We start from the raw sequence: 57,247 nt of genomic DNA, 5'->3' as shown, positions 1-57,247 counted from the left end.
ATGGACAGGGGTCGTCTCGTGAACACGCCGTGATAGCACCCCGTTACCTCGGGCTGCGCGTGGTGATCGCGAAATCCTACGCCCGCATCCACTGGCAGAACCTCGCCAACTTCGGCGTACTGGCCCTGGAGTTCACCGATCCGGCGGACTACGACCGCATCGGCCAGGGCGATGAGCTGTCCCTGGAGGACCTGCGCACCGCGCTGGAGAGGGGCGGAGACATCGTCGTACGCGACGCGACCACGGGCGCCGACGTCGTCGTCCGCCACCGGCTCTCCCCCCGCCAGATCGCGATGGTGCTCGCCGGTGGGCAGATTCCCCTGATCAAGGCGCAGACCGTGACGTGAGCAGGCCGAGCGCCGTGGTCGAGGCGCGGGACCTACCGGCTGCTGCCACAGCAGTAGCCGCGGCAGACGACGATCCCGCTCATCCGTGGACGAAGCCCTTGCCGGTGCGGTCCAGTGGGTCGGGCTCCAGGCCGAGGTAGGTGGCCCGGAGTTCGTCCCAGGCGGCCAGCCGGGTGAAGTCCGGCGGGTCGAGGACCTGCTGGCGGTCGGTGAGGAACGGGTTGGGCAGCAGTACGGTCATGAGCTGCTCGTCCCGGCCGTTGAAGAGGCGGACGCCCCAGGAGGTCGGGCTGCCGTCGGCGCCGACCCGGCGGTACATCTCGGCGCGGGCGCAGCGGCGGATCCGGCCGAGTTCGGGGCCGCTGGCGGTGTGCTCGCCGATGCAGAGGTGGAAGTGCCAGCGGCCGAAGTCGACGGTGACATAGCCGTCGTACAGGCTGATCCGCTCGGGCGCGTTGGGTGCGGCGACCTCCCAGGCGGCGCCCTGGATGATCACGCCGAACCAGATGTGCTCCCAGTACTTGTCGAAGATGTCCTTCACCAGGGACAGGAGGGTCTGCTCGTCGGTGGGCAGCTCCCAGACATGCAGGGTGCCGGTGCCCTCTTCTTCGACGACGGTGTGGTTCATCGGGCTCCTTGAGATTCTCGTACGGCACGGGCCCACTGCGCGTGCCGCGTGCCGGGGGCGATCAGGGCACAGTCGCCGCACTTACCGCCGCCGGGCAGGCGGTAGTACAGGCAGCAGCTGCGCCGGACGAAGAAGGGATGGCCGGGCGCCGGTTCCGCCAGCTCCCCGGTGTCGCGCAGCGGGCCCAGGTCCAGCAGCTCGCGGCCCAGCGTGACGGCCGTGTCGTTGAGTTCGGGGCGTACGCGGGCGATGGCGCGGACGGCCCCGGCCAGCGCGGATGCCGCGTTGCCCCACAGCAGGCCCGGTGCGATCTTCACGACAGTCCGGAACGCCGCGGTGAGCGGTTCCAGCAGCCCGGTCACCACAGTGTGGTGCAGCCGTTCCGTGATCCGTTCCGGGTCGCGGACCTGCCATCCGTCGAGGCCTGTGGCGCGCAGCGGCAGCGGTCCGCTGGGCGCCGCCTGCCAGTGGATCCGTCCGGGATCCAGGTCGATGAGCAGGCCGTGGGCGATCGCCGCGCCGAGGGGAGGTGACCAGATGCGGGCGGCGATCCCCTGGAACAGGATCGAGGCGGCCACCCGGGTCTCGGTGGTGTTCAGCCGCTCGGCGACGTCGGCGATCCTTTTCTCCAGGACGCCGGGATCGGTGAACAGGTCGGTGAGTGGCCGCCATCCGTCCTCGACCTCACCGATGCCGAGTTCGAAGTAGCCGCCGACCGTGGAGACGTCGCAGACCGCGCCTGACACGGCCAGGGGAGTGGCGGGCCGCAGCGTCGGAGGTGTCTCCCGCAGCGTGTCGGCCGCGTGGCGGCTCCACGCCGCCAACTCGGGAATCGTGGCGAACCTGATGACCTCGCCGTCGAAGGCCGCCACGTATCCGTTGCCCGTACGCCGTACCGCCAGCTCGACGGCCTCCCCATCGGGACCGGGTCCGGCACCGGCGTCGGCACCGGCATCGCAGCGGGCAGACCGTACAGCGGCCTCGCCGGTACGGCGGACCGCGGCCGTACGCCAGCCTTCTCTGGCCAGCGCGCGTTCCAGCAGCGGGCGGTGGATACCGTCGGCGGTCACACGCACTCTTCCTCCGCTGCCCGCCTGGAGCACGAACACTCCCGAGGCGGGGTCGAAGGACAGCTCGTCGCCGTCGAAGGCGGCGCCGATCACTCCACGGAGAGTCAGCTCCTCCGGAGTCCCGGCGCTCAGGAGGCCGCCGGGGGCGAGCAGCCAGAGCCGGTCGGCGACCCGCAGAGCCAGCTCCAGGTCGTGCGTGGACACCACGACGGCGAGATCGTTCTCGCGGGCGAGACGCCGCAGCAGGCCCATCAGCGCCACCCGGGAGGTGACGTCCAGGAACGCGGTCGGCTCGTCCAGCAGGATCGCCGAAGGCTGCTGCGCCAGGGCGCGGGCGACCAGCACCCGCTGGCGCTCGCCGTCGGACAGCTCGGTCACCGGACGGTCGGCCAGATGGACGGCGTGGACCGCCTCCAGCGCCCAGGAGACGATCTCGCCGTCCGCCGCCGACAGCCGTCCGGTGAACCCGGTGTGCGGGTGCCGTCCCAGCCCGGCCAGTTCCCGGGCGGTCAGCAGGGCGGGCAGGTCCCGCTCGGTGAGGACGACGGCGAGCCGCCGGGCCAGCTCACTCGCCGGCACCGACTCGATCGCGGCGCCGTCGATGAGGACCCGCCCGTCCAGGACAGGCTGCAGTCCGGCCATGGTCCGCAGCAGGGTGGACTTGCCCGCACCGTTCGGGCCGATCAGCACGGTGAGCTCACCGGGTGCGGCGGTCGCGTCCAGGCCGTCCAGTACCAGACGCCCACGGTGGCCGCGCCGCGCCGGGTATCCGGCGCACACGCCGTCCAGGCGCAAACCCCGATCGTCCATGGTCACACCGCCGGTCCGGTACGGGCCGCGCGGCTGCGCAGCAGTACGGCGATCACCACGGGCGCGCCGAGGATGGTGGTCACCGCGTTGAGGGGAAGCACGACCCCGCCGCCCGGCACCTGGGCGGCCACGCAGCACAGCAGTGCCACCGCGGCGCCGAGCAGCGCCACCCCGGGCAGAAGCAGCCGATGGTCGGCGGTGCCCAGCGTCAGCCGGGCCACATGCGGTACGGCCAGGCCGAGGAAGGCGACCGGCCCGCAGTAGGCGGTCACCGCGCCGGCCAGCACGGAGGACACCAGCAGGGTGAGCGTGCGGGTCAGCCGCACCCGCACCCCCATCGTGCGGGCGTAGTTCTCGCCGAGAAGCAGCGCGTTGAGCGGCTTGACCCCGGCCAGCGCCGCCGCCAGCGCGACCAGACAGACCGGGCCGAACAGGGCGAGATCGGCCCACGTGGTCCCGGCGAAGCTGCCCAAGCCCCAGCTGATGAACTGCTGGGCGCGCTGCGGGTCGGTGTACACCAGCAGCACCGTGATGATCGAGGTGGTGGCCGAGCCGACCATCACCCCGACGATCAGCAGCGTGACCACGGACCGCACCCGCCGCGACAGAGCCAGTACGACAGCGAGCACCGCCGCCGCCCCGGCGGTGGCGGCGAGCACGACTCCGGCTCGGCCGAGCCCGGCCACGCCGGCGGTGAACGCGCCCGCCGTCCCGCCCCAGCCGATGATGATCAGTGAGACGCCCAGGCTCGCGCCTGAGCTCACCCCGAGGATGTACGGCTCGGCCAGCGGGTTGCGGAACAACGTCTGCATCTGCACCCCGGCCACGCCCAGGGCGGCTCCGGCCAGGGCCGCGGTCATCGCGCGCGGAAGCCGCACCGTCCAGATGATCTCGCGGACGGCGGGGTCGGCGGTGCCGTCGCGCAGCAGCGCGGGCAGCGCCCGGGACAGGGGGATCGCGGTGGAACCGAGCGTGACGGCCAGCGCGAACGCGACCGGCACCGCCAACGCCATGATCGAAAGGACCACCGTCCGGCGGCGAACCGCCACCGGGACGGCTGTCAGCGCCGCTGCGGTCACTTGGTCATCTTCTGGTAGAAGCTGAACTCGTGGCCGGGCGCGAGGTCAGGATGCAGGATGGCCACCAGATCGCTCAGGACCAGGTCGGGACGGGCGACGCCGCGCTCCCAGTAGTCGTTGCCACCGCCGGGGCCGAGAGTCTTGTTGGCCGACCACACCTCGCCGGTCCCGTACGCGGAGAACGTGGCGTAGCGGGCGTCGGACTTCTTCACATCGCCGAGGGTCTTCCACTCGTTGACGTTGGCGAGCCAGATCTTGGCGTCCTTGGCCTTGGCCAGCACCGCCTCCAGGTCGAGGGTGGTGCTGGCGGAACCGGAGGTGCCCGCCCAGGGATAGGTCCCGCCCGCGTCCTTGATCAGTCCGGCGACGTAGCTGCCGCCGTTGGGCATCGACCACTGGCCCTGGTACATCTGGCCGGGCAGCACGGTGACCGGCGTGGCCGCCTTCGCCTTGGCCGCCAGTGCCGTGTAGTCGGACTCGATCGTCCCGAACACCTCGTTCGCTTTGGCCTCGGTGCCGGTGAGCGCGGCCATCAGCTTGATCCACTCGGCCCGGCCGAGGGCGGTGGACTCCAGCCACTCGGCGTTGGCGACCACTTTGATCCCGGCCCGGCGCAGCAGACCGTACGCCTTGTCCTCGGTGCCTCCGGTCATCAGCACGTCCGGCCCCGCGCCGATCACCTTCTCGGTGTCGATCTCCTGGCCGGAGGCGTACTCGGTGACCGCGCCGGACTTCACCCGCTCCAGTACCTCGGGGGAGGTGATGTATCCGGCGGATGCGACGGCTTTGAGCCGGTCCAGTACGCCCAGTTCGGTGATGAACGGCAGGTGCGTGGTGGAGGCGGAGTACAGCGACTCGATGGGCGTCTCGACGGTGACCGCGCCCGCGAGGTCGCCGGTCAGCTCGGGGGCGGGCGTGCCGCAGCGCACCAGCACGTACGTCTCGGGCTTGGCGCCGGGGGACGGCTGCTTGACTGTGACGACCTGGTAGTTCTTGGCGTACGTGAGGGTGAAGTTGGCGGCGTGCGTCAGGGTCTGCTTGACCGGGAAGTAGTCCGCGTTCGCGTCGTAGGAGGTGACGCAGCGACCCTCAGCCGCCGAGGCGGCCGTCGCGGGGGACGCGGACGGTTCGGCTCCGGCGCAGGCGGAGGCGGTGAGCAGGACCGCGGGCAGGACGGCGAGCAGCGCGCCGTGGATCGGGCGGGGGATACCCATCGATGGTCTCCTGGGAACGGGCCGCGACCGCCATTCCTCGATAGCGCGACGCGGCGGGCGAGGAGCCGGATCACCAGGAGAGTCCCGCCACGGCGGCCGGTTCCACGACCGTCAGCCATGAAGCAGCCGACCGGAAAGCCGGTGACCGTACCGCGGGCAGCGAGAAGGACGTCACGCCGGTTACACGGCATGGCGGCCACCGTCCTCTCTTGGGGAGATCCGCCCCAATTTCTGTGAGGAGGCGACCGCGTGAGTCTCCTGGCTCTCGGGTCGAAGCTCGCCCCGGCCTTCCCACCCGCGTACGGGCAGTGGCGTCGTCGGGGTTCGCTCGCCGATCACAGTGGCGGGACCGCGCCGGATTCACACCGGCTTCCTCGTTCCGCCGTCGCCTTCGCGACCATGGTCGCATACGACGCATAGCTCACCAAGGACCGGGTTCGCGTAGATGGTTCCGGCTATCGCGTCTTGCTGAAGGGCTCGATCCGATCGCGGAGCTTGACCTGCGTGCCGTGGCGATCCCGCACACGACAACGCCGAAGCCGGACAGCCTCGTGGTCTTTGACAGCGTGACGACAAGCCCTATGCTGCGGTCTCGGCGTCGCGTTGTCACGGATCAGAACGCCGACCTGTCTTTCAGACGACCGGACGTCGCGGAGCGACAGGAGCGAGACCTTGCCACCAGCCGGCACCACCATCCGGATCCGGGTCCGGATGAGCGCTCGTGCCATTGATGAGCCGCACCGCGTTTCGAGCCAGCTCGAGCTGCTGTTCGATCTCACCTTCGTGGTCGCGGTCGCGGTCGTCACCGCCCAGTTCGCGCACAGCGTCGCCGGCGGTCATGGCCTCGCCGGGCTGGTCCCGTTCCTCCAGGTCTTCTTCGCGATCTGGTGGGCGTGGATGAACTTCACGTGGTTCGCTTCGTCCTACGACACCGACGATGTCGCCTATCGGCTGCTGACCATGGTGCAGATGGCGGGCGTGCTGGTGCTCGCCGCCGGGGTGCCGGCCGCGGCCGGTCACTCCGATTACGGAATCGTCACGCTGGGCTACCTCGTCATGAGGACGGCGCTCGTCGCCCAATGGCTGCGGGCCGGTTTCGAGGACCCGGCGAGCCGCCGCACCGCGCTGCGCTACGCCGCCGGCATCAGCCTCGTGCAGGTGGGCTGGCTGCTTCGCTTCGTCCTCGCGGCGACGGGAGCCCTCCCCTCATCGATCGAGCTGCCGTCCTTCGCCTGCCTGGTCGTCCTGGAACTCGCGGTGCCACGGTGGGCGGAGCGGGACAGGGCCACCAACTGGCACCCGCACCACATCGCCGAACGCTACGGTCTGTTCACGATCATTCTGCTCGGCGAGAGCGTCCTCGCCGCGAGCAGAGGGGTCGAAGCGGCGCTCGAATCGGGCAGGATCAGCGGTCCCTTCATCGTCATCGCTGTCTCCAGCCTCGTCCTGCTGTTCGCTCTTTGGTGGCTGTACTTCCTCGTACAGGCTGGTGAGGGCCTCAGTGACCGCCGTCATCGGTCCTACTTGTGGGGATACGGTCACTACGGCATCTTCGCCGCCCTTGCCGCCCTCGGCGCTGGGCTCGAGGTCGCGGTGGAGCAGAGCGGGCACGGGGTGGTGGCGGCTCCGTCGGCACTCGGGTACGCCGTCGCCATCCCGGTCTTCGCCTACCTCGCTCTCCTCTGGGCGGTACAGGTACTTGTCGTCGCAGAGCCAGTCATCAACCCTGCCGCGGTTCTGGGTGGTGCCACCGCCATCCTGCCGCTGCCGCTCATGGCGCCCCGGATCGGCGTGGCGGCCGTGGTCGCGTCGATCGCGGGCATCTGCGCCGTGCTGGTCGCTGTCACGATCCTGGGCAACGCGCGCGTTGCCGGCGGTACCCCGCGATCCGCCTCCCTCGCGGACGATCCCCAAATGTCATAAATCATGGAGCTACCCGCGTTCCTGCATTCGGGAGCGCCATGTACGGGTCGGGGAAACAGATCGCCACGTCGGCCCTCGTCATCGGCAATGGAGGGATCCGGATCACGGTCCGGTCGCCGGGCGCGGGGTCGGCGTCCTCGCGGCGGACACGCGACCGCGGGCGGACGCGCGCACCTCGCTCGCGGCGGGTGCCACCGACGCGGCGCTCGCGACGACGGATCCCGGAGGCAGCCGGCGACAGCACGCCGCGGGCACCCTCGATGAGCGCTGGCCTCTCGCCGACCCCCGGACGGTGCGAATCGTCACCGAGGGGCATCCAACTCAGTATCGAAGCAGGTCAGTGGGTACGTATGGCACTGACATCACAAGAATCCCACGGCGGTGGTCACCAGCCCGGAGGCTGCCCTGTCTTAGCCGGCGATCGGCCGGCGAAAGGCGCACCGGCGGAGCAGGAAGGCGTGCCATGAAGATCGTGGTAATCGGTGGGACCGGTCTGATCGGGTCGAAGCTGGTGGCGAAGCTGGGGGAGCACGGTCACGAGGCGGTGGCGGCGTCGCCGAGCACCGGCGTCAACACCCTCACCGGCGAAGGCCTGGCCGAGGTACTGACGGGCGCCTCAGTGGTGATCGATGTGTCGGACTCCCCGTCCTTCGAAGCCGCCGCGGTGCTGGAGTTCTTCGAGACCTCCACGCGCAATCTGCTCGCCGCGGAGAAGGCGGCCGGCGTCGGTCACCATGTGGCGCTGTCGGTGGTGGGGACCGAGCGGATGCCCGAGAACGGCTACTCCCGGGCGAAGATCGCGCAGGAGAAACTGATCGAGAAGTCGGGGATCCCGTTCTCGCTCGTGGCCGCCACCCAGTTCTTCGAGTTCACCCGGAGCATCGCCGGCGAGGCGACCGACGACGGCAAGGTCCGGATGGCGCATGTGCTCTTCCAGCCCATCGCGGGTGACGACGTCGCTCAGACGGTCGGCCGGATCTCGGTGGGAGCGCCGCTGAACGGAAGGGTCGAGGTGGCCGGGCCCGAACAGTTCAGGATGGATGATTTCTTCCGCGACGCCCTGGCCGCCTGGGGCGACCCGCGCGAGGTGGTCACCGACCCGCACGCGCGCTACTTCGGATCAGAGCTGAGCGAGCGGTCCCTGGTGCCGGGCGACGACGCGATCCTCGGTCAGACCCGCTACCGCGACTGGCCAGGCCGGACCGCGCCCAAGAAGTAGCCCAAGAAGTAACGGTGTCTCACCCGGCTCCTCAATAGCCACGAAAGGTCATCCCATGCCCGATATCGACCCGGCGCCCGCCGGACCCAAGCCGCGATCGACCGCCTGGCAGACGGCGCTCACCGTGGTGCAGGAGGCCGAGCCGCCCTTCATCCCGGAAGGAGCGCACGCGATGACGGTGGTCATCGAGTATCCGCCCGGCGACCCGGGCACGCCACCGCACCGGCACTCCGGGCCGGCGTTCGGCTTCGTGTTGGAAGGCGAGATGGTGCTGGAGCTGGAAGGCGAGCCGGAGCGGGTCGTACGCGCGGGGGAGGCGTTCTGGGAGCCGGGCGGCGACGTCATCCATTACCAGGACGGCAACAACCGGGACGATGTCCGGCTCCGATTCACGGTCACCATGTTGTGTGAGCCCGGCAAGCCGATGCTCACCCTGGTGGACGAGGAAGAGCTGGCCCGGCGCAAGGGCCGCCGCGCCCCGCGCCCGTCCTGAGCGGATGCGATGTTCGCACCATGACGACACGCGGCCCGCGTGCGACGCGGGTGCCCTCGGCGGGACAGGAGCACCGCATCGAGCCGTCGGCGGTCCCATCTGCCGCGCTCTCGCTGCTCCTCGACCTCTTCTCGCGTGTCCTCCCAGACCGTCAGATGTTCAGGTCTCGACGTTGACGCATGCGACCGTCCCTGCCGAGCTCGATGACGGTATCGACTGCGATCCGTTCGAGGAACGCGAAGTCGTGGCTGACGACGAGTAGGGCTCCGCGGTAGGCGTCGAGCGCTTCCGCGAGCTGCTCGACGCTGGCGACGTCGAGGTTGTGGGACAACCGACCTCGGGCCGTGAGTCAATGCGGCGAGAGACTCGATCCCGACGACCGGAACGCCACCTGCGCGAGGCACCGGGGTACTGCCCGAGTGCTGGGCGAAGGGTGGACGGAAACGGGCAGGATCGAGGTCGCGCGTTCGCAGGCACGAGCTCAAGACCGAGGTCGGTACGGTGCGAACGTGCCGGCGAGGTTCACGCAGAGGTGTCTGGGATGCGTTTTGGCGCGGTACGGCGGCATATCTGGCGACCAGATGGGCAGACGGACGTTACTCCTCCTCCTGGAAGATCGGAGGGTTCAATGATTGTTCTCGGAATCATCCTCCTCATCCTCGGTTTCGCGTTGGGCATCTACGTCCTGTGGGCTATCGGGATAGTGCTGCTGGTGATCGGTGTCGTCCTGTGGATCCTTGGAGCACTCGGACACGCGGTTGGCGGACGACGCCACTATTGGTGATCGCCCATGGTCCTCGGCCGCCGTCGTTCACCGACGAGGGCTTGCAGGCCGCGATCCGGGCGCGCCGCGAGGGCCCGGCCGTACGGGCGACGAAGCGCCGTTCCGGCTCACATGGCGTTCGTGTACCCCAGGGTGTCGAGGTCGAGCGCGAGCAGTTCCCGGCGGTCGTAGCCGGCGAAGGTCACCTGAGGCCAGTCGGCGAACCGGCTGACGGTGGTGGAGGGGACGCAGTGCCCGGGGACGACGATCCGTTCCAGATGCGCCAGGTCCCTTCGATGTCGTAGCAGGGCGGAGAAGTCGAACCGGGGGGCGTCGTTGACCTTCCACAGGTCGAGGGTGGCCAGCCTCGCGACGACGGGAGAGGCGCCCAGCGTCGTGGGATCCACGTCTGTCTCCCACAGGGCGAGGTGGCGGAGGGCGGGCAGGGAGAGGTCGGCCAGCATGTCCAGCAGGGAGGGAGTGTCCGCGTGGGTGCCGAACGCCACGAGCGTGTGCAGCCGGGGCGCCCCGTCCCGAAGCAGCCGCGCCACCTGCCACGCGGGACACTCCAGTGCTCGCAGGCCGGGGTATCGCCCCGCTACCGGCGCTTCGACGAGGTCGTCGCGCTGGCTCCACAGGCACAGGTGGCTGAGCCGGTCACCGGCGGAGTAGGAGCTCAGGACCGGGTCGAGATGGGCGGTGCCGCCCCAGGTGCGGATCCGAAGCGAGCGCAGCCGGCTCATGTGTTCGCCGGCGAGCAGGCTCCGGAGCCGGTGCCGGCCCATGAGATCGATCCGCCAGGGATCGCACCTCGGGTCGAAGCCCAGCCGGCCCGGTGTCATGCCCTTGGCGGTGGCCAACCCGTCGACGAGTGAGACCACGTCGTGCCCGTCGATGTACGCGTGGATCGCGGGTCCGTCCGGGATCAGGAGCAGGTGGTCGTCCAACAGGCCGTAGAAGTGCACCTGGAAGTCGATCGCCTCGATCGCCGCTCGCTCCGCGTCCCGTGCCGCCTGATCGTCCTCCCACAGCCGCAGCGCCTGCGCCTTGATGAGCTCGCCTCGGGCGCCGCCGACCTTCGCGGCGAACGCGAACGCGTAACCGGCGTCGTCCGGCGGAGTGCCCGGGACGCTGCGCGCGGCCGCCTGCGTGCGGGGGGAGTACCCGTCGGCGACGTATCGGTCCACGGCCAGCTCGAAGTGCACGGCGGCGACGTCCTCGTCCACGTGGTCGATCAGCACCTCGGCCCGGCTTCCGCGACGCACGCTGACCCGGGATTCCCGCCGTCGCAGCTCCACGTCCTCGTGCGGACCGGCCAGCCACATGGTCACATCGGGAGGGATCACGATGGGATTGTCGCCGATCGGAGGCGGGGTTCACCCTTCGGCTCATCACCTTCGTCCCGGACGGCGGGGGGATGCCCGCCCGCCCATCCACCGCACGCGTGCCGCCGGGCGCGTGTCCATCGGGCCGGCTGTCTAGTAACTAGACTTATAACGCCGATTAAATCGTGGTGACGGCTTCCTGCCACGGTGTAGTCGTCGTTAGCATCCCGTCTAACATAGACAGGTCAGGAGGCTTCGGTGGGGCGTTCGCTCGGAGGGATGCCGGTGCTCGTCACCGGGGGTGGTTCCGGAATCGGTGAGGCGGTGGTCTACCGGCTGGTCAAGGCCGGGGCGAAGGTGACCCTGGCCGGCCGGCGCGCCGACAAGGTCGAGGCGGTCGTCCGGCGGGCGGGCTCCGGCGCGTGCGGTGTCGTCGCCGACGTCACCGTCGCCGCGGACCGCGAGCGGATGGTCGCCCGGGCGGTGGAGCACGGCGGCGGGCTGGAAGCGGTGGTGCACGCCGCGGGCAACATGTATCGCGGCCCGCTCGAGGAACTCGAGGAGCAGGCGCTGCACGACGTGTTCGCCTCCAACACGATCGGCCCCATGATGCTGACCGCGCTCGCCCTGCCGCACTTGCGGGAGCGCTCCGGCGCCGTGGTCTTCTTCGGTTCCGTGCACACCCAGCGCGCCTTCCCCGGCGCTTCCCCGTACGCCGCCACCAAGGGCGCGCTGGAGACGCTGACCGGAGTCCTGGCGGCGGAGCTGGGGCCGCAGGGAGTGCGGGTCGGCTGCGTGCGCCCGGGCGGCGTGCTGACCGAGATCAACCAGCGGGCCGGGCTCATGGACGACGCCACCGCCGCCGAACGCATGCGCTCGCTGGGGCCGGCCCACGCGCTGGGCCGCGCGGGCACCGCCGACGAGGTCGCCGAGGCCGTCGAGTACCTGATCACGGCGGCGTGGGCGACCGGCGGCGTGCTCACCATCGACGGCGGCCTCGGACTCGGCGTCACCAACGCCTGATCGAACGGGAACCCGGAGCACGAGGCGGGGCCGATCGCGGCCCCGCCATGGGCATGGGCTGGTACGAGTGCGCCGGGGGCGCGTGGTGCGACGGACACCACGCGCCCCCGGCGGTCGAGCCGGTGTCCGGTCAGGACACGGATGTGCCGGGCTCCAGCCAGTCCTTGCTCACGGGCTTCCAGTCCGAGCCGTCCCACTCCGCCACCTTCGCGCCGGTCGTACCGACGTGTCCGCCGGCGGCGGCCGGGCCGAAGGTGATCGGCGGGTAGATGCCGGACGCGTGCTCCTTGAGCGACTCGGCGGTCTTCTGGAAGTCGGCCCAGCTCAGGTCGTCGCCCATCCGCGTCACGATCTCGAAGAAGATCTTCGTGTTGGCGTACGCCTGCAGGGCGTAGGCGCTTCCCACCTGGTCCGGGGCGGCCGCCTGCTGCGCGGTGCGCCACGCCGCGGCCTCGGGCGCGTCCGACGTCGGCAGCTCGGAGATGAACGTGCCGTAGACGCCCTTCGCCGCGGACCCCGCCGGGCCCACCGTGCCCGCGCTGCCCGTGGTCACGGTCGAGGAGGTGCCCATGATGGCGGGCTTCCAGCCCAGCTCGTCGACGGCCTTCATGATCAGCGCCGACTGTGTGTTGTCCGTGCCGAGCACGATGGCGTCCGGCTTCGCCTCGCGGACCTTGAGTACCGCCGAGCTCACCTCGGTCGAGTTCGGCTCGGTGGTCTCGTTCGCGACGACCTCGACCCCCGTGCTCGCGGCCTCCTCCTTGACCCCGTCCCGGATCGAGTGGCCGAGCTCGTTGTCCTGCCCGATGACGGCGACCTTCTTGATCCCCTTGCCCGCCAGGAAGTCCACGATCACTCTGGCCTGGTCACGCTGGCTGGTGCCGAGCAGGAACACCGAGTCCTGCTTCGGGTCGGGCGGCAGCACCGGAGCGAACAGCGGCATGCCCTTCTGTGCCAGGTAGGGATAGCTGCCCGGGATGTTGGCCGACCCCGCGGGGGAGACCACCGCGTACACCTTCTCCTGGTCACCCAGCCGGCGGATGTTGGCGACGCTGCGCGCCGCCTCGAACCCGTCGTCGAGCACGACGAGCTTCACCTGGCGGCCCCGGAGCCCGCCCTTGTCGTTGATCTCCTTGACCGCCGCGTTCAGCCCGGCCTCGAAGCCCTTCCCCGAGGTGGCGGCACCGCCGGAGAGCGGCAGGGTGGTGCCGATGGTGAAGGTGTCGTCCGTGACACCTTGGACCGCCGCGCCCCCGCCCGCGCCCGACGGCGCGGCCGCCTGGGACGAGCAGCCCACGACGGCGAGCGCGGTCAGCAGGGCGGGCAGGGCGGTGAGCGGGAACCGTCGTGGCCTCATGGACCCTCCAGTCAGATGGTGCGAGTGTTCAGCCGAGGTAGGCGCGGACGAGGTTCTCCGAGTCCGCGAGCTCGTGGGCGGGGCCGGAGGTGCGCACGGCTCCGCCGGCGAGCACGTAAGCGCGGTCCGCGATGTCGAGCACGGCCGAGTTCTGCTCGATGAGCAGGAACGCGGTGCCCGACTCCTCCCGCAACCGCGCGACCAGCCCGAGCAACTGGGTGACGAGGATCGGCGCGAGGCCGAAGGACATCTCGTCGACCATCACCAGGCGTGGCCGCCCGATCAGCGCCCTGGCGACGGCCAGCATCTGCTGCTGTCCCCCGGACAGCGAACCGGCCGGCGCGGCCAGCTTGTCGCGGAGCGCGTCGAACACGTCCAGCAGCCGCTCCTCGTCCTGGGCGACGTCCCGGGCGCCGCGCCCGCGGGCGGTGGCGCCCAGGCGCAGGTTCTGCCGCACGGTGAGGGAGGAGAGGATGCCGCGGCCCTCGGGGACGTGGCCGAGCCCGAGCCTGGCCCTGGCCTCCGGGGTCCGCCTGCCGAGCGTGGTGCCGTCGAAGCTCACCGAGCCCGACCAGGTGGGCAGCACGCCGGAAACGGCGCGCAGCGTGGTGGACTTGCCCGCGCCGTTGACCCCGAGCAGCGCGACGATCTCGCCCTCCGCCACGTCGAGGTCGACCCCGCGCAGCACGGGAACCCGGCCGTAGCCGGAGGTCAGCTCACGAATCGACAGTAGCAACGCCGGCTCCCAGGTAAGCCTTGACGACATCGGGATGGGCGACGACCTCGGCCGGAGTGCCGTCCGCCAGGATGCGCCCGAAGTGCAACGCCGCGACCCGCGGGCACAGCCGCGAGACGAGCTCCAGGTCGTGCTCGATGATCAGGATCGACAGCTCGTCGCGTTCGCCGATCTCGGCCAGCGGCGCCACCATCCGGTCGACGTCGGCGGCCGACAGGCCCGCGGCGGGCTCGTCGAGCAGTACGACGCGCGGCTGCGGCGCGAGCGCACGGGCGACCTCGACGATCTTCTGGCTGCCCAGCGGCAGGTTCCCGACGGGCTCGGCGGCGCGGTCGGCGAGCCCGAAGGCGTCGAGCAGCTCGCGCACCCGCTCCCGGGCGGCGCGGGCCTTGCCCGAGATCCCGAGGAAGTCGGCCAGCCCGCCGCCGCGGGTCAGCTCGGCGTCCAGCCCGGCCAGCACGTTCGCCTCGACCGACAGCTCGGCCACCAACCGGGGAGTCTGGAACGTACGGCGCACGCCCCTGCGGGCCACGACGGCCGGGCGGGCGGAGGGGATCGGCTCGCCGGCGATCCGCACCGACCCCGCGACGGGCCGGACGTAGCCGGTCACCACGTTGAACACCGTCGTCTTGCCCGCGCCGTTCGGGCCGATCAGCCCGGTGAACCCGGGGCCGATGGCGAGATCGACGCCCTTCAGGACCTCGTTGCCGCCGAAACGCACGGCGATCCCGGACAGTTCGAGCGCCTTCACCGGGCGGCTCCCGTCAGGTCGGCCTGCCCGGACACGGGCGGCGGCTCGGGCGCGGGTGGAGCCGGGCGCCTGGCCCGCAGCCGGTCGGGCAGCGAGGCCAGCCCACGTGGCAGGAACGCGATGGCCAGCGCGAGGATCAGCCCGTACCCGAGCCGCTGCCAGCTCCCCAGGTCCTGCAGCAGATCACGGAGCACGACCACCACGACCGCGCCGAGGAACGGGCCGGTGACGTAACCCGCGCCGCCGAGGAACGCGACGACCAGGAACTCGATGAGCAGCCCCATGTCGAAGATCTCCGGCGTCAGGTACGACAGGCACTGCGCGTACAGCGCCCCGGCGATCCCGCCGATGAACGCCGACAGCGCGAAGGCCAGCAGTTTCGTGCGCATCGGGCTCACCCCCAGCGACGGGGCGGCGATCTCCGCGTCGCGCACGACCCGCAGCCGCCTGCCGAGCCCGACACGTCCGATGCGGATGACGACGGCGGTGGTGACGGCGGCCACGCCGAGGCACAGGTACCAGCGGCTGCCGTCGACGTCGATCCCGGGCAGGACCACGGCCTCCACGGCGGTGCCGGCGATGCCGCCGGTGATCGGCGTGGCCTCCACGAAGACGCGGATCATCAGCTCGGCGAACGCGAGCGTGGCGATCGCGAGGTAGAAGCCGCGCAGGCGGGTGGCCGGCAGCCCGATCAGCACGCCGAACAGCGCGGCGACCAGGCCCGCGGTGACCGCCGCGAGCGGCCAGGCCCAGCCCTGCGCGACCAGGTACGTGGTCGCGTACGCCCCGACGCCGAGGAAACCGGCCTGGGACAGGGCGATCTGGCCCGACCACCCCATGATCAGGACGAGCCCGAGCCCGGCCGTCGCCGTCACCATGACCAGGCACGCCTGGAAGAGCAGGTACGGGTTGACCAGGCCGGGCAGCGCGAGCAGGACGAGCGCCGCCGCAAGGGCGCCGGCCGCGGCGGCGATCCGCCACGGTGAACCGGAGAACAGGGCGAAGGGTGTCATCAGACCTCCCGGACCTGGTGGCGGCCGAACAGGCCCTGCGGTTTGATCGAGAGCACCACGACGATGGCCAGCAGCGCGATCGCGGTCTTGCTCGACGTCGAGATGTACGCGCCCGCGAGGTTCTCCGCGACGCCGAGCGCGAGCCCGCCGACGAATGCCCCGGTGATGCTGGAGAACCCGCCGAGCGTCGCCGCGACGAAGCCCTTGATGAGCAGCCCTGAGCCGTTCTGGTCGGTGAGCAGGGAGGCCTGACCCTGCAGCAGCAGCGCGATCGTGGCGATCGCCCCGGCCAGGGCCCACGAGGTGCGGAACACCGTCGTGACCGAGACGCCGAGCAGCCTCGGCGTCACGCGGTCCTCCGCGATCGCCTGCATTTGCACGCCGAGCGGCGTACGGAAGAAGAGGATGAGCCCGACCATGACCGCCAGCCCGGCCGCGACGCTGACCAACTGCTCGTAGGCCACGACCTGCCCGGCCACGACGAACGAGCCCGCGAACGGGGAGTCGATCTTACGAGGCTCGGATCCCCACACGAGCTGGACGATCGCGTTGATCACGACGAAGACCGCGATCGTCATCAGGACCGTGGCGAAGTGGTTCTCCGCCAAGATCGGACGGATAGCCGTTCGTTCCACCACTACGGACAGCGCGATGCCGATGAGCAATCCGATCGGGACCGCCAGCCACCACGACAGGTTCGCCCCGTCGATGAGCGCCCAGGTGCAGAAGGCCGGAAACAATCCCAGCTCAGCCATGGCGAAGTTGGGTACGTCGGTCGCCTTCAGTACCAGGACGATGGCGAGTGCCATGAGGGAGTACCAGCTTCCCGCCTGCAACCCGCTGATGATCTGTTGCCACACGGTGACGCCTCCAAGCCACTAGTCGTCAGGATGTTAACGTCCAATGGATAGACGCCACGGTCCCGATTTGGCAACGATGCGGCGAGGCGCGATCGGCGGAGAGTGATCAGGGCGCCGGCCTTCGGGCATGCCGAAAACGGCGCCCATCGATCCGATGGACGCCGTGGCCGGTGCGGTCAGCGTGGCGTGTCGGTCCCGCGCCGCCGCCCGGGACCGGTCGGGGGCGCGCCGGCTCCCCTCCTGAGCAGGGTGGCGGGGGCGCCGTGGTCGGCGCGCAGGCGCAGCAGAGCCGGATCGGACTTCCAGAAGGTCTCGAAGTCCTCCGCGGCGAACTTCTCCACGATCAGGTGCATCGCGATGTCGTGGCGCACGTACTCGACCGCGACCAGGACCACCGCGGGGTCGTCGGTGTAGACGCCCCAGGCGTCATCGTTGATCACGCCGCCGATGACGGCCTGCTCCCGGTCGGCCACCACGACCAGCAGCCGGCAGCCCAGGTTCTCCAGCGCCACCTTGGGGCTGGAGAAGCGGTGCTGGGTGGTGTGGCCCACGGGGTCGGGGTCGTCGCCGAAGACGACCGCCGAGACGTCGACGCCGTCGGCCTCGGCCCTGCGGGCCAGGGGCTTGAGCGGCTCGATCTCCGCCGGCCAGCCGGACAGGAACAGGTCTCTGCGCGCCGCGGCGACCACGTCCTCGGCCCGGGTGAGCAGCGACGACCGGTCGGTGAGGTTGTGGATCAGCCGCACCTGGGTGGGCGAGGCCACCTCGGGCAGTGACTCGCGCAGAGTGCTGATCGACTGGTCGAACTCGCGCCGCATCCGGTCCAGCAGTGACATCGGGGGCAGCGAGATGTAGCCCACGCCCGCGTCGCCGAGCCGCACCTCGTAGGCGGCGCCCCGGCCCACGAGCTTGCCCAGCGTCTCGTAGACCGTGCTGCGCGGCACCCCGGAGCGCTTGGCCACCTCGTAGCCGTTGAGCGGGGCGCCGGCCGCCACGAGCGCGACGTAGGCCTTCGCCTCGTAGCCGGACATGCCGAGGCGCTGGAGCTCTTCGATCACTCTCTGCTGAGACACGTTGCCATCGTCGCATCACCTCGGGGTCCGGGACGAATTCCGATCATCACTCCAGTCTAGCCAGGGGCAGCGGATAGTCGTTAACCTTCACACGCATAACGATGTTCGAGGAGAGCCGATGGCCGACAGCATCTTGATCACCGGGGGCGCCGTCATCGACGGGACCGGCGCCGCGCCCCGAGCCGACGAGGCGGTGCTGGTGCGGGGCGACCGGATCGCCGCTCTGGGCGCCGAGGCACTCGCCGAAGCCGAGTCGGGTGGCGTGGACGAGCGGATCGACGCGAGCGGGTGCACGGTCATGCCCGGGTTGATCGACGCCCACACCCACCTCAGCTTCGGCGAGCCGACCGGCAACGACGAGCTCTTCCACCACCGGACGCAGGGCTACAGCTCGATGTTGTCGGCCTACCACGCGCGCAAGGTGCTGCGCGCCGGGGTCACCGGCGTGCTCGACGCCGACTGCCTGTGGTCCATCGGGGTCGAGCTGCGCGACGCGATCGACACCGGCATCGTCGAGGGCCCCCGCATGCGCGCCGGGGGACAGGCCCTGATGACCATGCTCGGCGGCACGGCCGGCCGGATGATCGCCGACGAGGGCACCACCGGCTACGCGACCGTCGTGCACAACCGCGACATGATGGTCAAGGAGGTACGGCGCCAGATCAAGTACGGGGTCGACTGGATCAAGATCATGGTCACCGGCCTGATCCCGTCCATGAAGGGCCCCGAGGTCCAGGTCTGGAACCTCGACGAGCTCCGTACCGTCTGCGACGCCGCGCACGAGTTGAACACCAAGGTCGTCGCGCACTGCCGCAACTCCGCGAGCACCCGCGACGCCGCCAGGGCGGGCGTCGACCTGATCTACCACGCCTCGTACATGGACGACGAGGCGCTCGAAGCCGTCGTCGAGTCCGGCAGCGCGCTGTGCCCGACGTTCACGCTCCTCGGCAACCTCGCCGACTACGGCCAGAAGATCGGCAGCGCGCCCGAACTGCTCGATGTGTTCCGCGCCGAGATCGAGATCACCGCCGCGCAGATGGCCAAGGCGCACGCCGCCGGCGTGCCGTTCCTCACCGGCTCGGAGACCGGCTTCGCCGTCACCCCGGTCGGTGAGTGGCACGCCCGCGAGCTGGAGATGTTCGTCCGGTACATGGGCATGACGCCGATGGAGGCGATCGTCGCCGCCACCCGCAACGGCGCCTTCGCGCTGCGCATGGAGGGTGAGGTCGGCACACTGGAGACCGGCCGGCTCGCCGACCTCATCATCGTCGACGGCGATCCGCTGAAGGACATCACGATCCTGCAGGACCGCACCCGGATCGCCGAGGTGATCAAGGGCGGGCGGCGGATCGACATCACCACCCCGATCCCCGAACGCCGGATGCGCTCCACCGACCAGGTCAGGTTCCTCGCGTCCTGCCCCCTCACCCGCGGGCTCGCCCTGACCGAGGAGCAGTTGGCGAAGCTGGCCCGTGTCTGACCCTCGCCCCGATCGCCGGCCCGGTCGTCCGTACGGGCGGCGCGCGCCGGTGATCGACGTGCATGCGCACGCCGTGCTGGAGGTCAGTCTCGGGGCGGCCGGCGCCGCGGGGCCGGAACTCGGCGTCTCGGCCGACGGCACGCCTTTCTACCGCGTCGGGGAGTACGTCCTACGCGGCGTGCGCTACGCGGGAAGCCCGTTCATGGACGTGGACGTCCGCGTCGCGGCCATGGACGAGGCGGGCATTGATGTGCAGCTGCTGTCGCCCAACCCGCTCACCTACTTCGACCGGCTGGACACCGGCGCGGCGGTGGCCTTCGCGCGCGCCCACAACGACGCGCTGGCCGACGTGGTGGCCGAGTACCCGGCCCGCCTGCTCGGCGCCGCCCAGCTGCCGGTGCAGGACGTCGCCGCGTCGATCATCGAGGCCCGGCGCGCCGTGCGTGAGCTGGGGCTGGCGGCCGTGTACGTCGACACCGACCCCGCCGGGCGCACCCTGGACGACCCGGAGCTCGACCCGCTCTACGAGGCGCTCGTCGACCTGGACGTGCCGCTGTTCGTCCACCCGTCGCCGCTGGGCCCGGACGGGCCGCCGGCGGATCCCCGGCTCCGGCGCTTCGACCTCGACCTGCTCTTCGGGTTCGCCCGCGACGAGACGCTGGCCGTGGCCGCGCTGATCTTCGGTGGCGTGCTCGACCGGCACCCCGGCCTGGACGTGTGCGTCTCGCACGGCGGCGGCACGGCAGCGTTCGTCGCCGGGCGGTTCGCCCGCGCCGTGGACAAGCGCCCGTGGGCCGGCGCGAAGCTGCGGGAGAACGGGTTCGCGCACTACTACCGCCGCCTGTGGTTCGACACCCACGTGCACGACGAGCTGTCGCTGAAACTGCTCGTCGAGCACGCGGGCACCGAGCGGCTGGTGTTCGGCACCAACTTCGCCGGCTGGGACTCCGGCGCCCACGAGGGTCCGGGGCTCGACCCCGAGATCCTCTCGGCCAACGCCGGCAGGCTCCTGCGCCGGGAGGGACGGCCGGCGTGACCATGCGTGCCGTAGTGCTGTCCGGCGGGCTCACCCACGACTTCCCCGCCACCACCGCCTGCCTGGTGGACCTGCTGTCCGGGCAAGGCTTCTCGGCCGAGGTCCACACCGGCGTCGACGCGGTCCTGCACGCCCTGCCGGGTGCGGCGCTGCTGGTGGTGAACGCGCTGCGCTGGACGATGACCGGACCCGGCACCCCCGACCGCTATCGGAGGTTCGCCGAAGCGGAGGGCGCGAGCCCGTCCGCGAGCGCCAGGGCCGGGCTGGCGGCTCACCTGGAAGCGGGCGGCGGGGTGCTCGGCCTGCACACGGCGAGCATCTGCTTCGACGACTGGCCGGAGTGGGGGCGGACGCTCGGCGGCGCCTGGGCGTGGGGCCGCTCGCACCATCCTCCCATCGGCCCCGCGGTCGAGGTACGGCCTAGCGGCGGGCACGAGCTGGTGGACGGCCTCGATCCGTTCACGGTCGTCGACGAGGTGTACGGGGATCTGAACCTGGCGCCGGGGATCGTCCCGCTGCTGACCGCCCGGCAGCCCACGGGGCCGGACACCGATACCGCGCACCCCCTGCTGTGGGCCCGCGAGCGCGGCGGCGGCCGCGTGGTCTACGACGCGCTCGGCCACCACCCGCCGTCCTACGAGGTGCCCGAGCACCGCGAGATCCTCCGCCGGGCCGTCCGCTGGACCACGCACGGCTGACCCGCACGCATGAGAACGGGGGTGCGTCACGCCGCCGTGACGCACCCCCCGCGGTCGTGTCAGGCCTCGGCGAAGCCGACGGAGTCCACCGACGCCGGGCGCGGCAGCGAGGCCAGTGTGCTCTTGATCAGGCCGCCGTCGACGGCGAGCGTCTGGCCGCTGACGTAGGCGGACTTCTCCGAACCGAGGAAGAGCACCGCGGCGGCGATGTCCTCGGCCGAGCCCAGCCGCGCCAGCGGCACCGCGCCCTCACGCACCCGCCGCACCTCGGGATCGGCGTAGATCGCGTCCGACATGCCCGCGTGGATCAGCCCGGGAGCCACGCAGTTGACCCGGATGCCGTGTTTGGCCCACTCCATCGCCATGTGCTCGGTCAACCGGACGACACCGGCCTTGCTGGCCGAGTAGGCGCCCGCGTGCGGGGCGGCCGCGATGCCGTTGATCGAGGCCAGGTTGACGATCGCGCCCCCGCCGGCCTCCACCATCGCCTTCGCGAGCGTCCTGGCGACGATGAACGTGCCCGTCAGGTTGACCCGCAGCGCGACCTCCCACTCGCTCACCGGGAGGTCGAGCAGCGGCCCGAACCGTACGATGCCGGCGTTGTTCACCACCAGGCGCGGGGGCTCCGGCAGCCGCGCCGCCGCGGCGCGCACCGACTCCTCGTCGGCGACGTCGACGGCCGCGCCCACGCACGCCTCCCCGATGTCGCGGGCCGTCTGCTCGACGGCTGAGCCGTCGATGTCCCATGCGGCGACCCGGTAGCCCTCTTTCACCGCGTGCTCGGCGATGACGGCTCCGATGCCGTGCGCCGCCCCGGTGACCACGGCCCATTTCGTCATTGTGTCTCTCCCCTTGTCGGCCTGGCCTGCCGCACTGACCCAAGCGTCGTCATGACTATAACTACGCTAGGGGATGCGGAACGCGGCGGCGTGCTTTTCACGAGCTGTTCACAACGGTTGACCAGCGGGACACACAGTCACAGGAGCGCCTGGTACGCCCCGCCGTCGACGGGCACCGCCGCGCCGGTGAGGTACCCGGCCTGCGCCGAGCAGAGGAACGCGACGACCGCGCCGAGATCGGCCGGCTCGCCGAGCCGCCCCGCGGGGACGTCGCCGACCGGCGGGCGGTCGCCGTACACCTGCGTGACGCGTTCCGTTCGGTGCAGGCCGGGCTGCACGGAGTTCACCGTGATCCCGTCCGCGGCCACCTCGCGGGCCAGCGTCCGCAGGAAACCCGTGGCTCCCGCGCGGGCGGTGTTGGACAGCGCGAGGTTCGGGTACGGCTGCCGCACGCCGAGCGAGGTGATCGCCACGATCCGGCCCCAGCCGCGCTCCCGCATGAAGGGCAGCGCGGCCAGGGACATGCGGACGACGGCGAGCAGGCTGCGTTCGAGCGCCGGCTGGTACGCCTCCGGCGGGGTCTGCGCGATCGTGCCGGGCGGCGGGCCCGGCCCGTTCACCACCAGGATGTCGAGGCCGCCCATCAGCGCCGCGGCCTCTTCCACGAACGCGGCGGCGCCGTCCGGCCTGGCGACGTCGGCGCGCAGCCATCGCACGCCCGGCCCGAGCCGCTCGGCCGCGGCACGGGCCCGCCCGCCGTCGGAGCCGCAGATCGTGACCTGCGCGCCCTCCGCGGCCAGAGCGGCCGCGCTCGCGTAACCCAGTCCCGCGCTCGCTGCCGCCACGGCCGCGCGGCGCCCCCGGATCCCCAGGTCCATGGCTACGGTCCGGGCCGCAGGGCGAGGCGCCCGGCCGGGATCGGGCGGGCCCGCCGGGCGGGCGAGCGTTCCGCCGGACGGCGGAACGCCGCCGGGTGGCGGGGGGCCCACTCAGTAGACATCGATCTCCTCGTCCCCGTCGAAGACGCGGATGGCGCCGGAGGGGCAGTCGCGGGCGATGTCGAAGATCTGCTCGTCGGTCAGCCGCGGCCCGCCGGGGACCAACGCGACGATCTCGTCGTCGTCGAACCGGAACACCTCCGGCGACTCGGCCACACACTTGCCGGAGCTGATGCACACGTCCCGATGGAGCTCGATCCGATACGTCATTCGTCCCCTCCGAACAGGACCGGGTAGGAGCCCCAGTAGGGCCGTTGGGTGTTGGCGTCACGGCGCGGCGGGTTGTCCGGGTCGCGTCGCACCCGCGCCGCGAACATGCGCTGGACCACGCCGGTGACCAGGCCGAAGAGGTGCTCGTCCGGATCCGAGCCGGCCCGCTGCACGACTCCGGCGGCCAGGTCCTGGCCGATGCACACGTGCATCCCGGCGGCGAAGCTCAGTCCGAACGGGGCGACGTTCGCGGGGAGCGTGCGGTGCGGGTCGAACTCGGCGGCGTCCGCGCCGAAGACCTCCGGGTCGCGGTTGACCGACTGCAGGTCGATCACCACGGTCGCGCCCTCGGGGATCTGGACGCCCGAGCGCAGCGAGACCGGTGCCAGGGCGCGCCGCCGGCCGGTCGGGCTGGACGGGTTGAGCCGCACGGTCTCGTGGACACAGCGCTGGACGAACAGCGCGTCGGTGGCGGCGAGCCCGGCGTCCTCCGGGTGCGCCTCGACCCAGCCCAGGATGTGATCGACCGAGCGGACGAACGCCGTGGCGCTGGTGTGGGCGCCGGCCAGCAGGAAGAACGCGACCTCTCTGCGGATCACCTCGGGCGGCAGCCGCAGCTCGCCGGTGTGGCGCAGCAGCGTGGTCAGCACGTCGCTGGGGACGTCGACGTCATCGCCGGCGGCCTCCCGCTCCAGCAGCTCGCGGCGGCGGGCGATGGACGGGGCCAGGAACTCCACGTCCCAGTCTTCCAGCGCCTGCGCGATCACGCGCCGCTGCTCCGTCTTGTCCTTCGTGGAGTGCGCGAGCGTGGCGCCCTCGATGAACTTCATCATGTAGTCGTAGAGCCGCCGGGTCTCCTCGGCGGTGCCCGCGGGGCGGTCGACACCCGCGGTCAGGGCGGCGAGGTTGAGCATCAGCTCGTGTCCCAGATGTACGAGGTCGACCCGGCCCTCCACCTGGTAGGGGGCGAGGGTCTGCTCGATCACCTGCGGGAACAGCTCGCGTTCGTAGCGCTCGAACACCTCGCGCCGGAACATCCGGTTCTCCACGCGACGCCGGGACCGGTGCTCCTCGCCGTGCAGGTTCACCAGCACGCCGGCCATCACGACCTCGCCCTCGTCGTAGAGGGACTGGCGCAGGTCCTTGCTGCGATAGGCGTCCTTGGCGTCGGCGAACGTCGTGAGGACAATGGTTGCCTCTTCGGCGACGGCTGTCATCTGGACTTGCTCCTCCGTTGGCGCACGACCGGATCGGGGGCTGCCGGTCCCCGCTGAGCGTCTCGTGGTGCACGGAACGGCGTCAAGACCCTAACGACGAATGACAAGGCGGCTCGATGGTCTGCATCTTCCCTGGGAACCGCGTCGCTGGTAGCGTCGTTAGGGTTCTAACCTCGTATGCCCAGGGAGCGCGTGGCGATGACGACGATCACCCTTGACGGCTACGCCGACGTACGTGAGGCCTTCCGGCTGCGCGACTTGAAACAGGCGCTCTACGACGAGGGCGGGGTCGTGATGGCCGACTGCCTGCTGGTGCTGCACGGCGAGGACCATCGGTCCCGGCGCCGCGTGGAGAACCGGCTGTTCCGCCGGGGCACGTTCCGGCACTGGGAGCGCGAATTCCTGCACGACGTCGTACGGGACACGCTGGCGCCGTTCGCCGCCGACGGCCGCGCCGACCTGGTCGAGCTCGGCTACCGCACGATCATGAGCTTGACCGCGCTGGTCGCCGGCATCGACCGGCCCACCGGCAGCGCGGCCGAGGCGGACGCGCTCTACCGCTACGCGAAGAAGTTCTCCGAAGGCGCCACCCTGGTGCACACCACCCGGGACCCGGAGGTCGTCCGGGCCGAGGTGCGGGCGGCGCTGGACGAGTTCGACGCGACGTTCCTGCAGCCGTCGCTGGCCCGCCGCCGTGAGCTGCTGGCCCGGCACGCGGCCGGTGAGCTGAGCGAGCAGGACCTGCCCCGCGACGTGCTCACCGGCCTGCTGCGCCACTGGGACGAGCTGGACATCGACCAGGAGATCCTGCTCCGCGAATGCGCCTTCTATCTGCAGGCCGGCTCGCACAGCACCGCCGACGCGTTCACGCACTCGGCCGACGAGTTCTTCGCCTGGGTCCGCCGCGACCCGGCCGCCGCCGAGAAGGCACTCGACGACCCGGTCCGGCTCCAGCGCTGCGTGCACGAGACCCTGCGCCTGCACCCGGCCAGCCCCGTCGCGCAGCGCCGGGCGCTCGCCCCGGCCGTGCTGCGCGGTGGCACCGAGATCCCCCAGGGCGCGTTCGTCGTGCTGGACATCGCGGCGGCCAACCGGGACCCGCGGGTGTTCGAGCGGCCGGACGCGTTCGACCCGCTGCGCGAGGTCCCGGCCGGCGTCCCCAGGTGGGGCCACGCCTTCGGCGGCGGCATGCACGCGTGCATCGGCACCGAGCTCGCCGGCGGCGTCCCCGAGGCGGACGGCGGCGTCCTCGTGGCGGACGGCGCGGAACAGGCGCACGAGCGGGTTCTCGGCACCGTCACGCTCATGCTGTCGGCGCTGCTCGCCGCCGGCGCCCGGCCCGATCCGGAGCGGCCGCCGCGGCGGGACCCGGACTCCTCACGGGACCACTTCGCGTCCTATCCGGTGGTGTTCGGATGACGGCCGCCCACACCGGGTGACCGAGCGCTTCCTCGCCGCGGTGCGCGCCGGGGACGCGGCGAACCTTCCGGCGGACATGCCGGACGAACGGGAGGGCCCGGCCGCGATTTCGCGACCGGGCCCTCGGCGTCCCCGGGCCCGGATCGGGTGGACCGGACCGGGTGCCTACAGGGCCGCCAGGGCGCGGGTCACCAGGACCTCGGCGAGGTGGGCCCGGTAGGAAGCGCTCGCGACCGCGTTGTCCGGCGGTTCACAGCCCTGCGCGGCGAGCCGCGCCGCCTCGGTTGCCGGGGTGCCGGCCGCCAGGGCCTCCTCCACCGCCGTCGCCCGCACCGGCGTCGGCCCCATGCCGATCAGCGCGACCGCCACGCCTCCGCCGGGCCGCTCCTGGGCGGCGACCCCGACGACGGCCCAGTCCAGGGCGCGGCGGCTGAACTTCTCGAACGCGTACGACCGGCCGGGAGCGGCCGGCAGCCGGATCTCGGTGAGCAGCTCGGCAGCCGCCAGCGCGTTCCGGCACCGGCCGGTGAAGAACTCCCGCGCCGGGATCTCCCGCACGCCCGACGGGCCGCGCGCCACCAGCACGCCGTCCAGCGCGAGCACCGCTCCGGCCAGGTCGGCCGCGGGGTCGGCGTGCGCCAGGGAGCCGCCGATCGTGCCCCGGTTGCGCACCTGCTGGTCACCGATCCGGCGCGCGGCGGCGGCCAGCAGCGGCACCTGCTCCGCCACCACCGGGTCGCGCTCCAGCGTCCGGTGGCTGGTGAGCGCGCCGACCGCGATCCGGTCGCCGTCCGCCCTGACGTAGGACAGCTCGCGGAGCCGGCCGATGTCGATCAGGACGCCGGGCTCGGCCCGCCGCAGCTTCATCGCGGGCAGCAGTGAGTGGCCGCCCGCCAGCACCCTGGCGGCGCCGCCGTACCGGGAGAGCTCGTCGAGTGCCTCCTCGACGGAGCCCGCGCGCACGTAGGAGAAGGCGGCCGGGATCATCGTGCGCCTCCGTTCGCGGCCGCCCACTGGACCGACTCGACGATCATCTGGTAGCCGGTGCACCGGCACATGTTGCCCTTGAGCCCGTTGCGGATCTCCTGCTCCGTCGGGTCGGGCCGCTCGGCGAGCAGCGCGGTGGCGGCCATGACCATGCCCGGCGTGCAGAACCCGCACTGCAGGCCATGACACTGCCGGAAGCCCTCCTGCACGGGCGACAGCCCGTCCTCCCCGGCCAGCCCCTCGATCGTGGTGACCGCGCAGCCGTCGGCCTGCGCGGCCAGGACGGTGCAGGACTTGACGGCCACGCCGTCGAGCAGGACCGTGCAGGCGCCGCAGCTGGAGGTGTCGCAGCCGATGTGGGTGCCGGTCAGGGACAGCGTGTCGCGCAGGAAGTGGACGAGCAGCAGCCGGGGCTCGATCTCCCGGCTGTGCGGCTGCCCGTTGACGGTGATCTCAACTCGCATCGTGCATGACCTTCCAAACTCGTTCCGGCGTGCAGGGCATCTCCACGTCGCGCACGCCGAGGTGGGCCAGCGCGTCCACCACGGCGTTCACCACGGCCTGCGGCGCGGCCGTCGCCCCGGCCTCGCCGAGACCCTTGGCGCCGAGCGGGTTGAAGCTGGACTTCGTCTCTATGTGATGGGTCTCGTACGGGGGCAGGTCGAGCGGGCCGGGCACCATGTAGTCCTCGAGCGAGGCGGCGAGCGGCCGGCCCTCGCTGTCGAAGGTGACCTTCTCGTACAGCGCCTGCGCGATGCCCTGGGCGACGCCGCCGTGGATCTGCCCGCGTGCCGTCAGCGGGTTGATGACGGTGCCGCAGTCGTCCACGCAGACGTAGCGCAGGATCGACACCCGCCCGGTGTCCCGGTCGATCTCCACCACGCAGCCGTGCGCGCCGCTCGGGTAGCTGAGGTTCTTCGGCTCGAAGTACGCGGTGTTCTCCAGGCCGAGCACGGTCCCCTCGGGCAGCAGGTGCGGCTTGAAGGCGCGCTCGGCCACCGCGGCCAGGGTCACCGTCGCCTCGGGCGCGCCGTTGACCTGGAACCCGTCGCCGATCGGCACCACGTCGTCCGCGTCGGCCTCCAGCATGTGCGCGGCGATGGTCCTGGCCTTGGCGGCCACCTCCGCCGCGGCCTGCCGGACGGCGTTGCCCGCGACCGGCATGCCCCGGCTGCCCATGGTGCCGGTGCCCTCCTGCACGACCGCGGTGTCGCCGTACAGCACGCTGATGGCCTCGAAGGGCACGTTCAGCTGGTCGGCGGCGATCTGGGCCAGGGCGGTCTGGTGGCCCTGGCCGTGCGGGGCGGTGCCGACCAGGACGATCACCGAGCCGTCCGGCTGCAGCCGGACGTTCGCCGACTCCCAGCCGCCGAGGTAGCCGAACTGCTCGAACAGCGGCGTGGGCCCGAAGCCGCCCATCTCCACGAACGTGGACAGCCCGACGCCGAGCAGCGGAGCGGCCGGGTCCGCCAGCCGACGTGCCTGCTCCGCGCGCAGCCCGGCGTAGTCCAGCTCGCCCAGCAGCAGGTCCAGCGCGGCCGGGTAGTCGGCCTCGTCGTACACGATCCCCTCGAACGGGGTCTGGTACGGCATCTCATCCGGCTGGATCAGGTTCACCTTCCGGACGTCGGCCGGGTCCTTGCCGAGATCGCGGGCGACGAGGTCGACCACCCGCTCGATCAGGAAGCTCGCCTCGGGCCGCCCCGCTCCCCGGTAGGACGCGGTAGGCGTGGTATTCGTAACGACGCTTCGGAAGCGAGCGGCGATCTTCGGGATCCTGTAGCAGCCGCCCAGCATGTACGAGGTCAGCGTGGCGAGCCCGATGCCCACCGGGTCGGGCACGCCGCCGACGTTGACGGTGATCGTCACGTCCAGGGCGAGGACGCGGCCCTCGGCGTCGAAGCCCACCTCGACGTCCTGCATCTGGTCGCGGCCGTGGTAGGTGTGCACCATGTGCTCGCCGCGGGTCTCGACGTACTTGACCGGCCGGCCGAGCCGGCGCGACAGCTCGGGCGCGAGGAACAGCTCGGGCATGAACGAGGACTTCACCCCGAAGGCGCCGCCGACGTCGGGCGCGATCACGCGGACCAGGTGCCTGGCGAGACCGAACCGCTCGGCGATCTCCGCGCGGACCCGGTGCGGCGCCTGGACTGTGGCCCACACGGTCGGTCCGGCCCCGGTCCAGTCGGCGAGCACCCCGTACGGCTCGATCGGCGTGCCGGCGCAGCGCTGGTTGACCAGCCGGGCGCGCAGGCGGTTCGGGGCGGCTTCCAGATCGGCCGTCACGTCGTCCGGCGTCACCTGCTGCTCCAAGGCGAGGTTGCCGGGCAGCGGCGCGAAGATGGGTATGGCGCCGGGCGCGAGCGCGTCGGCCACCGTGGCCATCACCGGCAGTGGCTCGTAGGCCACCCGCACGGCGCGTGCCGCGTCCGCGGCGGTGTACCGGTCGGCGGCGACGATCACGGCCACCGGCTCGCCGACGTAGTGCACCTTGTCGCCGGCCAGGTACCCGCGTTCCAGGCCGGGGACGGACGGGCGGGGCGGGAGCCCGGCGAAGTCCCGCGCGGTCCAGACGCCGAGCACGCCCGGCAGGGACCGGGCCTCTTCTGCGTCGATTCCGGTGATGAGCGCGTGGGCCTCCGTGCTGTGCACGTAGACCATGTGGAGAAGCCCCGGACGATGGATGTCGTCCACGAACGTGCCGCGCCCGGTCAGCAGCGCGGCGTCCTCCTTACGTGGTACTGCCGAGCCGATCATCGTCACAGGCCACCTCCGTTGGTGCCAGGAGCGCGTCGTTAGACGTATAGCGACTTATATTGTCGCGTGCGTCACTTCTCCGGCAAGACCCTTGGGCCCCGCCGATCAGGATTTCCCTCAACGCGGGAAAATAGGTACAAACCTGGCCGGATTCGGTGCAAGGCTGAGTGCGTGAACCGTACGCACACCGTGGTCCTGGTCGAGGGGATCAGCGACAAGTCGGCCATCGAAGCGTTGGCCGAGCGCCGGGGCCGAGACCTCGCGGCCGAAGGCATCTCCCTCGTGGCGATGGGCGGTGCCACGAACATCGGGACGTACATCGGCGAGTTCGGCCCTTCCGGTCGCGATCTCCGGCTGGCCGGTCTGTGTGACGCCGGAGAAGAAGGCGCCTTCCGGAAGAGTCTCGAGCGCGCCGGCCTCGGGTCCGATCTCAACAGAAGCGATCTGGAGGCGCTCGGATTCTTCGTGTGCGTGGCTGACCTGGAAGACGAGCTGATCCGCGCCCTCGGCACCGCCACGGTCGAACGCGTCGTCGATGCCGAGGGCGATCTCAGCTCATTTCGCACACTCCAGAAGCAACCCACATGGCGGGGGCGCAGCACTCACGACCAGCTGCGCCGGTTCATGGGAGCAGGCGGCGGCCGCAAGATCCGCTACTCCGGCCCGCTCGTCGCGGCACTGGAGCTCGATCGCGTGCCGCGACCGCTGGAGGGACTGCTGGCCCACCTATGAGGCCGCTCACGCACGGGGACGGGCCGATCGGAACATGGGGCGGACGCCCTCACTGATGGGCATTCGGATTATCGCCCTGAGCGGTGGGACTGAGCGTCAGCGTTCAGGAGGGAGTCGGCGAGGTCGGCCTCGACGGCGTCCGCGGTGCGGGAAAGGGCGTCGACCAGTGACGGCAGCCGGTGCCGGTCGTAGCGTCCGCTCGGCATCGACACCGACAGGCCGGCGAGGGCGTTCCCGTCCGGGGCCCGGACCGGCACACCGAGCGCCACCACGCCGCGCTCCGAGCGGCCCTGGTTGAGCGCGAAACCGTTGCGCCGCACCCGGGCCAGCTCGGTCCGCAGCCGGTCCAGGTCGGGTCGGTCCGCGGGCCGGTCGGCGTACCGCTCGGCCGGGTAGGCCGCCTCGAGTTCCTCGTCGGTCAGCTCGGCGAGCAGCAGCAGCCCCGCCGTGGTGCGGTGGGCCGGGAACACCATGCCCTCGCGGGAGCCCACCCGCAGGCTCTGGAAGCACTCGACGCTGGCGATGAACCGGACGGTGTCCCCGGTGCGCACGGCCAGGTTGGCGGACTCGTCGAGCACGCCGACCAGCCGGTGCAGGTGCGGCAGAGTCGCCGCCCGCAGTCGAGACGCGACCGAGGGCGAGTGGGCCGCGAGCTCCAGGACCGGGCCGGCCCGGTAGAGGCGCCGCTCGTCCTGGACCGCGAAGTCCCGGTAAACCAGCATCGCGAGCAGCCGATGCGCGGTGGAGCGGGCCACGCCCAGCCGCTCGGCGACCTCCGAGACGGTCAGCTCGCCCTCCAGTTGCAGCATCGCGGCGATCCGCAGCGCATGGTCCACACTGTTGATCAGGTAGGTCGGCGGATTCTTCAGCGGCTTGTCCACGACCCCTCGATTCTGCAGAGCAGAATTACGCGTTCTTCACAGCGTGACAGTAGCACCATTAGCCGTATGAGCACCCCTGTGACCACGCCAGAGTCCCCAGTACGGCTCCGTGCGATCGACGCTCCGGACCAGCCCGACGTCACCCCCGCGCTCGAGGACCTCTACCGCGGTTTCGAGCGGGAGCTGCTGGTGCCGTTGTGGACGGAGATCGGCGGCCTGATGCCGGCGCATCCCCGTTCGCGGGCGGTGCCGCACCTGTGGCGCTGGGAGAACCTGCGGCGGCTCGCCGAGCAGGCCGGCGACCTGGTCCCGGTCGGCCGCGGGGGAGAGCGGCGGGCGATCGCGCTGGCCAACCCCGCTCTGGGCGGACGGCCCTTCGCGACGCCCACGCTGTGGGCCGCGATCCAGTACCTGATGCCCGGGGAGGACGCTCCCGAGCATCGCCACACCCAGCACGCCTTCCGCTTCGTCGTCGAGGGCGAGGGTGTGTGGACGGTGGTCGGCGGCGACGCGGTCCCGATGCGCCGCGGTGACTTCCTCCCGCAGGCCGGCTGGAACTGGCACGCCCACCACAACGCGGCCGGCGAGCCGATGGCCTGGATCGACGGCCTGGACATCCCCTTCCAGTACGTCACCGAGACACAGTTCTTCGAGTTCGGCCGTGACGAGATCAGCGACGCCGAGCGGATCACTCCCGAGCGGTCCCGCTCCGAGCGGCTGTGGGGCCACCCCGGCCTGCGCCCGCTGTCGGTCGGCGAGCTCACCCCGGGCACCCCGCTGCTGTCCTACAAGTGGGAGTTCACCGACCGCGCCCTGGCCGACCAACTCGCTCTGGAGGCCGAGGGCTTCGGCGGCACCGTCGAACCCGGCCACGCCGCCGTCCGCTACACCAACCCCGCCACCGGCGGCGACGTGCTCCCCACACTCCGCGCCGAGATGCACCGCGTCGCCCGCGGCGCCGAGACCGCCCCCGTCCGCGAGACCGGCTCGTCGGTCTACCAGGTCTTCGACGGCTCCGGCACCGTCACCGTCGGCGACAGGACCTGGACGGTCACCCGCGGCGACCTGTTCGCCGTCCCGTCCTGGCAGCCCTTCTCGGCCAGGTCCGAGGCCGGCTCCACCGACTCCGACTCCGGCGCGCTGGACCTGTTCCGGTTCAGCGACGCCCCCGTCTTCGAGGCTCTCCAGCTCAACCGCACCCAGCACGACACCCGTATCGAAGGGACCACCCGATGAAGCTCGCCACCCTCCGTGTCAACGGCTCGACCCGCGCCGTACGGCTCGACGGCGACCGGCTGGTCGACCTCGGCGCCGCCGACCTCGGCGAACTCCTCTCCTCAGGCGACTGGGCCGCCAAGGCCGCCGCCGTCGACGCGGGCGCTGCCACGACCTACCCCGTCGAGGGCGCGGACTTCGCACCGGTCGTCCCGGCCCCCTCGAAGGTCGTCTGCGTGGGTCTGAACTACAAGAACCACATTCAGGAGATGGGGCGCGACCTGCCGCGGTACCCCACCCTGTTCGCGAAGTTCGCCGACTGCCTCATCGGCGCCGCCGACGACATCGCCCGCCCCGAGGAGACCGACGAGTTCGACTGGGAGGTCGAGCTCGCCGTGGTGATCGGCAAGCCGGTCCGCCGTGCCGAGGGCGCCGAGGCCGAGGCCGCGATCGCCGGCTTCACCATCCTCAACGACGTCACCTGCCGCGACTGGCAGTTCCGCACCAAGGAGTGGCTGCAGGGCAAGATCTGGGACTCCTCCACCCCGGTCGGCCCCTACGTCGTGACCCCCGACGAGCTGGCCGGCGGCGTGCGTCCCGAGCTGGAGGTCACGCTCAGCGTCGACGGCGAGGTCATGCAGAACGACAACACCGGCGACCTGCTCTTCGACCCGGTCGCGCTGGTGGAGTACGTCTCGACGATCGTGCGGCTCAACCCCGGCGACATCATCGCGACCGGCACTCCCGGCGGCGTCGGCCACGCCCGCACCCCCAAGCGCTACCTGACCGGCGGCGAGCGCGTCGTCACCGAGATCCAGGGCATCGGCCGGCTCGAGAACACCGTGGCCAAGGACGGGGCGTCCTGATGCCCCGCACCTTCGATGACACCCTGAGCTGGAGCGAGACGGGCACCGAGCTGCTCCTCGACACCGCCGCCGGGTGGGGCGAGGAAGAGTACCTCGCCCCCTCCGGGCTCCCCGGCTGGAGCCGCAAGCACCTGGTGGCCCACGTGGCGGCGAACGCCGACGCGCTGAGCAACCTGGTGCGCTGGGCCGCCACCGGCGAGAAGACCCCGATGTACTCCTCGCCCCAGCAGCGCGACGCCGACATCGAGGCCGGCTCCCGCAAGCCGGCCGCCGAGCTGGCCGCCTGGCTGAACTCGTCCGCCGAACGGCTCGCCGCGGGCGTCGCCGGCCTGAACGACGACCAGTGGAACGCCATGGTCGTCACCGCCCAGGGCCGTACCGTCCCCGCGACCGAGATCCCATGGCTGCGCTCCCGCGAGGTCTGCGTCCACGCCGTCGACCTGGCCTCCGGCATCGCCTTCACCGACCTGCCCGCCGGATTCATGACCGCACTCGCCGACGACATCGTCGCCAAGCGCGGCAGCGCCGCGGGTCCCGCGGTCGTCCTGGCCGCCACCGACACGGGCGACCGCTGGGAGCTGCCCGGCGAGGGCGAGCCCGTCACCGTCGACGGCCCGCTCGCCGACGTCGCGGCCTACCTCGCCGGACGCCCGCACGCCCTGACCACCTCCGACGGCTCTTCCGCGCCGGCCCTGCCGGCCTGGCTGTGAGCGTCCCGGCCTTCGAGGAGAGCAACGTGACGACATCCACCACCTCCGCGAACCCCGTCGACGTCCTGATCGTCGGAGGCGGCATCGGCGGCCTGAGCGCGGCCTTCGCCCTGGCCCGCGAGGGCCTGCGGGTGCGCGTGCTGGAGCAGGCCCGCGAGTTCGGCGAGGTCGGCGCCGGCCTCCAGATCGCACCCAACTGCACCCGGATCCTGCACGACTACGGCCTGTTGGAGGAGGCCAGGAGCCTCGGCGTGCTGCCGAAGAGCATGGTGATGCGCGACGCCGTCGACGGCAGCGAGCTGACCCGTCTGGACCTGGTCGACCTGGAGCGCACGTACGGCTTCCCGTACATGGTCATCCACCGCAGCGACCTGCACGGCATCTTCCTGCGCGCCTGCCGGCGCGCGGGAGTCGACCTGGTCACCGACGCCCGCGTCAGCGGTTACGAGAACACCGCGTCCGGCGCCCGGGTGCTGCTGGCGGACGGCCGCGCCGACGAGGCCCGGATCGTCATCGCCGCCGACGGCCTGCACTCGGGCGCGCGCAGGCTCCTGGCCGAGGACGAGCCGGTCAGTTCCTCCTACGTCGCCTACCGCGCCGCCATACCCATCGAACAGGTCGGCCGGGACGTCGACCTCAGCGAGGTCTCGGTCCACGTCGGCCCGCGCTGCCACTTCGTCCACTACGGGCTGCGCGGCGGCGAGATGCTCAACCAGGTCGCGGTCTTCCAGTCCCCCAAGGCCCTCGCGGGCGAGGAGGACTGGGGCACACCCGACGAGCTCGACAACGCCTTCGCCGAGACCTGTCCGGACGTTCGGGCCGGCATCCCGCTGATGTGGCGCGACCGCTGGTGGCGGATGTTCGACCGCGACCCGATCATGACCTGGGTCGACGGCGACATCGCGCTGCTCGGCGACGCCGCCCACCCGCCGCTGCAGTACATGGCGCAGGGCGCGATCATGGCGATCGAGGACGGCTGGGTGCTCGCCAAGCACGTCGCGGCGCGCCGCGACGCGAGCGGTGCGATCGACTGGCAGGGCGCCCTCGCGGCCTACGAAGCCGTCCGCCCCGAGCACTGCCGGCGTGTCCTGACCACGGCCCGCGCCTGGGGCGAGCTGTGGCATCTGGACGGCGTCGCCCGCCTCCAGCGCAACACGCTCCTGCGGGCCCGCGACACCTACGACTACTCCTTCACCGAGTGGATCTATGGCCCCACGGCACTGACGCCGGAGGAGGAACCGCCGATGTTCTCGCCGATCCCGCTGAACTCCGTCGACGTCGCCGCCCTGATCGGCGGGGCGGAAGCATCCCCGACACCAGCCGCACACTCACGAGAAGCCTGATGGTGCGCCACGCGCCGGTCCATCGCAGGAGACTCGGAATCCGAGGCGAGCTCGCGCGGACCGGCGCGGCTCAGCCTCAGTGACGCCCGATCGAGCCGACCCAGCTCTCTGTGAGGACGTCCAGCATCTCGTCGCGCCCGACCCCCCAGGTCCCCGGTGTCCAGTGACGCGCGACGTAGTCGAGTTCGGTGATGGCGATGACGCTGCGGAAGTGGCGGGTGCCGGCTGGGAACCGGTCGGCACGGTCGAGCCCGTCCTTGATGTCACCGATGGCCTCGTTCAGCCATTCGTCGAGGAGCGTACGGATCGCGGGGTCGACAGCCGCGGCCTCGAAGGCGGCCGTGGTGTAGGGGCGAATCACGTCCCATCGTTCCGAGGTCGACGCGAGCCACGCGCGGAACCGCTCTCGCGAGCCGTCCTCGACCACGGCGACCAACTCACGCTCGGTCGACCCGTGCTCGGCGGAGGGGACCCGGTCGAGCGCGGCGTTGAGCCGCTCCGAGACGAGGGCCTTCATCAGATCGACCTTGGAGGGGAAGTGCGCATAGAAGGTCACCCGCGTCGTCCCCGCCGCCGACGCGATGTCGTCGACCGTCGTCGTCGCATAGCCCTTCGACACGAACAGGTCCAGGCCGGCGTCGAGGAGGAGCTTTCGCGTCATCTCCTTCTGTGCCGCACGAAGCGTCGCCATGCCCGCCAGCTTAGAGCACGACGACCGGGCTCTGACCTCACTGATCGTTCTGAATACGTACTGCTCAGACACTTGACCGTGTGTTAAGTCATATGGCACCTTGCACATCCAATAGGTGATCGAGCTCACATCGGGGGGCCGATCTCGAGCGATCGGAACCGATCGCCCGGTCCATCGACAAGGAGCATCCGCAATGACGCAGACCGCTGCGCGCAAGCAGGGCTACACCGCCACGGTGGTCGCCGGCTGCTTCGCCGTACTCCTCGCGCAAGTGGCGTACTCGCTGCCCGGCGCGCTCAATGGCACCCTCCAGCAGGAGTTCCAGACCACCGGTGCCGAACTGACCTGGGTCACTGCCGCCTTCGCCATCCCCATGGTCGTCTTCGAGCTGACCACCGGCGTGATCGGTGACCTGTTCGGTCGCAAGCGGCTGCTGCAGGCGGGTGCTCTGCTGACCGTTGCGGGCTCGCTCGTCAGCCACGTCGCCGAGACGGTCCAGATCCTGTGGATCGGGCAGGTCGTCGCGGGTCTCGGAGCCGCGATCCTCTACCCGATCTCGCTCGCCATGCTGGCCGCGGTCAGCCCGTCGCAGGAGGCCCGCTCCAAGGCCATCGCCGTCTGGGCCGGCTTCCTTTCGATCGGTGCGGCGATCTCCCCGCTGATGGGTGGGTGGCTGGCCGCGGAGGGCAACTGGCGAACGTCGTACCTCGTGGTGATCGCGGCGGCGGTCGTCTCGATCGTCATCACCCAGTTCGCCGCCGACTCCTCGGCGCCGGAGGGACGCAAGCTGGACATCCCGGGCCAAATCACGCTGGCTCTCGGTCTGATCGCCATCCTCTTCGCCGCCACGCAGGGCTCCGAAGCCGGCTTCGCCCGCCCTGAGATCATCGGCGCCTTCGTCGCGGGCCTCGTGCTCCTCGGTGCCTTCGTCGTCATCGAGCTGCGGACCGACGTCCCGCTGCTGCACCTCGGCATCTTCGCCAACCGTTCCTACGCGATCGTCGCGATCGCCACGGTGGTCGGCATGTTCGCGTTCCTCGCGACGTGCTACTCGATGAGCATCTGGCTCGGCGCGATCCAGCACCAGAGCGCTCTGAAGATCGGCGTGCTGTTCCTGTTCATCCAGGGTCCGGCCTTCGTGCTGGTGCCGGCCGTCTCCCACCTGATCCGGAACTTCTCGCCTCGTTGGGTGCTCACCGTCGGCTTCGCCCTCATCGCCGTCAGCGGCATCTGGTGCTCGACGTTCGACGTCCAGGACATGAACTGGACGCGGTTCATCGGTCCGATGCTGGCCCTCGGTGTCGGCTTCGCGCTCACCGTCGGCTCGATCACGGCCGTCGCGATCAACACCGTTCCGCTACGGCTCGCCGGCATGGCCAGTGCCACCACCAACCTGCTCCGCGACTTCGGCTTCGCTCTCGGTCCGGTGCTCATCGCCGCGTTCGCGGTCAGCCGGGCGAACAGTGACCTGGGCGCCGGTGTCGGCAGGGCGATCGGTGAGTCCGGGCTCGAGTCGCCGTACACCGACATCGCCGGGGGTATCGCCCATGGGGGTGGCGCCATGGCGATCAACTCGATGCCGGTCGTGCCCGGCGCCGGTCCGGACATGCCGCCGGTGCCGATGCCGGAGAACCTCCGCGTGCTCGCGCTCGAGTCGCTCGGCAGCGCCTACAGCCTCGCGTTCCTGGTCGCCGGCCTCTGTGCCGCCGCCGCGGCGGCTCTGACGCTGTTCGGACTCTTCGGCTCGAAGCGCGCCGACGTCACGGAGCCTCTGATCGACGAGGAGTTCGTCCCCGCCGGGTGACCTGAGAGTCGCCGGGCCGAGTCGAGGTCCCCGCTTCCCGGAGGTGGGGACCTCGACCTGTTCCATACAGGCAGGTAGTCTAGTTTACCTGCCGGACATTTACTTGACGCTATGTAAATTTAGATGGCACGATTCACGCCGCAGCGTGACCGCGGTCACTCGCGCGAGACCGAAAGGAGTGCAGTGATGGATGCCCAGACTGCCGAGAACACCGTCAACACCGTCCTCGGCCCCGTTCCCGCGCAGGAGTTGGGGGTCGTCGCGGTTCACGAGGCTCTACTGTCGGTGGTTCCGGGAGCGGAGTACGGGTTCGACGTCACCATCGACCGTGCCGAGATCTTCGAGGCCCTGGCCGAGAAGCTGAAGGACTTCCGCGGGCACGGCGGCGGGACGATCGTCGACAGCACCGGCATGTTCCACGGACGCGATGTGAGACTGTACGAGGCCCTCTCGCGCACGACCGGCGTGCACATCGTCGCGTCGACGGGCCAGGGCCCCGAGGAGATGCTCGGCGGCTACTTCCTGACGCCGCAGACCAACCCCCCGACGCCGTGGCCGGCCGAGAAGTTCGCTGACCTCTTCGCCGAGGAGGTCACCGAGGGCATGGTGGTTCCCCGTGTCGAGCGGCGGGGCGCCGCGGGCCTCGTGGTCACCGCCGCCACCCTCGCGGGCATGACCGCGACCGACGAGAGCCTGTTCCGCGGTGCGGCCCGCGCCGCCTTGGCCACCGGTGTCCCGGTGTCCATCCGCTTCGGGGACGACGCCGTACGCGACCTCGAGGTCATCCTGGACGAGAAGCTGCCGGCCGACCGCGTCGTCGTCGGCGGGCTCGACCGCAAGGACGCCGTCGCGGTCGGCGCGCCCCTCGAGGTCGCCCGCCGCGGGGCCTACGTCGCGATCGACCACGTGGGCACCGAGGACGAGCAGCACCTCGGCGACAAGGAGCGGGTCGCCCTGGTGGCCCAGCTCGTCGAGGCCGGCTTCGGCGAGCGGATCCTGCTCTCGAGCGGCGCGACAGGTGTGGCCAAGGGCCATGACGGCAATGACACGCCGTACAGCTACGTCCTGTCGACGTTCGCCCCCCTCCTTACGGCACAGGGCCTCAGCGACGAGGACGTCCAGCGGATCCTCGTCGACAACCCGCGCGAGCTGCTGTCGGTGCGCTGAGCGCGCGACAGCCCAAGATCTTCAAGTTTCTTCTCGAAAAGGTGAGCGTTGTGCCGAGAGTGAACACCGTCCTGGGGCCGATCCCGGCCGAGGAGCTGGGCCTCGTGGCCGTCCACGAGCACATCGGGTACGGCATGCCGGGCTCCGAGCTGGACACCAAGTGGTGGAAGACGCCGGAGCAGCGGTACGACGAGACCGTCCCGAAGCTGCGCAGGTTCCACGAGTACGGCGGCGGCACGTTCGTCGACGCGACCGGGATCTGCAACGGCCGCGACATCGACTACTACCAGTCGTTGTCGGCGAAGACCGGCGTGCACATCGTCGCCTCCACCGGCTTCGTCGGCGGCGACACCGCCCTGCCGTTCTTCGCCCGGGCGAGCGTGGAGTACCTCGCGGAGCACTTCATCCACGAGATCACCGTCGGCATCGGCAACACCGGCGGCAAGGCCGGCATCATCAAGGTCGGCGTCAGCCGGGGCGGCCGGATGACCGACCTGGACAAGCGCATCTACCGCGCGGCCGCCCGCGCCTCCAAGGCCACCGGGGTCGGCATCCTGACCCACCTGGCCATCGACGCCGAGAACGCGATCGCGATCTTCAACGAGGAGGGCCTTCCCCTCGACCGCGTGCTCTTCGGGCACGTCGACGACGGCGTCAACGCCGACAAGACCCGCGACACCTGGATCGCCGAGCAGGGTGGCCGGATCGGCTTCGACACCTTCGGCTACGAGACCGAGCTCCCGGACCCGCCGTTCTGGGCCCGCCCGCGCAGGGAGCGCCTGGACCACTTCCTCCGGTTCATCAGCGGCGAAGGCCGCATCAAGCAGGTGCTCGCCTCGGCGGACGCCAACTGCAGCCCGCTGGGCTGGCCGGGTGTGAAGGGCCACACCGTCAACTACATCTTCGAGGACCTCATCCCGGACCTCCGCGCCGCCGGTCTCGACGAGACCGCCATCAAGACGATCTTCGTCGACAACCCCGCCGACTTCCTGTCGATCAAGAACTGACAAGGACAAGGAGCCAGAACCATGCACCCCTCCGACCTGAAGAACCTGAACATCGCCGTCGTCGGCGCGGGATACGCCGGCGCCGCATCGGCCAAGGCCCTGAGCCTCCTCGGCGCCACCGTCAACGTCTACGAGCAGGCGAGCCAGATCCGCGAGGTCGGCGCCGGCATCGGCCTGCGCCCGTCCACCATGGACCGGTTCCGCCAGTGGGGCATCATCGATGCCATCCAGAAGGTCAGCTCCGCGAGCGATTACTTCGAGATCCTCACCGCCACCAACGACCCGATCATGAAAGAGTCGTGGCCGGAGATCGACACCTTCGGCGAGACCACCCACCTGATCCACCGCGGTGACTTCATCGAGGCTCTCCTGGGTGTGCTCCCCGAGGGCATGGTGCACCTCGGTCACAAGCTGGAGAGCGTCAAGGACGAGGGTGACAAGGCGACGCTGACCTTCGCCAACGGCGAGTCGGTCACCGCCGACCTGGTGGTCGGTGCCGACGGCATCAAGTCGGTCGTGCGTGGCCAGCTGTTCGGCGGCAACGAGCCGGTGTTCTCCGGCGAGCACGCCTACCGCGCGGTGATCTCCGTCGACGACGCCCACGGGATGGCGGTCGACGACAACCTCCGGATGTACATCGGCCGGGGCACGAAGATCTACCTCCTGCCATTGCGCCACCGCGACCAGGTCTCGTTCGACATCACCGCCCTGTGTCCGGACAGCACCTGGGCGCCGGCCATCACCAAGGACGACCTGCTGAAGACGGTCGAGGGTTTCGACGAGCGGATCGTGAACATCACCCGCGGCCTCGACATGGACACCGTCAACTGCCGCGCGGTCTACGACATCAACCCGGTCGACACGTGGCACTCCGACTCCGTCGTCCTCGTGGGCGACGCGGCCCACTCGATGCTGCACCACCAGGGCCAGGGCGCGAACTCGGCGATCCTGGACGCCGGCGCCCTCGCCGACGCCCTCAAGGAGGCCGACTCCGTCAAGGAGGCGCTGGCGCGCTACCAGGCCACCCGTAAGCCGGTGACCGACGAGCTGCAGCGGATCTCGCGCCAGGGCTGGACCGAGGACGAGATCAGCGACGTCTTCCCGGGCCAGAAGCCCGCGTCCCAGAAGCCCGCGTCCCAGAAGCCGAAGGCCTGACGCCATGCCCCTGCACCCTGACATCGCCCGCGTCCTCGCCGGCCTGCCGGCGCCGCCTCCCGGTCCGCTGAACCCGGAGGCGATGCGCGCCGGCGAGGAGTCCCAGGTTCCGCCCGTGGCCGACCGCCTGCCGCTCCACTCCGTCGAGGACCTCACCGCGCAGACCGCTGTCGGCCAGGTCCCGGTGCGGGTCTACACGCCGGTCGACGCCGAGGCGTACGGCCTGCTGGTCTACTTCCACGGCGGCGCCTTCTTCCTCGGCAGCCTGAACACCCACGACCACGTCGCGCGGTCGCTGGCGAAGGAGACCGGGCTCAAGGTCGTCTCCGTCGGCTACCGCCTGGCGCCCGAACACGCCTTCCCGGCCGGCCTTGCGGACTGCTACGCCGTGGTCCGATGGGCCGTCGAGAACGGCGAGCGCCTTGCATGGGACGGTGCCACTCTCGCCGTCGCCGGTGACAGTTCGGGCGGCACGTTCGTCGCCGCGGTCGCCGGCATGGCGCACGACGACGGCTTCGACCGGATCACCCACCAGGTGATGTTCTACCCGTCGCTCGACCTGGACTTCGACGTCGACCGCTACGGCTCGCTGCGCGAGAACGCCGTCGGCTTCGGCCTGGAGACGGCGGGGCTGAAGCCGTTCAACGCCTTCTACCTCGACAGCGGTGCCGACCCGGCGGACCCCCGCGTCTCCCCGATCAAACGGGCGGACCTCACCGGGCTGCCGCCGGCGCTGATCATCACAGGCGAGCTGGACCCGCTGCGGGACGAGGGCGAGCGCTACGGCCAGAAGCTGAAGGACGCCGGCGTGGACGCGACCGTCAGCCGGTACGCCGGCGCGGGGCACGGATTCGTGCAGCACTTCTCGTGGATCCCGGAGTACCACCGGGCCTACGCGGAGACCCGCGACTTCCTCGCGCGCTGACGCGCCGATCCCACGGAACTCGAAAGGAGAGCCATGTCCGCAGTGAAAGTCCATCCCCTCGTGTCGCCGTGGGGTCGGTTCGGTCTCTACAGCTTCTTCATCGACGCGCCGGAGCCGGTCATCGTCGACACGGGGATCGCCTCCTCGCCCATCGAGGGCATGGCCCCCGCGCTCGAGGCCATCGGGCGCCGCATCGAGGACGTGCGCTGGATCCTGCTGACCCACGGCCACATCGACCACGTCGGCGGCGCCCACGCCCTGTGGGAACTCACCGGCCGGCGCGCGCAGGTGGTCATCCACGAGGCCGACGCCCCGATGCTGCGCTCGCGCCGGGCGCATGTGGACGAGTACCTCGGCGGGCGTGGGCGGTACCTGAACGACCCCGAGGGTGCGGCGAAGGTGACGGCCGCGGCCGACGCGGTCATCTCCGGCGAGATGGAGCCGACCATGCTCGTCAGGGGCGGCGAGACGATCTCCCTCGGCGGCGACGTCACCGTCTCCGTCCACTCGATCCCCGGCCACACGCCGGGGTCGGTCGCCTACGTCGTCGACGGCCGGCGCTCGGTCTTCGTCGGCGACGCGGTCCAGGTGCACGGGGCCGCCAACGGTTTCCCGGGCTTCGCGGACCCGGTCGCCTACCGCACGAGCCTGGAGTACCTGCGCGACGAGATCCGCCCGCAGCACCTCTACCTCGGCCACCCCTACCGCCGCGCCGACGGCACGCCGTACGGCGTCGAGCTCGACGCGGCGCAGGCGGCGGAGGCGCTCCGAGAGAGCCTCGACATCGAGGGCCGGGTCAGCAAGGCGGCTCACGCCTGCCTGTGCGCGGGACTCCAGGTGACGGACTCGGCGTACTCGCCCTTCGCCCACGTGGCACAGGAGGTCGACTACACCGCCGACCCCACCCTCGAGCCGTCGCCGTTCTTCACGTCGATGCACGGCTACCGCACGCACTTCAACCGGAACTCGTGAAAGGGGAGCCTCGCATCCATGGTTGACTTCCAGACCATCCAGGCGGGCCAGGACAAGATCGCCGTCCGCAAGGATCTCCGCGTGCCGATGCGCGACGGCATCACGCTGGCCGCCGACGCCTACCAGGGCGTCGACGACAAGCCGCGTCCGGCGCTCGTGGCGCTCAGCCCGTACGGCAAGGAGCTGCAGGCCCTCGCGCTCACGACGCCGCCGCAGCGGCGCCCCAGCCCGATGTGGGACGGCTGCATCGAGGCCGGCGACATCGCGCGCGTCGTCAAGGAGGACTACGTCCACGTCATCGGCGACCTGCGCGGCTCCGGCGCCTCCGAGGGCGAGCACATCGGCAACTACAACGCCGGTGGCGTCTCGCTCGGCCAGGACGCGTACGACTTCATCGAGTGGGTCGCGGCGCAGCCGTGGTGCGACGGCAACGTCGGCATGATCGGCATCTCCTACTTCGGCTCGATGCAGGTGCTGGCCGCGGCCGAGCGGCCGCCGAGCCTCAAGGCGATCTTCGTCAGCGGTGGCCACTACGACTTCTACGAGACCACCTACCACGGCGGCGTCATGTGGTTCATGCCGCGCGCCGCCCGCGAAGGCCGCGGTGGCGACTCCGGCTGGGCCTTCACCGATCGCGTCACGTCCCGCATGCTCGAGACCTACTCCCCGGAGGAGATCAAGGAGCGCGTCGCCAAGCGCCTGCGGGACCCGGACGTGGCCGCCTGGCCGAACCTGGTCCACGTGCTGAACTACCCGAAGAACCACGAGGCGTGGTTCGACATCGTGATGAACGAGGTCGACGGCGAGTGGTACGAGGAGCGCAACCCGGTCACGCTCGCGCCCGACATCGACATCCCGGTCTGGCTCCAGATCGACCAGGGCCGCGGCTGGACGATGGACGGCACCATCGAGGTCTACAACTCGCTGAAGGGCCCGAAGAAGCTCGACATCGGCCCCTACCCGCCGATGCAGTCGCGCCCCTTCATCGAGGAGCACGACAAGATGTTCCGCTGGTACGACTACTGGATCAAGGGCATCGACAACGGAATCATGGACGAGCCCGCCGTCACCGTCTTCGTCGAGGGCTCGCGTGAGACCGTCACCGGCGCCCAGTGGCCGCCGAAGGACGTGGAGTACACGTCGCTCTACCTCCGCCCGCGCCGAAAGCTCTCCTTCGAGTCCGAACTCATGGGCGCCGAGTACGCCGCCCCGGACGGCTTCTACCAGGCGCCGCTGACGGTGACCGACAAGGTGGAGATGCTGAGCTGGAGCACGGCTCCGTTCGACGAGCCCACCGAGATGATGGGTCAGGGCGCGGCGCACATCTTCGCGGAGATCGACCAGCCCGACACGAACTTCATCCTGCGCATGTGGGACGAGGCCCCGAACGGCAGGCGTCAGCTCATCACGACCGCCTACCTCAAGGCCTCGCATCGCGAACTCGACGAGGAGCGCACCACGGAGGGCAACCCCTACCACCCGCACACCCGCGCGGTGCCGGTCGAGCCGGGGAAGATCGAGGAGTACGTGCTGCGCGTCTACCCGTTCGCGGCGACGTTCCTGCCCGGTCACAAGCTGGTCGTGGAGCTCTCCAACGACGAGCCGCTGGCCGACGAGCACAACGCCCTGCTGCCGCCGGACGCGTTCCACCTGCCGGTGGGCCGCCCTGTCACGCACAAGATCTACCGTGACGCCGCCCATCCGTCCCGGCTCGTGCTGCCGTTCACGACGCGCACCGCGGTGGAGAACAGGTAGCCGACCATGGCATTCATCTACGCGGCGGCCCGCACTCCCTTCGGCCGGTTCAACGGAGCGCTCGCCGGCGTCCGTCCCGACGACCTCGCGGCGACCGCGATCACCGGTGCGCTCGCGAAGGCGCCGGCGCTGGACCCGGCCGAGATCGGCGAGATCGTGTGGGGCTGTGCGAACCAGGCCGGCGAGGACAACCGCAACGTCGGCCGGATGGCCGGGCTGCTCGCCGGAGTGGCGGTGTCGGTGCCCGCGACCACGGTCAACCGGCTGTGCGGCTCGTCGCTCGACGCCGCGATCATCGGGTCCCGCACGATCGACACCGGTGACGCCGATATCGTGCTCGTCGGCGGCGTGGAGTCGATGACCCGGGCGCCGTGGGTGCTGCCGAAACCGGACCGGGCGTTTCCCGCCGGCAACACGACCGCCGTTTCGACGACGCTCGGCTGGCGCCTGGTCAACGCGCGGATGCCGTCGGAGTGGACGGTGTCATTGGGGGAGTGCAACGAGCAACTGCGGGAGCGGTTCTCGATCTCGAGGGAGCGGCAGGACGAGTTCGCCGCGCGGTCGCACCGGCTCGCGGCGGCGGCATGGGACGAGGGCTTCTACGACGACCTCGTGGTTCCGGTCGACGGCGTCGACCTGACCCGCGACCAAGGAATCCGCGCCGACTCCACGCCTGAGAAGCTCGCCGGCCTCACGCCGAGCTTCCGGCCCGACGGCACGATCACCGCCGGCAACGCGTCGCCGCTCAACGACGGGGCGGCGGCGTTGCTGCTCGGTTCGGAGGCCGCTGCCGCGCGGATCGGGCTTACCCCGGTCGCCCGGATCGTGGGGCGTGGTGCGTTCGCGCTGGAGCCGCAGGACTTCGGGTTCGCTCCGGTCGAGGCTGCCAACAGGGCGCTGGAACGGGCCGGCATCGGCTGGGATCAGGTGGGCGCTGTCGAGCTCAACGAGGCCTTCGCCGTCCAGTCGCTCGCGTGCGTGGACGCCTGGAAGATCGACCCCGAGATCGTCAACGTCAAGGGTGGCGCGATCGCGATCGGCCATCCGCTCGGCGCCTCGGGCGCCCGGATCCTCGGCACCCTCACCAAGGTTCTGGTCGCGAAGGGCGAGCGGTACGGCGTCGCCGCTATTTGTATAGGCGTGGGCCAGGCGCTCGCCGTGGTCCTCGAGAACGTCACTGGAGGAGCGGCGTGAGCAGAGCGCAGATCTTCGCATCGCCGGACGAGGCGGTGAGCGTCGTCAAGGACGGCGACATCGTTCTGGTGGGTGGCTTCGGCTTCGCCGGCATGCCGTTCGACCTGATAGACGCCTTGATCCGGCACGGCGCGGGCGACCTCACCATCGTGTCCAACAACGCCGGCAACGGCGACGTGGGCCTGGCCGCCCTGCTGAAGGCCGGCCGGGTGCGGAAGGTCCTGTGCTCCTTCCCCCGGCAGGTCGACTCGTACGTCTTCGACGACCTCTACCGCCGCGGGGAGATCGAGCTCGAGGTCGTCCCGCAGGGCAACCTCGCCGAGCGGATGCGGGCGGCCGGGGCGGGCATCGGGGCGTTCTACTGTCCGACGGGCGTCGGCACGCCGCTTGCCGAGGGCAAGGAGACCCGCACGATCGACGGACGCGACTACGTCCTCGAGTACCCGATCAAGGGTGATGTCGCTCTGATCTCCGCTCACACCGCCGACACGATGGGCAACCTCGTGTACCGCAAGACCGCCCGAAACTTCGGCCCGGTGATGGCCACGGCCGCCACGACGACCGTCGTCCAGGTCTCGTCGATCGTGGATGCGGGGCAGATCGACCCGGAGGTCGTCGTCACCCCGAGCATCTACGTCGACCGCGTGGTCCAGGTCGAGCCGCGTCACTACACCGTGCAGGGAGCCCGCTGATGCCGCTCAATCCCGACCAGCTCGCAGCCCGGGTCGCCCAGGACATCGAGCCGGGCAGTTTCGTCAACCTCGGCATCGGTCAGCCCACCAAGGTCGCCGACCACCTTCCGGCCGAGATCGGCGTCGTCCTCCACACCGAGAACGGCATGCTGGGCATGGGCCCCGCGGCTGTCGGCGACGAGGTCGACCCTGACCTCACCAATGCCGGCAAGGTGCCCGTCACCGAGCTGCCCGGAGCCGCGTATTTCCACCACGCGGACTCCTTCGCCATGATGCGTGGCGGCCACCTCGACGTGTGCGTCCTGGGTGCCTTCCAGGTCTCGGCGAGTGGTGACCTCGCCAACTGGGACACCGGCGCGCCCGGCTCGATCCCCGCCGTAGGCGGCGCGATGGACCTGGCGATCGGCGCCAAGCGGGTCTACGTGATGATGACGCTCTTCGCGAGGAACGGCAGCCCGAAACTCGTGCCCACCTGCACCTATCCCCTCACGGGTGTCGGCTGTGTCAGTCGTGTTTACACCGACCACGCCGTATTCGAGATCACCCCCGATGGCGTCCGCGTGCTCGAGTCGTTCGACACTTCCGTCGAGGAGCTTCGCGCCCGGCTGGACGTCCCGCTCCTGGTCGACGTCCACTGACCGTTCGACCGCCTCGGTGTGGGCCGCTCCACGAGTACGCGCAGGTCGTGGAGGGTGGCCGACCTTCCGGCACCCTGGAGCCTCAGCCCGGGCTGAACCAGCGGGTGAGGGCTGTCTTCAGGCTGTCGGGGTCCGCGCCCGCCCAGGCGACGTAGCCGTCGGGCCGGATGAGCAACGCGGGTGCCGGGGAGTCCTCGGCGGTTGCGGTCACGCGGCGCACTCGGTCGTTCCAGGGCTCCACGGTGGCGCCGAGGGCGTTCCCCCCGGTGAGGTCAAGGAGCAGGGGGCGGGCGTCGCGCAGGAGCTCGGCCAGGCGCCGTGTGTGTCCGTCGTCGGTGGTCAGGTCGATGGGTGGCACGAACCAACCGGTGGGCGCGGCGGGGTGTTCCTCGCCCATGTCGTAGCGGACATCGGAGCCTGCCATCAGGGCGGCGACCATGTGCGTGTTCTCGGTGCGCTCGAGGAGTTCCGCGAAGAGCCGGCGTAGTGCGGTGACATCGCCTCCGGGTGCCATCAGAGCGGTCGCGGCTCGGGTGTGCATGAGCACGCGTTCGCCGCTCGCGTGGCGTTCGGTCTCGTAGCTGTCCAGTAGCGCTTCCGGGGCCCAACCCCGCAGCGTGGCGGCGAGTTTCCAGGCGAGGTTGGCCGCGTCCTGCAGCGCCGCGTTCAAGGTCGGCCCATGGCTTACGTGTGCGGCGTCGCCGGCGACGAAGACGCGACCGTCGCGGTAGCGGTCAGCGAGCCGGGAGTTCCGGCCGCACAGGCGCCGAAGCAACGTGGGCGCACCCTCGGGCGGCGGAGCCAGGGGCAGGCGCACGCCGAGGACCCGTTCGACGCTCTCCTCCATCTCGGCCGGCGTCATCGGCGCACCCGGCCCCGGGAAATCGCCTGCCGGGTGATCTTCCCATTCGGCCGTGTTGACCAGCGGCCGCTCCGGGTCGTGCGCGAGGAGGGTGAAAACTCCCTGATCGGTGCGGTGGAACATCGCCGGGATCTCGCCGAGGCCGTCGATCACGACACGTCCCCCCGGTGTGAAACGGAAGCGCTCGCTCGGCCCGATCAGGGCCGTCCGGTCGACGACGTTGTCGTCGCTGATGCCGGGGAAGGCGATTCCCGCCTGCTTGCGAATCAGGCTGCCGCCGCCGTCGCAGCCGACGAGGTATCGGGCCGTGAAGGTCGTCTCGGTGCCGTCTGGACCGCGTGCCACGACGTCGACCTGGTCATCGGTCTGATCGAAGGACAGTACGTCCCAACCTCGTCGGACGTCCGCGCCGAGTTCTGCCGCGCGCTCATCGAGCACACGTTCGAGATCGCGCTGGTTGGCCGGCAGGAGATACATCGGGTTCTCCTTGCCGAGCGCGCGCAGCGGCAGCGGCATCCCGCCGAAGAACAACCCAGGAGCGGGCACCGGTGCTCCTCGGCCCCCGCAGCGTTCGAAGAGGCCGCGGTTGTCCAGCAGCCGTACGACCTGGCCGGCGAGGCCATGCGCCTTGTCTGACAGGTCTGGATCCGGCCGTCGTTCCAGCACCAGGGGCCGGACTCCCGCGAGGCGGAGCTCGCAGGCCAGAAAGAGACCGGTGGGTCCACCGCCGACGACGATGACGTCGAACGTCACTGGCGCCTCCTTAGGATACGCGACTGTATCTAACGGTGGACACCGTAGATCCCCGCGATAAGATACGCAAGTGGATCCCAAGCGCGAGCGGATCGCGGGTGAGCTCGGGGCGAGCGGGGCGCAGGCGGCGGAACGTCGTGCCGACGGCGGCACGACCCGTGACAGCGGCGCATCCCGTCGACGTGGCCCCGCACTCGAGGGCGCGATCCTCGACGCCGCGTGGGACGTGCTGGTCGAGCACGGATACCACGGCTTCACCTACGAGGCCGTCGCCGCCCGCGCCGGCACGAGTCGTCCCGTTCTCTACCGGCGCTGGCCGCAGCGCGACGACCTGCTGCTGGCCACTCTCGCCAAGTTCTGGCGGCTGATCGAGGTGCCCGACACCGGCAGCCTCCGCGAGGACGCGATCGGCTTCCTCCGCAACGCCGACGCCGACCGCGCAGGCATGATCACGTTGATGAGCGTGCAGCTGGTGGGCTACTTCCGCGACACCGGAACCAGCCTCAGCGACCTACGCGACACCCTCCTCCCGCCGGGCCAGGCGACCGCCTTCGAGATGATCGTCGCCCGCGCGGTCGAGCGCGGTGAGCTGCCCGACGTGCCGCGCTCGTCCCGCGTGGTGAACCTGCCGTTGGACCTGTTGCGCCACGACATGCTCATGACGATGCGTGCGGTGTCGAACGAGTCGATCGTCGAGATCGTGGACGAGGTGTGGCTGCCGCTGCTGGGAGTGCCTGCAGCCCCTGTACCACCGCAAAAGCCATGACAGCCGCTTGACCCGCGGTTTCGTCGCTCCCGCGGATAGCGGGCGAACCGTTGATGTTCGTCGTCGGCCGGTTGTCGCGCGGTGTCGCTCCAGCCGCTCACGCCGCCACTCCTTCGGAATGGACGACAAACAAGGATGTGACATGTGATATTTCCCAGCCGATTCTCAGCCGCTCTGCCCGCGGTTCGTGCTGCCGTCGCGGTCGGCGGTTCGCCCCGGTGACCTCGTACTCGCCGCTGGACGGCGGGGCTCGTCGAACCCGGCCACCTGCCGGGATCGCGCCGCGGGGCCGGGTGTAAGCAGGAGGTATGCGCCCGTGGCGGCTGTTACCGCACCGGCATCGCCCCTGGCAGGCCAGCGACGCCCTGCTGGCGTTCCCGCTCGCACTGATCGCGGTCATCGTGGTGGTCGACCTGCTGACCCCCATCGGGATCCCGATGGGACCGCTGCTGGTCGTGGCGCCCGCGATCACCGCGTCGTTCGCCGGCGCCTTCGCCACCGCGATGGTCGCCGCGATCGCCGTCGCGGGCCTGGTGGCCGTCGGCGTGATCCTGGACCAGAACCTGTTGAACACGATGTACTTCCAGTCGCAGATCATCTCGCTGGTGGTGGTCTCGGTGATCGTCACGGTGTTCCGGTACCTGCGGGATCGGCGCACCCGTGAACTGGCGCAGGTGCGTACGGTGTCGGAGGCCGCGCAGCGGGTGGTGCTCAGGCCGTTGCCGCAGCGGCTCGGGCCGCTGCGGGTGGCGTCGGTGTACCTGGCGGCGCAGGAACAGGCGCAGATCGGCGGCGACGTGTACGCGGCCGCGCGAACGGCCGACTCCACCAGGCTGATCGTCGGCGACGTGATGGGCAAGGGCCTGACCGCCATCGGCGACGCCGCCCTGCTGCTCTTCGCCTTCCGCGAGGCCGCCCACCGCCAGGCCGCCCTGCCCGATCTCCTCACCTATCTGGAACACAGCGTCTGCTGGAACCTGGCCGAATCCTCCGAACCGGAGAAGGCCGGGGAGTGCTTCATCACCGCCGTGGTCGTCGACATCCCGGACGCGTCGCCGCGGATGCGCATGGTGAGCTGTGGGCATCCGCCTCCCCTGCTGCTGCGCGGCCGACAGGTCATCACGCTTCATCCCACGCGTCCCGCGCCGCCGCTGGGCCTGGGCGAGCTGGCCGGCCCGGACTACCGCGCGGACACGTTCATGCTCGAACCCGGCGACCTGCTCCTGCTGTACACCGACGGCGTCGTAGAAGCCCGGAGTCCCGAGGGCGTCTTCTACCCGCTCGCCGAGCGTGCCGCCTCCTGGGGCGAGGACGAGACCCCCCTGGCGCTCGTCCACCACCTGCGCGAGGACCTGCTCGCCCACGTCGGCGGACGCCTGGCCGACGACGCCGCCGTGATCGCCGTCCAGCGCGCCCCCGGCGACTGATCGGTCCCGCACTCACCCCGCGAGTACGGATGCGCACGTCGCCGAGACGATCGCATCCTTCGGCGAGCCGGAGCACACGAATGGCTCGGCCGGTTCTTCTTGACGATCAGTAGGTAGTGCGCGTTCTTCGCACCGACGAGGAACTCGGCGTGGTCGCGCCGGATGGAGCCAGGGATCGGCGTCAGTGACGACTCAGCGAGGATCGACGATCTGGTCGAAGACGAGCCCACTGGAAGCCTCACCTCGACCCGTCTGCTTGGTCGCCCCCAGCCAGACCCGTACCCGCCCCTGCCGGTCACGGACGCGCCGGTAGGTCCGCCTCACCCGGATTCCGGCCCTGGGCACCTCCTCCTCGTGGACATGCAGGCCGGGTTCCTGCAGCAACCAGGTACGCGGCCGTACCAGAGCGGACGGAGACGACGGGCGGGGCATGGCGGCCCGCCGGAGCTGGATCGCGCGGTCGGAGCCGGGGCGGTGCATCGGGATCATCGGGATCCAGTGCTCAGGCACCGAGGTCATCACCTCGTACCGGATGTCCGTCCCCTCGGCCGGTGTGGGAGCGGGTCCGCGCGACAGGAACTCACGCAGTTCGTGGCCGGCCTCCGCGCCGGCCACGCCGACACCGAGCGGCGATGGGATGGTCTTCTCGATGGCCCACACCAGATTGGCCATCTCGTCACGGACGAAGACCACCTCATCCAGCGGCGCGCTCTCCTGCAGGTGGTCGGCCGTGTCGAGGATCACGAGGTCGTGGTCCGCGACGGCTCCGCCGCCCGCCACGCTCGTCCGGAACAGGCGCCACCCGTCCGATTCGGCCCGTGACACCCAGGTGCGCTCCCCGAAGACGTCGGTCACGACCAGGCCGCGCACCCTCGCCACCGTGTCGACCGGAAGGGTGAAGGGCACCACGAACCAGTCGTTGGCGTAGACGAGCCCGAACTCGATCAGCATCAGCGTGCCCAGGTCGGTGCTGTCGGGCCGGATGCCACCGAAGTTCGTACGGCCGTCCTCGAAGGTCCACCAGCGGCTGTTCGGCATCCCGTTGAACGAAGCGGCGGTGGGCAGCATGCCGAGCACGTGCCGAGTCGGCGCCGTCTCGTCGTCACCCGGGTCCGAAGGGACGGGCGCGGCGTCGAGGTCGTGCCAGTCGATCCGGCCATGGGAATACTCCTGGGCCACCAGGCTGACCGGCGTGCCGTGTGACCCGGCGTCGGCCACGAAGCCGTACTCCATCCGTTCCGGTCGCCAGGCGGTGGCCGCTTCGGGCCGGCAGATCAGCCGATCGAACCAGGCGACGAACCGCGTGCCCAGCGCGTCCACTTCGGCCTCGGACCCGGCGACCTCGTCGATGCCGGTCGAGGCCGGGGCGCCGCCCACGATGGACAGGTAGAGCGCGGCGCCGTCCATCAGCCGGGTCGCGGCGGCCCGGTACGACGCCCACGCCAGAGGATGGGCGCAGATCGCCGCGTCCTCGCCCGGGTCGGGCCGACGTACGGGGTAGGCGGCCCGGTAGGCGTCCGCGGCGGCGGGCAGCACCCTGGAGAGCAGCTTCAACCAGTACCTGCCCATCAGCAGGCGCAGATCGAGTGACATCTCCACGCCGTCCATCCGCAACGGCACCGGAAGCTGCTCCACTCCGGCCTGCGGCGGCAGGTCCGCCACCAGCGGCTTGTCGTCGTCGCCAGGAGGCCGGAACGCCCGTACCGGCGTGGTGTCGACGCGTACCTTCGCGTGGATGGGGGATCCGGCATCCTCGCCCCGGAGTTCGCCGACCTGCCACTGACGGGTCAGCATCCAGAGCGCGTCGCGGACCTCGGCCCGGAGCGCGCGATCGAAGGCGCGGGTACGAGGCCGGCCCTCGAGACGGTTCCAGAACGTCACACCGGGCCTGCCGCGGGACGCGATCACCGCGCTGAGTTCCGCTGTGATGTACTTCTCGGTCATGGCTTGGCCTTCATGGGAGACGGAACATTCGCGAACACGTTGTTGAGTGCGAGGTCGGCGGAGATGGTGAGCTGGCGGACCTGGCTGGCCATCAGAGTGGCCGGCAGGAAGGGCGCGTAGGGGAGTTCGCCGATGTGACGCGGCTCCAGAGCGCGTAGCTTGGCCAGGTCCATGGTGTCGCACACGGCGTCGACCAGGTCGTCCCACTGCCACGAACCGCGGGTCAGGGTCGGTGTGACCAGCAGCATCGCCTGTGCTGCCTCGGTGTTCGGCCGGTCGCTGTGGAAGGCGATGCCGCTCTCGGCGGTGGACGACGGGATCGTCTCGGTCCACTCGTCCAGGAGCAGCCCTCGTTGCGGCGTGCCCGGGACGACACCGGTCGCCAGGTGAGCGGTGTAGAGCAGCCGGTCGGAGTCGACCACCTGACCCGGCCGGATGTCGAGCCCGAGCCAGCCCTCACCGGTGACCGCCGGCAACTGCAGCGCGTCGAGTTCCGGCTCCTGCCGGCCGAAGGCGCCGGACAACATCTGGAGCTGTTCCCAGTCGTGTAGCCGTTCCCGTACCCGTGCGGTCGAGTGCAACCAGGTGTCCACCGGGAAGTCCACGTCGAGGTGGGCGAACGGCGCCCCGGACCGGCTCTCGGTGAGCGCCGCGGAGAACCGGTCAGCCCGCTCGCCGTCCATGGTGAACTCGGGTATCAGCCGGCAGTCATCACCGAGCAGCGCCTTCGCCGCCTCCTGGAGCGCCGTCACCCGTTCGGCCGGCGACGTCGTGCCGTCGTGCTCCTGGAACGCCGCCGCGGCCGCCGCCAGCCGCCGGTCGGCCTCGGCGAGCACGGTGAGGAGCACCGACCGGGTGTCGGCGAGCAGGTGGATCAGCCGGTCTTCGGCCGACCCCAGGTCGGGCGGGGCCAGATCGACGGGCTGGGCCGCGGGGATGGCCATGATGTCGGCGCGCAGACCCCACACCGTCGTACGGGTGGAGACCGCCACGGCCTGGTACCGGTCCCTGGCCGCGACCATGTCGGCGACAGGTCCCGCGTGCAGGGCCGCCGCGTACGCCGCCGGGGTGGACGGCCGGGGCAGGAGCGGCGCCGTCGAGATGGCTGCCTCGGCCCGGCTCAGGAACAGGAACCGCGCCTCGTCGGATCCCTCGGGCGGAACGGCCTCGTACCGCGCGAACTCCTCGGCGAACCGGTCCAGCCGGTCACCGCAGCGTTGTGCGGTGTCAGCACACGCCGCCAGCAGGTCGGCGTAGGCCGCCCCGAGGCTCTCGTAGGCGAAGCCCCACCCGGCTTGGGCAAGCCCGAACAGAGCGGCCCGCGCGAGCGCCTCCACTGCGGATTCCACACGTTCGTCCACGTCGGAGGCCAGGCCGGAGGCCGGGTCGGGTACGGCGAGCGCGTTCGCGGCGGTGGCGAGTTCGGACCGTACCGCCCGCAACGCGGAATCCACCGCGGCGACCCGCTGACGGTCGATGAACGGCGAGGGCTCGTCGGCGTGGTGGGCGTCGGCGCCGGGCGTCAGATCGTCGGCGGTCAGCGGACGCGACAGACTGATCAGCCGGTGCGCGGCCCGCAGCAGGGGCAGCAGCTCGAACACGCTGACCCGGCCTGGCGCCGCCTCGTGATAGTCGATGGTGATGGGCTGGTCGGGGCGCGGATCGAAGGTCGCCCGGATGTACCTCCGCACCCGATCGTCGAGTTCGGACAGCGCGTCGGTACGCCCGATCCGCACCAGGTCGACGGGTCGCAGACCGAGCGGCGCGAGAGCGATCTCACGCATGATGTCGGTTCCGCTGCTCGCGGAGCGGAACGAGACCCGGCACCCGACCTCGTCGAGCGGCGGCAGCACACCGGTGAGCCAGGCGTCGACGGCGGGCTCGATCCGGGCCCGCGGTGTCGCGGCAGGCCCCGGCACCGCCGCGGGCGGCAGATGGAGTGCGACCCGGTGAGTGAGGGTCACGCCACTGGACGGCGTGCGCACGATGTCGGGCTCGGCGGGGCTCGTCCCCTTCGCGTAGGCGTCGTACGTGCTCGCGACGCGATCGTAATTGCCCATCACGGCCTGATACACGCCCTCGGCCAGCGCGAGATCGGCCACCGCGTCGTGGGTGTCGAGCAGCCGGTGCGCCTCGGCATTGATCGCGGCCGCTTGGGCCGGGCTCGCCGGAGGCAGGCCCGCGGCCCCGAACGGGTAGGACCCGGCGGTGCGCAGCCGCTCCACCAGAGCCAGGCCGTCGAGCACGTTGCCGGCCTCGATCGCCTCGATCGGCACACCGTCATCCGTTCGGGTCGACGCCATCCGGTCGGCCCGCAGCGGAAACTCCTTGCGCAGCGGCAGGATGAAGCCGTCCACTTCGGCCATGCCGTACCGATCGTGCAGGCCCCGCTCGAACTGGTAGCCGAGGAGGTCACTCAGGCTCTGGCCGGCCCGGACCCCGTTGATCAGCGTCAGCGCGGCGCGCACCCGAGCGGACGACAGGTCGACCGCGGGGCCCTCACCCGGTGCCACGCCGGACAGGTAGCCGTTACGCAGCACCGCGGCGGCGACCGCGTGGTTGAGCGAGGGGGTGTGCACGAAGCCCTGGTTGGCCGGGTCGAGCGTCAATGGACCGTCTGAGAAGTCCTTGGCGACATCCGGATCCTCGGGCACGAAGTCGGCCCGCTCGGACCGGCCCGGCCGCAGCTCCTCGACCAGGCCGTAGGCGCCCAGGTGCAGGCCGGTGGGCAGTTGTTCACGCATCCGGGTGAGCTGGAGATCGACCAGGCCGAGCAGCCACGCGTCCAGCCGGTACGAGCAGGTGTCGACGTGATCGGCGAAGGCGCGTTCCAGTTGCGCGGTGGGAGCGTTCTGGAGCCGTTCCAACGCGTCGAGCTGAGCGGCCAGCTCTCTGTTCGCGGGCGAGCCGATCGTCTGCGTGATGTGATCGCAGACCCGCCGGGTCGGACTCCCGGTGATCGGCGCAGCGGTGGCGTAGAGCAGCTGGTAGCGGCTCTCGCTCAGCGGGTTGCCGGAGCTGATGTGCAGGATGGGGTTGTCGATCCGGGCGGCTCGGGCCTGCGCCTGCGTATAAAGACCACTGGCCCGGTACAGCCGGACCGCGACCTCGTGGTAGCCGAGTTGCAGCGCGTGCCGGGCCATCAGGTAGAGCAGCGATGCCGGCGGCCGGTCGTCGACGAAGTCCTGCTGGTTGTAGAGCCTGTCGAGGCTGCCCTGGGCGGCCGACGCGAGCCAGGACAGGTAGTTACGGCCATCCACGGTGGACGGCCGCAGCGGAGCGGTCTCCGACGGCGGCAGAGCCTCCACCACCCCGCCGGTGAGCAGGTTCTGCCGCCCCGAGAACACCTGGTTGAGTATGGGCGGCACGGCTGCGCCGCTGTAACCGTGGCGGGCCAGGAGTTGGCGGCCGGCGGTGCGCTGCTGAGCGAGCTGCACCTGCTGTATCGCCCCGCCGAGGCCCCGGAGATGCAACCGGTTGAGCAGGGTGGTGAGGCTTTCTAGGTAGCGCTGCGACCATTCCACCGAGCCCGGATGCAACGCGAGCACGTCCAACAGCGTCTGGTGCGGATCGTCGGTGGGGCCGCCGACGCGCGCGACCCGCTCGACCAGAGGGGTCCAGTCCTGCCGGATGGTGTCGAGCACGCGGTAGAGCGGTCCGGCGACCTTGTTCACGTCGGCGTCGCGATCAGGCCATTCCAGGCGGGAGAACGCGGTGGCCGGCAGGATGCCGTACGGCTGGGCGCCGATCCGCATCGTCGGCACGACACCGCCGCCGACCACGTGCCGCTCGAAGAACCGGCGGGTGTCGTCGGCCGCGCCGTCGCTGAACACCTCGCCCATCATCGCCCGCATCCAGTAGCCGAATGTGGCCGGCCACAGCAGCGTGTTCATGGCCCGCGCGGTGAAGTGATCCGTCCCGGCGGCGCCATGGGTGTGGACGAAGAAGTCGGCCGGCAGCCCGAGGTATTCGGCCAGCCGTTGCCCGTCCCGTTTCTTCTCGTCGTCCGTGGTGACCTCGTAGGCCGGTTCGCGCAGGTCGTCGAAGGAGGCGTCCGGGTCGTCGCGGCGGCCGTAGCCCGAGTCGGCGTCCTCGCTGTTGTTCGTGGGCGTGCCGCGGGCCACGACGGCCACGCCGGTGCGGTTGTGAGCATGCCGTCCCAACAGGTCGCGCAGCTCGGCCGCGCCTTCCTCGGCGTCGGATCCGATCCGCACGCCGAGCACGAGCAGCCGGTCGAATCCGCCCTCGGCCTGTTCCGGCGTGAGCGGGATCCGCAGCCCCATTCCCGTCTCGACCGCCCGGTCGAAGTCGGACAGCCACCGCAGCCGCTCAGGCATGACCAGGTCGCCGCGCTCGTCGTGACGCAGCTGGTCGTCACCGGTGGCGGCGGGATCCGGCCCGGCGAAAAGGTCCTGGTCGACCT

General features: G+C 70.9%; 51 protein-coding genes and 1 riboswitch (2 of these 52 only partly in view). Of the genes, 27 read left to right on the top strand and 24 right to left on the bottom strand.

Annotation, left to right across the window (positions count from 1 at the left end):
• Positions 1–347: the 3' portion of an aconitate hydratase gene (locus IMZ11_RS06580; RefSeq protein WP_228638510.1), read on the top strand. The gene continues 1,609 nt to the left of window position 1, outside the view; only the last 347 of its 1,956 coding nucleotides appear in the window; its start codon lies off the left edge, out of view; it ends in the stop codon at positions 345–347.
• A gap of 79 nt (positions 348–426) precedes the next feature.
• Here the strand turns inward: IMZ11_RS06580 and IMZ11_RS06575 are convergent, their stop codons facing one another.
• The 4 genes from IMZ11_RS06575 to IMZ11_RS06560 are packed head-to-tail and all read right to left on the bottom strand — an operon-like array spanning position 427 to position 5,148.
• Entirely contained in the window at positions 427–975 is a 549-nt protein-coding gene (locus IMZ11_RS06575) for a hypothetical protein (protein WP_228638508.1), read from the bottom strand.
• Positions 972–2,855, bottom strand: a complete 1,884-nt coding sequence (locus IMZ11_RS06570; RefSeq protein WP_228638506.1) for an ATP-binding cassette domain-containing protein — start codon at positions 2,853–2,855, stop codon at positions 972–974. The genes IMZ11_RS06575 and IMZ11_RS06570 overlap by 4 nt, the downstream gene beginning before the upstream one ends.
• Positions 2,856–2,857: 2 nt before the next feature.
• The gene (locus IMZ11_RS06565) at positions 2,858–3,934 is read right to left on the bottom strand and encodes an iron ABC transporter permease (protein WP_228638504.1); all 1,077 of its coding nucleotides are present in this window, start codon (positions 3,932–3,934) and stop codon (positions 2,858–2,860) included.
• Positions 3,931–5,148 carry an ABC transporter substrate-binding protein gene (locus IMZ11_RS06560; protein ID WP_228638502.1) on the bottom strand — a complete coding sequence of 406 codons (1,218 nt, stop codon included), beginning with the start codon at positions 5,146–5,148 and terminating at the stop codon, positions 3,931–3,933. The genes IMZ11_RS06565 and IMZ11_RS06560 overlap by 4 nt, the downstream gene beginning before the upstream one ends.
• 230 nt (positions 5,149–5,378) lie before the next feature.
• Positions 5,379–5,566, bottom strand: a riboswitch (cobalamin riboswitch).
• Positions 5,567–5,820: 254 nt separating this feature from the next.
• Here IMZ11_RS06560 and IMZ11_RS06555 point away from each other — a divergent pair.
• From IMZ11_RS06555 to IMZ11_RS06545, 3 genes are all read left to right on the top strand, one after another.
• Positions 5,821–7,071, top strand: coding sequence for a low temperature requirement protein A (locus tag IMZ11_RS06555; protein WP_228638500.1), 1,251 nt, complete (start codon positions 5,821–5,823; stop codon positions 7,069–7,071).
• Positions 7,072–7,534: 463 nt separating this feature from the next.
• Complete coding sequence (locus IMZ11_RS06550; protein WP_228638497.1) at positions 7,535–8,290, top strand: SDR family oxidoreductase; 756 nt, start codon at positions 7,535–7,537, stop codon at positions 8,288–8,290.
• A 55-nt stretch (positions 8,291–8,345) separates the two neighbouring features.
• Complete coding sequence (locus IMZ11_RS06545) at positions 8,346–8,783, top strand: cupin domain-containing protein (RefSeq protein ID WP_228638495.1); 438 nt, start codon at positions 8,346–8,348, stop codon at positions 8,781–8,783.
• Positions 8,784–8,934: 151 nt separating this feature from the next.
• On the opposite strand, the gene IMZ11_RS06540 is transcribed toward IMZ11_RS06545, so the two are convergent.
• Complete coding sequence (locus IMZ11_RS06540) at positions 8,935–9,114, bottom strand: hypothetical protein (protein ID WP_308066758.1); 180 nt, start codon at positions 9,112–9,114, stop codon at positions 8,935–8,937.
• A 21-nt stretch (positions 9,115–9,135) separates the two neighbouring features.
• Here IMZ11_RS06540 and IMZ11_RS46110 point away from each other — a divergent pair, with 21 nt between their 5' ends.
• Positions 9,136–9,567: a DUF6131 family protein gene (locus IMZ11_RS46110; RefSeq protein WP_308066757.1), complete on the top strand. Its 432-nt coding sequence runs from the start codon at positions 9,136–9,138 to the stop codon at positions 9,565–9,567.
• Positions 9,568–9,674: 107 nt separating this feature from the next.
• Here IMZ11_RS46110 and IMZ11_RS06530 read toward each other — a convergent pair whose 3' ends face one another.
• Positions 9,675–10,892, bottom strand: coding sequence for a hypothetical protein (locus tag IMZ11_RS06530; RefSeq protein ID WP_228638491.1), 1,218 nt, complete (start codon positions 10,890–10,892; stop codon positions 9,675–9,677).
• A 237-nt stretch (positions 10,893–11,129) separates the two neighbouring features.
• Here IMZ11_RS06530 and IMZ11_RS06525 point away from each other — a divergent pair, with 237 nt between their 5' ends.
• Complete coding sequence (locus tag IMZ11_RS06525) at positions 11,130–11,894, top strand: SDR family NAD(P)-dependent oxidoreductase (RefSeq protein ID WP_228638489.1); 765 nt, start codon at positions 11,130–11,132, stop codon at positions 11,892–11,894.
• 130 nt (positions 11,895–12,024) lie between these two features.
• Here the strand turns inward: IMZ11_RS06525 and IMZ11_RS06520 are convergent, their stop codons facing one another.
• From IMZ11_RS06520 to IMZ11_RS06495, 6 genes are all read right to left on the bottom strand, one after another.
• A complete protein-coding gene (locus IMZ11_RS06520) occupies positions 12,025–13,251 on the bottom strand; it encodes an ABC transporter substrate-binding protein (protein ID WP_228638487.1) in 1,227 nt (408 codons plus the stop codon).
• Between the two features lie 28 nt (positions 13,252–13,279).
• Entirely contained in the window at positions 13,280–13,987 is a 708-nt protein-coding gene (locus tag IMZ11_RS06515) for an ABC transporter ATP-binding protein (protein WP_228638485.1), read from the bottom strand.
• Positions 13,968–14,738: an ABC transporter ATP-binding protein gene (locus IMZ11_RS06510; RefSeq protein WP_228638483.1), complete on the bottom strand. Its 771-nt coding sequence runs from the start codon at positions 14,736–14,738 to the stop codon at positions 13,968–13,970. The genes IMZ11_RS06515 and IMZ11_RS06510 overlap by 20 nt, the downstream gene beginning before the upstream one ends.
• On the bottom strand, positions 14,735–15,751 hold the full coding sequence (locus IMZ11_RS06505) for a branched-chain amino acid ABC transporter permease (RefSeq protein WP_228638481.1): 1,017 nt from the start codon (positions 15,749–15,751) through the stop codon (positions 14,735–14,737). Before IMZ11_RS06505 ends, IMZ11_RS06510 begins: the two co-directional genes overlap by 4 nt.
• Positions 15,751–16,611 carry a branched-chain amino acid ABC transporter permease gene (locus IMZ11_RS06500; RefSeq protein ID WP_228638479.1) on the bottom strand — a complete coding sequence of 287 codons (861 nt, stop codon included), beginning with the start codon at positions 16,609–16,611 and terminating at the stop codon, positions 15,751–15,753. The genes IMZ11_RS06505 and IMZ11_RS06500 overlap by 1 nt, the downstream gene beginning before the upstream one ends.
• 176 nt (positions 16,612–16,787) lie before the next feature.
• Positions 16,788–17,684 (bottom strand): TrmB family transcriptional regulator, encoded by an 897-nt coding sequence (locus tag IMZ11_RS06495; RefSeq protein WP_228638477.1) that lies wholly within the window; start codon positions 17,682–17,684, stop codon positions 16,788–16,790.
• A 118-nt stretch (positions 17,685–17,802) separates the two neighbouring features.
• On the opposite strand from IMZ11_RS06495, the gene IMZ11_RS06485 reads away from it, so the two are divergent.
• Genes IMZ11_RS06485 through IMZ11_RS06475 form a run of 3 tightly spaced genes read left to right on the top strand, consistent with a single transcriptional unit; the run spans position 17,803 to position 20,898 of the window.
• Positions 17,803–19,164 (top strand): amidohydrolase family protein, encoded by a 1,362-nt coding sequence (locus IMZ11_RS06485; RefSeq protein WP_305075850.1) that lies wholly within the window; start codon positions 17,803–17,805, stop codon positions 19,162–19,164.
• 49 nt (positions 19,165–19,213) lie between these two features.
• Complete coding sequence (locus IMZ11_RS06480; protein WP_228638474.1) at positions 19,214–20,200, top strand: amidohydrolase family protein; 987 nt, start codon at positions 19,214–19,216, stop codon at positions 20,198–20,200.
• Between the two features lie 2 nt (positions 20,201–20,202).
• Positions 20,203–20,898: a ThuA domain-containing protein gene (locus IMZ11_RS06475; protein WP_228638601.1), complete on the top strand. Its 696-nt coding sequence runs from the start codon at positions 20,203–20,205 to the stop codon at positions 20,896–20,898.
• 59 nt (positions 20,899–20,957) lie between these two features.
• Here IMZ11_RS06475 and IMZ11_RS06470 read toward each other — a convergent pair whose 3' ends face one another.
• From IMZ11_RS06470 to IMZ11_RS06455, 4 genes are all read right to left on the bottom strand, one after another.
• Positions 20,958–21,737 carry an SDR family NAD(P)-dependent oxidoreductase gene (locus tag IMZ11_RS06470; protein ID WP_228638472.1) on the bottom strand — a complete coding sequence of 260 codons (780 nt, stop codon included), beginning with the start codon at positions 21,735–21,737 and terminating at the stop codon, positions 20,958–20,960.
• Positions 21,738–21,874: 137 nt separating this feature from the next.
• The gene (locus IMZ11_RS06465) at positions 21,875–22,615 is read right to left on the bottom strand and encodes an SDR family oxidoreductase (RefSeq protein ID WP_228638470.1); all 741 of its coding nucleotides are present in this window, start codon (positions 22,613–22,615) and stop codon (positions 21,875–21,877) included.
• 111 nt (positions 22,616–22,726) lie between these two features.
• Positions 22,727–22,945 (bottom strand): ferredoxin, encoded by a 219-nt coding sequence (locus IMZ11_RS06460; protein WP_061252626.1) that lies wholly within the window; start codon positions 22,943–22,945, stop codon positions 22,727–22,729.
• Entirely contained in the window at positions 22,942–24,162 is a 1,221-nt protein-coding gene (locus IMZ11_RS06455) for a cytochrome P450 (RefSeq protein WP_228638468.1), read from the bottom strand. Before IMZ11_RS06455 ends, IMZ11_RS06460 begins: the two co-directional genes overlap by 4 nt.
• A gap of 198 nt (positions 24,163–24,360) precedes the next feature.
• On the opposite strand from IMZ11_RS06455, the gene IMZ11_RS06450 reads away from it, so the two are divergent.
• Positions 24,361–25,581, top strand: coding sequence for a cytochrome P450 (locus IMZ11_RS06450; RefSeq protein WP_228638466.1), 1,221 nt, complete (start codon positions 24,361–24,363; stop codon positions 25,579–25,581).
• Between the two features lie 165 nt (positions 25,582–25,746).
• Here IMZ11_RS06450 and IMZ11_RS06445 read toward each other — a convergent pair whose 3' ends face one another.
• From IMZ11_RS06445 to IMZ11_RS06435, 3 genes are read right to left on the bottom strand one after another with little or no spacing between them, the layout of a single operon-like run.
• Positions 25,747–26,568, bottom strand: a complete 822-nt coding sequence (locus tag IMZ11_RS06445; protein ID WP_228638464.1) for a xanthine dehydrogenase family protein subunit M — start codon at positions 26,566–26,568, stop codon at positions 25,747–25,749.
• Complete coding sequence (locus IMZ11_RS06440) at positions 26,565–27,032, bottom strand: (2Fe-2S)-binding protein (protein WP_228638462.1); 468 nt, start codon at positions 27,030–27,032, stop codon at positions 26,565–26,567. Before IMZ11_RS06440 ends, IMZ11_RS06445 begins: the two co-directional genes overlap by 4 nt.
• Positions 27,022–29,325, bottom strand: a complete 2,304-nt coding sequence (locus tag IMZ11_RS06435; protein ID WP_228638598.1) for a xanthine dehydrogenase family protein molybdopterin-binding subunit — start codon at positions 29,323–29,325, stop codon at positions 27,022–27,024. The genes IMZ11_RS06440 and IMZ11_RS06435 overlap by 11 nt, the downstream gene beginning before the upstream one ends.
• A gap of 171 nt (positions 29,326–29,496) precedes the next feature.
• Between IMZ11_RS06435 and IMZ11_RS06430 the strand changes: the two genes are divergently transcribed.
• Positions 29,497–30,057 (top strand): TOPRIM nucleotidyl transferase/hydrolase domain-containing protein, encoded by a 561-nt coding sequence (locus IMZ11_RS06430; RefSeq protein ID WP_228638460.1) that lies wholly within the window; start codon positions 29,497–29,499, stop codon positions 30,055–30,057.
• A 68-nt stretch (positions 30,058–30,125) separates the two neighbouring features.
• Here IMZ11_RS06430 and IMZ11_RS06425 read toward each other — a convergent pair whose 3' ends face one another.
• Entirely contained in the window at positions 30,126–30,938 is an 813-nt protein-coding gene (locus IMZ11_RS06425; protein WP_228638458.1) for an IclR family transcriptional regulator, read from the bottom strand.
• A 66-nt stretch (positions 30,939–31,004) separates the two neighbouring features.
• Between IMZ11_RS06425 and IMZ11_RS06420 the strand changes: the two genes are divergently transcribed.
• From IMZ11_RS06420 to IMZ11_RS06405, 4 genes are read left to right on the top strand one after another with little or no spacing between them, the layout of a single operon-like run.
• On the top strand, positions 31,005–32,174 hold the full coding sequence (locus tag IMZ11_RS06420; protein ID WP_061252633.1) for a cupin domain-containing protein: 1,170 nt from the start codon (positions 31,005–31,007) through the stop codon (positions 32,172–32,174).
• On the top strand, positions 32,171–33,019 hold the full coding sequence (locus IMZ11_RS06415; RefSeq protein WP_228638456.1) for a fumarylacetoacetate hydrolase family protein: 849 nt from the start codon (positions 32,171–32,173) through the stop codon (positions 33,017–33,019). The genes IMZ11_RS06420 and IMZ11_RS06415 overlap by 4 nt, the downstream gene beginning before the upstream one ends.
• On the top strand, positions 33,019–33,729 hold the full coding sequence (locus tag IMZ11_RS06410) for a maleylpyruvate isomerase family mycothiol-dependent enzyme (protein ID WP_228638454.1): 711 nt from the start codon (positions 33,019–33,021) through the stop codon (positions 33,727–33,729). Before IMZ11_RS06415 ends, IMZ11_RS06410 begins: the two co-directional genes overlap by 1 nt.
• A 26-nt stretch (positions 33,730–33,755) precedes the next feature.
• Positions 33,756–35,072: an FAD-dependent oxidoreductase gene (locus tag IMZ11_RS06405; RefSeq protein ID WP_228638452.1), complete on the top strand. Its 1,317-nt coding sequence runs from the start codon at positions 33,756–33,758 to the stop codon at positions 35,070–35,072.
• Between the two features lie 76 nt (positions 35,073–35,148).
• Here IMZ11_RS06405 and IMZ11_RS06400 read toward each other — a convergent pair whose 3' ends face one another.
• A complete protein-coding gene (locus tag IMZ11_RS06400) occupies positions 35,149–35,763 on the bottom strand; it encodes a TetR/AcrR family transcriptional regulator (RefSeq protein ID WP_228638450.1) in 615 nt (204 codons plus the stop codon).
• A gap of 193 nt (positions 35,764–35,956) precedes the next feature.
• Here IMZ11_RS06400 and IMZ11_RS06395 point away from each other — a divergent pair, with 193 nt between their 5' ends.
• From IMZ11_RS06395 to IMZ11_RS06350, 10 genes are all read left to right on the top strand, one after another.
• On the top strand, positions 35,957–37,567 hold the full coding sequence (locus IMZ11_RS06395; protein ID WP_228638448.1) for an MFS transporter: 1,611 nt from the start codon (positions 35,957–35,959) through the stop codon (positions 37,565–37,567).
• Between the two features lie 186 nt (positions 37,568–37,753).
• Positions 37,754–38,734, top strand: a complete 981-nt coding sequence (locus IMZ11_RS06390) for a phosphotriesterase (RefSeq protein ID WP_228638446.1) — start codon at positions 37,754–37,756, stop codon at positions 38,732–38,734.
• 50 nt (positions 38,735–38,784) lie between these two features.
• On the top strand, positions 38,785–39,741 hold the full coding sequence (locus tag IMZ11_RS06385) for a phosphotriesterase (RefSeq protein WP_228638444.1): 957 nt from the start codon (positions 38,785–38,787) through the stop codon (positions 39,739–39,741).
• A gap of 21 nt (positions 39,742–39,762) precedes the next feature.
• Positions 39,763–40,896: an FAD-dependent monooxygenase gene (locus IMZ11_RS06380; RefSeq protein ID WP_228638441.1), complete on the top strand. Its 1,134-nt coding sequence runs from the start codon at positions 39,763–39,765 to the stop codon at positions 40,894–40,896.
• Between the two features lie 4 nt (positions 40,897–40,900).
• Positions 40,901–41,821, top strand: coding sequence for an alpha/beta hydrolase (locus IMZ11_RS06375; RefSeq protein ID WP_228638439.1), 921 nt, complete (start codon positions 40,901–40,903; stop codon positions 41,819–41,821).
• Between the two features lie 33 nt (positions 41,822–41,854).
• A complete protein-coding gene (locus IMZ11_RS06370; RefSeq protein ID WP_228638437.1) occupies positions 41,855–42,793 on the top strand; it encodes an MBL fold metallo-hydrolase in 939 nt (312 codons plus the stop codon).
• Positions 42,794–42,811: 18 nt separating this feature from the next.
• Positions 42,812–44,548 carry a CocE/NonD family hydrolase gene (locus tag IMZ11_RS06365; protein ID WP_228638435.1) on the top strand — a complete coding sequence of 579 codons (1,737 nt, stop codon included), beginning with the start codon at positions 42,812–42,814 and terminating at the stop codon, positions 44,546–44,548.
• 6 nt (positions 44,549–44,554) lie between these two features.
• Positions 44,555–45,742 carry a thiolase family protein gene (locus IMZ11_RS06360; RefSeq protein ID WP_228638433.1) on the top strand — a complete coding sequence of 396 codons (1,188 nt, stop codon included), beginning with the start codon at positions 44,555–44,557 and terminating at the stop codon, positions 45,740–45,742.
• A complete protein-coding gene (locus IMZ11_RS06355; RefSeq protein WP_228638431.1) occupies positions 45,739–46,434 on the top strand; it encodes a 3-oxoacid CoA-transferase subunit A in 696 nt (231 codons plus the stop codon). Before IMZ11_RS06360 ends, IMZ11_RS06355 begins: the two co-directional genes overlap by 4 nt.
• Entirely contained in the window at positions 46,434–47,072 is a 639-nt protein-coding gene (locus tag IMZ11_RS06350) for a 3-oxoacid CoA-transferase subunit B (RefSeq protein ID WP_228638429.1), read from the top strand. Before IMZ11_RS06355 ends, IMZ11_RS06350 begins: the two co-directional genes overlap by 1 nt.
• 82 nt (positions 47,073–47,154) lie before the next feature.
• Here IMZ11_RS06350 and IMZ11_RS06345 read toward each other — a convergent pair whose 3' ends face one another.
• Positions 47,155–48,687, bottom strand: coding sequence for an FAD-dependent monooxygenase (locus tag IMZ11_RS06345; protein ID WP_228638427.1), 1,533 nt, complete (start codon positions 48,685–48,687; stop codon positions 47,155–47,157).
• Positions 48,688–48,757: 70 nt separating this feature from the next.
• Between IMZ11_RS06345 and IMZ11_RS46105 the strand changes: the two genes are divergently transcribed.
• Complete coding sequence (locus IMZ11_RS46105) at positions 48,758–49,453, top strand: TetR/AcrR family transcriptional regulator (RefSeq protein WP_228638425.1); 696 nt, start codon at positions 48,758–48,760, stop codon at positions 49,451–49,453.
• 308 nt (positions 49,454–49,761) lie between these two features.
• On the top strand, positions 49,762–50,880 hold the full coding sequence (locus IMZ11_RS06335; protein WP_228638423.1) for a PP2C family protein-serine/threonine phosphatase: 1,119 nt from the start codon (positions 49,762–49,764) through the stop codon (positions 50,878–50,880).
• Positions 50,881–51,072: 192 nt separating this feature from the next.
• Here the strand turns inward: IMZ11_RS06335 and IMZ11_RS06330 are convergent, their stop codons facing one another.
• Both IMZ11_RS06330 and IMZ11_RS06325 read right to left on the bottom strand, forming a co-directional pair.
• Positions 51,073–52,824, bottom strand: coding sequence for a hypothetical protein (locus IMZ11_RS06330; protein WP_228638421.1), 1,752 nt, complete (start codon positions 52,822–52,824; stop codon positions 51,073–51,075).
• Positions 52,821–57,247, bottom strand: the 3' portion of a protein-coding gene (locus IMZ11_RS06325; RefSeq protein WP_228638419.1) for a hypothetical protein. 463 nt of this gene lie beyond the right edge of the window; the window shows 4,427 of its 4,890 coding nt (coding positions 464–4,890); its start codon lies off the right edge, out of view; it ends in the stop codon at positions 52,821–52,823. Before IMZ11_RS06325 ends, IMZ11_RS06330 begins: the two co-directional genes overlap by 4 nt.

This window comes from Microtetraspora sp. AC03309, from assembly GCF_020826795.1.
Classification (GTDB): domain Bacteria; phylum Actinomycetota; class Actinomycetes; order Streptosporangiales; family Streptosporangiaceae; genus Microtetraspora; species Microtetraspora glauca.
The sequence above is the reverse complement of the archived record's forward strand: the minus strand, read 5'-3'. Positions and strand labels throughout refer to the sequence as shown.

Bases quoted from the DNA above. Each gene is read 5' to 3' on its own strand.
- IMZ11_RS06450 (WP_228638466.1), top strand. From the start codon at position 24,361: ATGACGACGATCACCCTTGACGGCTACGCCGACGTACGTGAGGCCTTC.
- IMZ11_RS06485 (WP_305075850.1), top strand. From the start codon at position 17,803: ATGGCCGACAGCATCTTGATCACCGGGGGCGCCGTCATCGACGGGACC.
- IMZ11_RS06410 (WP_228638454.1), top strand. From the start codon at position 33,019: ATGCCCCGCACCTTCGATGACACCCTGAGCTGGAGCGAGACGGGCACC.
- IMZ11_RS06335 (WP_228638423.1), top strand. From the start codon at position 49,762: ATGCGCCCGTGGCGGCTGTTACCGCACCGGCATCGCCCCTGGCAGGCC.
- IMZ11_RS06575 (WP_228638508.1), bottom strand. From the start codon at position 975: ATGAACCACACCGTCGTCGAAGAAGAGGGCACCGGCACCCTGCATGTC.
- IMZ11_RS06420 (WP_061252633.1), top strand. From the start codon at position 31,005: ATGAGCACCCCTGTGACCACGCCAGAGTCCCCAGTACGGCTCCGTGCG.
- IMZ11_RS06465 (WP_228638470.1), bottom strand. From the start codon at position 22,615: ATGGACCTGGGGATCCGGGGGCGCCGCGCGGCCGTGGCGGCAGCGAGC.
- IMZ11_RS06545 (WP_228638495.1), top strand. From the start codon at position 8,346: ATGCCCGATATCGACCCGGCGCCCGCCGGACCCAAGCCGCGATCGACC.
- IMZ11_RS06470 (WP_228638472.1), bottom strand. From the start codon at position 21,737: ATGACGAAATGGGCCGTGGTCACCGGGGCGGCGCACGGCATCGGAGCC.
- IMZ11_RS06375 (WP_228638439.1), top strand. From the start codon at position 40,901: ATGCCCCTGCACCCTGACATCGCCCGCGTCCTCGCCGGCCTGCCGGCG.
- IMZ11_RS06365 (WP_228638435.1), top strand. From the start codon at position 42,812: ATGGTTGACTTCCAGACCATCCAGGCGGGCCAGGACAAGATCGCCGTC.
- IMZ11_RS06350 (WP_228638429.1), top strand. From the start codon at position 46,434: ATGCCGCTCAATCCCGACCAGCTCGCAGCCCGGGTCGCCCAGGACATC.
- IMZ11_RS06400 (WP_228638450.1), bottom strand. From the start codon at position 35,763: ATGGCGACGCTTCGTGCGGCACAGAAGGAGATGACGCGAAAGCTCCTC.
- IMZ11_RS46110 (WP_308066757.1), top strand. From the start codon at position 9,136: ATGCGGCGAGAGACTCGATCCCGACGACCGGAACGCCACCTGCGCGAG.
- IMZ11_RS06550 (WP_228638497.1), top strand. From the start codon at position 7,535: ATGAAGATCGTGGTAATCGGTGGGACCGGTCTGATCGGGTCGAAGCTG.
- IMZ11_RS06415 (WP_228638456.1), top strand. From the start codon at position 32,171: ATGAAGCTCGCCACCCTCCGTGTCAACGGCTCGACCCGCGCCGTACGG.
- IMZ11_RS06370 (WP_228638437.1), top strand. From the start codon at position 41,855: ATGTCCGCAGTGAAAGTCCATCCCCTCGTGTCGCCGTGGGGTCGGTTC.
- IMZ11_RS06435 (WP_228638598.1), bottom strand. From the start codon at position 29,325: ATGATCGGCTCGGCAGTACCACGTAAGGAGGACGCCGCGCTGCTGACC.
- IMZ11_RS06360 (WP_228638433.1), top strand. From the start codon at position 44,555: ATGGCATTCATCTACGCGGCGGCCCGCACTCCCTTCGGCCGGTTCAAC.
- IMZ11_RS06570 (WP_228638506.1), bottom strand. From the start codon at position 2,855: ATGGACGATCGGGGTTTGCGCCTGGACGGCGTGTGCGCCGGATACCCG.
- IMZ11_RS06440 (WP_228638462.1), bottom strand. From the start codon at position 27,032: ATGCGAGTTGAGATCACCGTCAACGGGCAGCCGCACAGCCGGGAGATC.
- IMZ11_RS06505 (WP_228638481.1), bottom strand. From the start codon at position 15,751: ATGACACCCTTCGCCCTGTTCTCCGGTTCACCGTGGCGGATCGCCGCC.
- IMZ11_RS06520 (WP_228638487.1), bottom strand. From the start codon at position 13,251: ATGAGGCCACGACGGTTCCCGCTCACCGCCCTGCCCGCCCTGCTGACC.
- IMZ11_RS06475 (WP_228638601.1), top strand. From the start codon at position 20,203: ATGCGTGCCGTAGTGCTGTCCGGCGGGCTCACCCACGACTTCCCCGCC.
- IMZ11_RS06390 (WP_228638446.1), top strand. From the start codon at position 37,754: ATGGATGCCCAGACTGCCGAGAACACCGTCAACACCGTCCTCGGCCCC.
- IMZ11_RS06395 (WP_228638448.1), top strand. From the start codon at position 35,957: ATGACGCAGACCGCTGCGCGCAAGCAGGGCTACACCGCCACGGTGGTC.
- IMZ11_RS06380 (WP_228638441.1), top strand. From the start codon at position 39,763: ATGCACCCCTCCGACCTGAAGAACCTGAACATCGCCGTCGTCGGCGCG.
- IMZ11_RS06455 (WP_228638468.1), bottom strand. From the start codon at position 24,162: ATGACAGCCGTCGCCGAAGAGGCAACCATTGTCCTCACGACGTTCGCC.
- IMZ11_RS06445 (WP_228638464.1), bottom strand. From the start codon at position 26,568: ATGATCCCGGCCGCCTTCTCCTACGTGCGCGCGGGCTCCGTCGAGGAG.
- IMZ11_RS06460 (WP_061252626.1), bottom strand. From the start codon at position 22,945: ATGACGTATCGGATCGAGCTCCATCGGGACGTGTGCATCAGCTCCGGC.
- IMZ11_RS06560 (WP_228638502.1), bottom strand. From the start codon at position 5,148: ATGGGTATCCCCCGCCCGATCCACGGCGCGCTGCTCGCCGTCCTGCCC.
- IMZ11_RS06330 (WP_228638421.1), bottom strand. From the start codon at position 52,824: ATGACCGAGAAGTACATCACAGCGGAACTCAGCGCGGTGATCGCGTCC.